This is a genomic window from Bifidobacterium sp. CP2 (genome assembly GCF_018555635.1).
GTDB lineage: Bacteria > Actinomycetota > Actinomycetes > Actinomycetales > Bifidobacteriaceae > Bifidobacterium > Bifidobacterium saguinibicoloris.
In genome coordinates this window covers 1-57,671 of the sequence record NZ_JAFEJX010000013.1, presented here as the reverse complement: position 1 = coordinate 57,671, position 57,671 = coordinate 1, and the positions used below count along the sequence as shown (strand labels likewise).

Genomic DNA, 57,671 nt, shown 5'->3' with positions numbered 1-57,671 from the left:
CCACGGACGGGGACTGCAGGGTGAGCCGTCCATTCACGCCCGTGGAGGTCTTGCCGCCGGAGAAGAGCACCTGCCTGCCGGAGGCGATGACGGGGACGTCGCCCACCACGGTGAACGAATCGGCGTTCATCCGTCCGCCATCGGTCAGCGATTCCGTGTCGGAGGCATTCCTGTCCTGCGGGGAGGCGAGTTTGAGCACCATGCCGTCCTTCGGCCGGTATCCCCACACGGCGCCGTCCGACGTCACCACGGCCCTGCCTCCGACGCCCAAGGCCATCTGCGGTTTCGCGCTCGAGGGGGCGACCGATTCGACGTCATCGGACGAACCGGCCCAGACGTCGACGGTCTTCGTGTCGATGAACGCCACCGTGCCGCCGTTCATCATCACGGACATGGACCCCTTGGTCTCGGTGCTGCCGGCCATCGCGATGGTGGAAGCCTTGATGGCGGAGGATTTCCCGCCCTCGTCCAGCACCGTGTCCGAACCGTTCTGGGCGACGTCGAAGCGTTGGGCCGACGAGGCCACGGCGGCGTCCGCCTCCCGCAGCTTCACGTTGAAGCGCGCCGCCTTGCGGTTCTTCAGCGAAGTGACCCACACCGTGCCGTCGTCCAGCTGCACATGCCGCTGCATGACGGAGCTGATGACGATCGCGCCGGCGATGCCGGCGAGAATCAGCAGCAGCGTGATGACGGGCGTCACCCATGCGCGACTGCCCGAGGGCGTCAGGCGGCGTAGCAGCGCGCCTATCCTGCGTCGCCTCTCATAAGCCTGTGACGACTTGGCCATGACCTTCTCCCGTCGTTTCCCGCCCGATGAACGTGTGGATATATCTGTAATGTAACGCGCCGCTACGGCACCCGCCCCATGTCACCCGGTTTTACGGAACATGCGGCGTGTCGCCCGGAATACCGCGACTCCGTGCGGTGCTCCGCCGGTCCGCTAATCGCCGGAGACGGGCTTCGCGGCGCACGCGGTGGCCGGGGCGTCCGACATCCGCCGGTCCGCCCTGACGATGGAGACCTGGATGCAGGTCTGGGCGGCGTCGGGATCGGCGTCGACGGTGACCTGGGTCTCCCTGACCATCCTGGCCTGTCCGTCGGCCCCTTCCCCCGACCCTTCGGCGGGCTGCCATGCGTAGGTGTCGCCGTCCTTCGGATCCGGGTTCGTCCAATGGAACGTCACCGTTCCGTCCGCGTCGTAGGCGCCGTACAGGTCGGACGGGGACGGGACCGGAGTCGTCTCCGTCGCATCGGGACCGGCCGCCGCGGAGCCGTCGCCCTCACCGGTGCCGGGGGTCCTCACCGTGGCCTGCGAACCGGTCGCATGGGAATCGGACCGTGGGATGATGACGAAGGCGAACGCCAGCGATACCGCGGCGATCGCCGCGACCACGCCGGCCGCGACGGCCAGCGGGCGGACCCAACGCCGTTCCGTCGGACGCGTCGTCCGCACGCCGGGCGCGACCGCCGCACGATGCGACGGATAAGGCGGCTGCCCTTCGGCGACCACCGGGGTCATATGGCCGAAATGGGCCTGCTGCACGCGTTGCATCTCGCGTGCGAACTGCAACGCCGAATAGTATCGGTCGTCGGGGTCCTTCGCCATGGCCTTGCGCAGCACGCGCTCCACGTCCGCGGGCACGTCCGGACGGTTCAGGGCGGGCAGCGGCTTGTCCAGAATCAGTTCCTTGAGCTCGTTGGGCGTCCGGGGATGGTAGCCGTACTCGAACGGGGACCGTCCCGTCAACGTGGCGTAGAGGGTGGCCGCGAGCGAGTAGATGTCCGCCGCCTCCTGCCCCACATGCCCGGTGAGCACCTCCGGCGGCGCCCAGGGCAGGGAGTAGCCGGTGAACCGCTTGTCGTAGATGCCCGACGCGATACCGAAGTCCGCGAGCACCGGCAGCCCCTGCGCGTTGACGAGCACGTTGCTGGTCTTGATGTCGTGATGGATGACGCCGGCGCGATGCGCCGTGAACAACGCCCCCGCCAGTTTGACGCCCAGATCGAGCATCTGGTCGCAGGTGAGGGGATGCGCCTGCGTGATCTCCTTGTACGTGCCGTTCGGCGCGTATTCGAACACGATGTATCCCTGGCCGGAGGACGTCACCCCCGCGCCGTAGATCGACATGATGTTCGGGTGACCCGACAGCCGGGCCATCGTATCGGCCTCCCGGGTGAACTGCGCGGCCGCCCGCGGATTGATCGAATCCTTCGAGACCTTCACCGCCACGATGCGGTTCGGGGTGCGCTGCTGGTACAGGTACACGCTCGCCGTCGACCCATCGCCGAGCGTCCGGATGTACGTGTAGCCGGGAATCCGCGGTGGCGCTGCGTTGCTTGCTGGCATGTCCTCTTTCCTTCCGCTCCTGCGTCCATCCTACGGTTCACGTGGGATGACGGGGCGACGGGGCATGCGGTCGCGGACGTAGCCACCGTTCGGTACGCTGTCGTCGCGTGACGGACAATCGGATCGGACGGCATGTGGGACGGAACGCGGAGCGCGCGCGGAAGGCGCGTCGCACCAGACGGGCCATGGCGTCCACGCTTGCGGTGGTCATGCTCGCCTCGGCGGTGTCGCTGGGAATCGGAGCGGTCCGCGTGGCGGGGGAACTGAGAGACGCGGATTCCGCGGCGGCCTCCGGGACACGGGGCACGGGCATGGCGCGGTCCGCAGGGGCGATGGCCCGGGCGGCCGTCCCCGAGCCTAACGCGAAGGCGCTCATGCAGCGTCGGATGGACGGCCTCGGCGAGGTCATTCGCGCGAGGACCGCGGGCTACCAAGGCTCCTGGCAGGTGTATGTGGAGGACCTGTCCACCGGCGCGTCGACGTCCGTGGACGTGCACGCCGGATATGCGGCGTCCGTCATCAAGCTGTATGTGATGCTCGCCGTGTTCCAACGGTTCGATGACGGTGCTCTCGCCGAGGACTCCACGGTGGACGGGCTGCTCACCCAGATGATCACCGTCAGCTCGAACGAGGCGACGAACGCGCTCATCGAACGTCTGGGGGACGGGGACATGGAGCGTGGCTTCGACGTGGTGAACGGCACCGCCGCGCGATACGGCTTCTCCTCCACGAAGATCACGCAGGCCATCGGCGTGGCGGACGGCGACCCGAACCGCAAGACCACGTCCGCGCAGGACGCCGGGCGGTTCATGGCCGCGGTCTGGCGCGGCGGACTCGTGTCCAAGGCGGCGAGCCGGCGCATGCTCGACCTGCTCCTCGCGCAGACGCGGCGCGCGAAGATCCCGGGAGGACTGCCCGAAGGCGTGAGCTGTGCGAACAAGACCGGCGAGATCGCCGGCGTGGAGAACGACGCGGCCATCGTGTTCTCCACGGACGACACGTCCGGCGCCATCGACGGCGCGCCGACGCAGGGCGACTATGCGATCGCGGTGATGACCTCGTCCGTCACGTCGTCCGACGCCGCCCAGGCGTCCATCCGGAATCTGTCCGCCATGGTGTGGGAGACGTTGCAATGATGGGCGTGTCGCGATAACGCCATGACATGCCGGTTTTTCCGGTAGATATCTACCGGATGGTCGGCGGCGGTCCTACGCTGGAGGCTATGACTGGCAATGAGAAAGCATACGAGGCGCTGGACGCGCTCCTGAACGGCCCTGCGGGGGATTCCCCGGCCGTGCAGCAGGACGTGCTGCTCGTCTCCGGGGCTCCCGGCACCGGCAAGACGGAGTACGCGTTCGAGGCCCTTGTGCGTGGCCTGAAGACGTACGGCGACGACAAGGCGGTGATGACCGTGTCGAACAGGGTCATCGCGGACGGACTGGCCGACCGGGTGATCCGCCGGATCGGAGCCTCCTCGCAGGTGCGTCCGGTCACCACGCTTTCGGCGCTCGCATACCGCGTGCTCGCCGCGGTCGCGTTCGATGCCGGGGCTCCCGCCCCCAAGCTGCTCAACGGCGCCGAGCAGGACGCGCTCCTTCGCAAGGTGCTCGCGACCCATCTCATGCACGCGCGCACCGGCGACCTGTGCCCCACCTGTCTGCTGCTGCGCTCCTACTTCGCCGACGATGGATGGACGGCGTCGGTGGTGACGGATGACAGGGACGGTGCGGCGTCCGCCGGGGAGGGGGACGCGGATACCGTCTCCATGCTCGAGCGCGGGATCTCCGCGGCGTTCGTCGGCCAGCTGCGTGACATGCTGGCGCGTATGGACGAGCTCGGCGTGGACCGCGAACGCGAGTCCCTCGCCCTGGGCGCCCTGCGGGAGACGATCGGTGCGGCGGGCCGCGGACACGCCTGGCGGCGTGCGGAGCGTCTCGATGTCCAATGGCGGTTGACGTTCGCGTTGCGCCGGGAATACGAGCGGGCCATAGGCGACGACTATCGCGGCCAGTACCGTCTGGACGCCTCGCGGCTGTTGGTGGACGGTGCCGCCGCTCTGCGCGACGGCGCGCGGTCCGCCACGTCGCCCGCGCTGCTGGTCGTCGACGATTTCCAGGACACCACGCTTGCGGGACTGCGCTTCCTAGAGGCCCTCCACCGCGCGGGAACGAGGCTGCTGCTCGTCGGCAACCCCGATGAAGCCGTGCAGACCTTCCGTGGCTCCTATCCCGAATACGTCTTCGGACGCGCCGTGGACGGGGTGTTGAAGGCGAAACGCGCCGTCCTGTCCGGTCCGTCGCCGGAACCGGGGGCCCCGAGCTACCGCGATCTCGTCGTTTCGCGGGTGGCGTTGTCCATCCCGTCCCCGGAGAACGAGATGACGGCGTTGCCCGATCGTCCCGGCAAGCCCGCGCGGTGGGAGGGAAGTCTGCCCATCACGCCGGTCGGAACGAAGCCGGACGACACGTCGCTGCGGGCGGCGCTCTACCGCAGTCCCCGTGAGGAGCTCGACGACGTGGTGTGGAGGATCAAGAGGACGCACCTCGACTTCGGCGAGGCGTGGAACACGATGGCGGTCATCGCCCACGACAACGCCACGGTGCGGATGTTCGGCGAACGGCTGCGACGGGATGGCGTGCCGGTGCGGTATTCGTCCGTCACCAGGCCGCTCAGGGATGAGCCGTTCGTGCAGGGACTGTTCTCCCTGATCGAGCTTGCGCGCCTGCGCCGTCAGGGGATCATGGGATGCCTGATGGCTCCGGAGGAGACATCCCGCTACGTGAGGTCCCGCGTCGCCTCGTTGATGGCGTGCCCGCTGATCACCACCGGTGCGAAACCCGGGGAGGGTCGTCCCGCGCGGCTTGCGGCCGTCGAATCGGCGATGAATGCGTTGGTGTCGCTCGCCGACATCCTTCCGGACGACGCCCGGCATGGTTCCGGGGAACCCGCCGCCGAAGCGGATGACGAGATTCCAGGCGCCGCGGGTCTGAGCGGTCTGACCGGGGCGTGGCGTGAGATGGCACGGCGTTGGTACGATGCGCGCGAGGCGCGGTCGGACGCATCCGGCGAGACGGTCGACGACTCCCTGATCGGCGGCTCCGCGCCGCATGACGAGGCCATGGGGTTCTCGACGAACGCCCTCTACGTGATGCTCGCGTTCGACGACGCGCAGGCGCCCGCCTCGGACATCATGGACATGATCGCCCATGTCATGGGCAGGGACCCCCAGATTCGCGCATGGCGCAGGCTGTGGCATGCGGTCGGTGCGGTGGCTGCGGGTCTGGATGGGCTGGAGAGTCGTGAGCCGCAGTACGTCCTCTCGCTCGCATGGGATGCCATGGGCGTGGCTGGGGCGTGGCAGACCGCCGCATTGGCGAATACGTCCGAAGGGCGTGCCGCCAACGATCGCCTGGACGCGGCGATGCGTCTGTTCCAATACGCGGAAGGCGGCACCGCCGGCCATGACATCGTCGCATTCGCCGAGCAGGTACGGTCCATGCAGATCGAAGCCGATTCGCTGGCCCATGTGGGGCCGGTCGAACAGGCCGTCACGCTCTCCACGCCGGCCGGCGCCGTGGGACGGCATTGGACGCACGTGTGGATGCCCGCGTTGCAGCAGGGCGTATGGCCCAACCTCGCCGAGAGAGGGACGCTCTTCGGCGGGGATGACCTCGCCGACATCATGCTCCACGGGGAATATGCGGGCGGCGGCCTGGAGACGTCCCGCGGCATGGCCGACCCGCGGCTGACGGCCGTGCTGTCTTCGGAGAAGAAGGGGCTGCTCGTGGCGCTCACCCGGGCCATCGGCGCATCGGCCACGGTGACGGTCAGCGCCGTGCGCAACGACGACCTCACGCCTTCGGACTTCCTCTACGGGTATATGCCGGAACGGTTCGACCGCGGACAAGCCGACTACACCGGTGTGGGAAGCGCCGCGGGAGCCGCGTCTGACGCGGGCTCCACGGGTGGCGAGGCGAAGGGCGACGAACGCGGACACGGGTATGACGGTCTGGACGCGGATCCGCGCGGTCTCGTCGCGGCCGCGCGCATCACGCTTGCGCGCGACGCGTCCGATGACGCCGGAGCCAAGGACGCGGCACGTGCGTTGGCGCTGCTCGCACGGCACGGCATCGAATCCGCCGAGCCAGAGAACTGGTCGTTCCCGACGCGGAACCCAAGTGATCGGGGCGACGGCGATGACGTCGCGTCGGCGACACAAGAAGGCACCCCTCACGGGCGGAATGACGGGCGGGAAGCCGTTCCGGTCTCGTCCGGACAAGCCCATCCAGTGGCGACCTTGTCGCCATCGGCGGTGGACCGGATCTGGGATTGTCCGGTGTGCTGGATGCTGGAGAACCGCTTCGCCGGGCCACGCCCCGGCAGTGTGGCCGCCGGCTTCGGCACGCTGATCCACGCCGTGGCGCAGCAGGGCAGCGAGGAAGGACTCGATATGCCCGGCTTCATGGCCGGCTCGGGGCGCGAGGAACGGACCGAAGCGGTCCTGTCGCGGCTGCGCGCAATCTACGAAGGTCTCAGGCCCGACCCGGACGCCGTGGGGGATCCCGCGGACCGGTATGCCATGATTCGCAAGGACGCCGACGCCGAGACGGCGCTCGCCGCCATAGCCGGATACTTCGTCTCCTCCAACGAGCCCGACTATCTTGGGCGCAACGGCGACAACTTCGACATCGGCACCCTGGAACGGGCCGACTGCGAAGAGGAGTTCACGGCCCGGATCACCCTCGCGCGGTTGCTGCCCGTATACAACGGGCTGCCCGGCATGCATGCGGTCACCGCCCACGAACTGGGCGCGCTCATGGGAACGCTCGTCGGCGGGTGGCCTGAAGGCATGAGCGATGACCTGACCGTCCGGCTGTCCGGCCGCATCGACCGCAAGGAGACACGGACGGTGCGGGGCGGGACCCGGATACGTCTCATCGACTACAAGACCGGGCAGCCGCCCACCATCAGGCAGGCCGCCAACGACCTGCAGCTCGTGTGCTACCAACTCGGACTCGCCTTCCCCGAACAAGGGGACGTGCGGCTCGAGGACGTCACGCCCGTGGCGCAGAGCGCGCTGTTCCACGTGGCCTGCAACGACACCCCCGCGGAAAGCTACGCGCCGGAAGGCGCTTATCAGCCGGCGTTGTTCACCGGCGGCACGTTGAACGCCGAGGCGTTCATGAAACGCTTCCACTATCCGTCGGCGGACAAGCTGCTCGATATGCCGCATCCGCATCCGGAGCGCAGGCCGGAGGGCCTGCATGACGTGTCGGATGAGGCATGGCGCGAATTCGCGTCCCTCGACGGCACACAGGCGCTCTGGGCATTGACCATGATCGCCCGCGTGTTCTACGCGGCCGCCGCCAGCCGGTCCGCGACCATCGTCGCGCATCCCACCGCACGGCACATCGGCCGATGCCGCATGAAGGACGTGTGCCCGGCATGCGCCGGCGCCGTGGACACCATCTTCGAAACGAGGCTCGCATGACCACGACATTCACCGACAGTCCTGAGCAGGCGGCCGTCATCGGCGCCCCGGTCCATGACGACGTGCTCGTCGTCGCCGGCGCCGGATCCGGCAAGACCTACACCATGACCCGGCGCATCATCGAACTCATCGGCCGGGGCACGGCCCCGGAACGCATTCTCGGCCTCACCTTCACCCGCAAGGCGGCCGGAGAGCTGCTCGACCGCGTCTCCACGGCCGTGCTCTCTTCGGGGAACGATGGAGAGGATAGGGCGGCGAATGCGGACAGGGCGTTCCTCAAACCCACCATCGCGACGTATGACGCGTTCTTCCAGACCATCGTGCGCCAGTACGGCCTGCTCGTCGGCTTCGATCAGAACACGCAGCCGTTGAGCGAAGCCGGGGCGCTCCTTCTCGCCGGCGATGTCATCGGACGGCACGCCGATGAGCTGCGCGACGCCGACCTGGGCTCGTTCTCGGCGCTGTCGAAGCAGGTGCTCGGACTGTCGAACGCCATCGGCAGCGCGATGATCGGCGACGGCGTCACCGACATGCGCCAGGCCATCGCGGCCGTACGGGCGTGGGACGACGCGTTCATCGCCCGGGTGCGCGACGCCATCGGAGACGAGACTGTCCCGGAGGAGCGTCCGAAACCGCCCAAGCCGAAACGGACGAAAAAGGATACGGACGCCACATGGCAGGCCAAGGTCGAGCGGCAGCGTCGGATACAGCATGACCTGTGCCTGTTCACCTGCGCCGGACTCGCCGGCACAGCGGAGCGTCGCAACCTGCTGTTGAGGCTCGTCTCCGAATACGCCGACGAGAAGCGGCGGCGCAACATGGCCGAATTCAGCGACTTCACCATCGCCGCCTACCAGCTGGTCACACGGTTCCCCTCCATCGGCGAACGCTACCGCGAACGGTTCAGTCACGTGCTGCTCGACGAATACCAGGACACCTCCACCACGCAGGCCACGCTGATCGCCACACTGTTCCAGGGCGGCGGCACGGCGGTGAGCGCAGTGGGAGACCCGTTCCAATCCATCTACGCGTGGCGTGGCGCCAGCCCCGGCGCATTCCGCATGTTCCAACGGGATTTCCACATGCGGGCGGAGGAGCGGCCATATGCGCTGAGCGTCACCAGGCGCAACGCGAGACTCGTGCTCGAAGCGGCCAACGACCTCACCCTGCCGCTGCGGCAGGAGCCCAGACGTCCCGGCAGCTCGCTGATGCGCGAAGTCGACGTGCGGCCGCTCAGCACCCTCGACGACGCCCCCGAAGGCACCGTGGGCGCATTGGGATACGACACCCTCGGCCAGGAGATCGACGGCGTGGTCCGTTTCTGCGCCGCGGTCCGGAAGGAGACCGGACACGACGGCGAATCCAAGACCGCCGCGGTGCTGTTCCGATCCAAGAAGGCCATGCCCCTCTACCAGCAGGCGTTGGAGCAGGCCGGTCTCACCACAGCCGTCGTCGGCTACTCCGCCATGCTCGAACGCCCCGAAGTCAGGGATCTGCTCGCCCTGCTGCGCGTGGTCTCGGACCACACCGACACGAACAGCCTGATGCGTCTGCTCGCCACACCGCGGTTCGGACTCGACGCGCAGGCGCTCTCGACGCTCGCATCGCTCGCCGACGCCGACAACACCGAAAGCCGTTACCGTGCGCTCGCCGTCGCCGGCGTGGTCCCCGCCGATGCGCCGCGGTCCCAGTGGGCTTCGCTGGTGCGCGAACACCGGTCCGAAGTGGCCAACGCCGTGTTCCTGCCCGACCTGCTCATGAAGGACGACCTCGGGGACGAACTGGAACGCGAAGGACATCTGGACGGGTACGCCAGACATGCGGTCCTGCGCTGCTCGCGCATGCTGCGCCGTGTGGACGACATGGTCGGAGGGCCGCTGCAGGACGTGGTGCGGGCCGCGGCGGAAGCCCTCGATCTGGACATCGACACCGTGGTGGCCCAAGCGCTCCATTCGGACGATGGAACCGTCAACCCCACCCTCGCGCGCATTCCCATCGGGGCCGTGACCGATTTGGTGGACGCCTACACCGCCGAGATCGCGGCCGACGCCACGCCCACGCTGCGTGGATTCATGGCATGGGTGGATGCGCTGGGCTCCATCGAGGACGAGGCGGCCGCATTGGGGGCCGACCGGAAGGCCGACGTGGAACTCATGACCGTCCATCAGTCCAAAGGCCTCGAGTGGGACGCCGTCGCCGTCGTGGGACTGGAGAAAGGCGTGTTCCCCAGCAGTCAGGGCGACAATCTCTCCGTGGAGGAGGACGTTGCGCACCCCGGCGGCCTCGAGCAAGGCGTCTGGACGGCTCCCGAATATCGGGAGAGCGCCAGGACATGGCTAGACGACCCCACCGCCGTACCCGTGCCGATCCGCGTCGATGCCGGCATCCTCCCCAGATTCCCGCACGACGCCTCCGCCGATTCGGACCCCATCGCCTCGCTGAACGCGCTGGACGGTGTGGAGCGCATCGACGACGAGGTGTACGGCTCGCTGCGGAACGACGGAGACGGCTCGGAAGGTGCCGACCCGGACTCCCGGTATCTGACCCAGGAGGAGGAATACGGCAGGCGGCTGCACGCCGACGAACGGCGGCTCATGTACGTGGCGCTGACCAGAGCCAGGACGGACGTGCTGCTCACCTATGCGCGCACATCCTCGCCCCTGCGCGATCCCTCCTTGATCGAGGGGAAACCCAGGTCAGCGAAGCCGTCCAACTTCTGGCTTGAAGTGCACGACGCGCTGCATTCCCGCGCCGACGCGGTCACCATAGGAAAGGACGGCTCCGGCGCGGACGGCGCGGATGACATGGACGGTGCGGATGGCGCCGCGGTGCCGTCCAGGAACGCCCCGACGGACGCTTCGACGGATGCCTCGACGGACGTCCGCACGCTGGCCGGCCGCGGCGTCCCCCTACCGGCCGGTATGTTCGCCGGCGAGGCGGCGAAGTCCCGTGTACGTGTGCTGGTGACGGACGCGTGGAACGGGCCGTACGACATCGAACGGGATGCGGACGGCCTGCCATGGCCCGTCGGGCTGACGCCGGCGCTCGCCGAACGTCTGCGGCGGGCGGCCGAGACCGTACAGGCGGTCCGGGAGACCGCCGCCGATGCGGAAGGACCGGTGGGGCCCCTGCTCGAACGGGCGCGGATGCTGGTCGCGGACGATGACCTCATGAGCGGCTCGCTGTCCGGCGAGACCCTCGACGAAGCCGTCAGGACCAAGGCGCAGCGCATCCTCGCCGGATCGCGCCAAAGCGTCACCGGTCTGCAGGTGCGCGCCGGAACCTTGGGCGAGCGCGAGGAACGCCGGTATTGGAGGAGCATCGTACGGCCCATCCCGTCCGTCGCCTCGCCGTCCGCCTCGGCGGGAACCCGGTTCCACGCGTGGGCGCAACGGTTCATCGACGCGGCCATCCCCGGCAAGGACCTGCTCGGAACCGACGCCGTGGCCGGGGTGGATGCCGGAACGTTCCCCGATCCGACACGCCGGACGATGCTCGCCGGGCTCGGCGCTGACGAACCGGACGATGCCGTCGAACGGCGGCTGCTCTCCTGGGAGCGTCGCCTCGCCGCATCCCCATGGGCGCGGCGCATCCCCGCATGGGCCGAACGGCAGATCGTCGTCTCGCTGCCCCAACTGGACGGCATCATCGCCAACGGCAAGCTCGACGCCGTCTTCCACGGTGGCCTCGACCCGGAGGACGATTCGAAACGGTACACCGTCATCGACTGGAAGACCGGGCGTCGGCCGCGTACCACCAAGGAACGTGCGGAGAGACTCGCGCAGCTCGATCTCTACCGTCTCCTGCTCGCCGCGGTGGAGGGCCTGCCGCTGGACAGCATCGACGCGGCTCTCTACTATGTGAGTGAGCCCGACGAGCGGAACCGAGAACTGCGCGCCGAGGCGAAAACAGAACAGGACATCATTGCCGAGTTGAGCTCCGGAGTTCCCGAGCAATCCGACGACGATTAGACCCATCCCGCGTCCGATGCGGCGCCATCCCCATGCGGGGCGGCGGCGCCGGACGGCGGGACAGCGGGTCCCGCGGTGGGAACGCGCCGCGAACGTCTCGTCGGAGGAACCCGCGACCCTCGTGCGTGCACGTGTGGGCGGGCGCACGTGCCGAACGACCACAACAAGGAGTACAGGCATCATGGCTGCGACGGACACCGCAACCAACGGCACCGCAATCACCTACCGTCCCATGGAGTGGGACGATCTCGACGTCATCGCCGACCAGTTCTACCTCACCTGGGGCGTCGACGAACCCGGAGACCCGGACATCGCGAGGATGACCTCGCGGCATTTCGTGCTCCACTATCTCGAACCGGCCACGCGCGCCGACATCGCGCAGGGGACGGACGGCACGTTCATGGGCGTCACCCTGTCGAGGGTGGCCGGCCGGCCGACTCTGTTCCCCGAAGTTCCGGCCGCGCTCGCGCGCGTCGACGACGAACTCGCCGCCACGGAGGAAGGCGCGGCCGCGCTCGCACGCACCAACGCATGGCATCGGATGGAGGAGCGGCTGGAGGACCGGATCGGCGTCAACGACAGGGCCCCCGCGGAACTCGAGCTGTTCCTCGTCGCCACCGCGGCGCGCGGACACGGCGTCGGCGGCACCCTCTGGCGCCGGATGCTCGCCTATTTCGCCTCCGAAGGCGTCGGACGCTACTACCTGCACACCGATTCCAGCTGCGACGTGGGCTTCTACGACCACAAGGGGCTCGAACGCACCGCCGAATGCTACGCCAAGGACCATCCGGACGAACCCGCCGGCAACGGCGAGGACATCTTCATCTACGAAGGCCCGGTCCCGTCGGAAGGCCCGGTCCCGCAGGAGAACCCGGTCCCGCAGGAGAACCCGGTCCGGACGGAAGGGACGGTGCGGGCATGACCGTGAGCCAGGGCACCTCCGCTTCCAAGGCCGTGGCCGGATCCCCCTACGCCCGGCTGTTCCGCATCCCCGGTGCCAAGGCGTTCTGCGTCTCCGGCGCCGTGGCCAGGCTCCCGATCTCCATGATGAGCCTGGGCATCGTGCTCGCCCTCAACCACCTGTACGACAACTGGACGATAGCGGGCACCATGAGCGCCACCTACGTGTTCGCCCTGTCCTGCGTCACGCCGTTCTACGCGCGGCTGTTCGACCGGTTCGGCCAGCGGCGCGTCGGCAGGACGGCGCTCGCCGTGCAGGTCGCGGCCATGCTCGCGTTCGCGTTCGCCGCGCTGTTCCGCGTGCCGATTCCGCTGCTGTTCGCGCTCGCCATCGTGATGGGGCTGACGCAGTTCTCGTTCGGCGCGCTCGTGCGCACCCGGTGGGCGTACGCGCTGCGCGGCGTCGCCGACGGCGAATCGCTGCTCAACACCGCATACGCGATGGAGGCGGCGATCGACGAGGTCGTGTTCATCCTCGGCCCCATCCTCGCCGCATGGCTCGCCACGTCCGTGCACCCCGTCAGCCAGCTGTTCGTCCCGACCGTCGCCTGCGGTGTGGGAGGTGCGGTCTTCTTCGCGCTCAAATCCACGCAGCCGCCCGCCATGGTCGAATCCGTAGAGGTCCGGCCGGCTGTGACGGAGGTCGACGGCGCGAAGGACGGGAAGACTGCGGCCGGGGACGGGAACGCCGACCGGCTGAGCCTCGGGACGCTGCGCCGGCAGGGCGCGAAGCCGAGGAGCGTGCTGCTCTACGGCGGCGTGCTGCCCCTGCTCATCGTGTTCGTGGTGTTTAACATGAGCTTCACCGCGTTCGACGTGTCGATTACCGCATCCATCAAATCCATGGGGCTGGAACGGTTCCTCGGTCTCCAGCTCGCCATGTTCGCGGTCGGTTCGTGCGCCGGCGCCATGGTGTTCGGTTCCCGTCGCCCCAAGGGCTCGCACTGGCGCCACATGGTGATGTTCCTGTGCCTGCTGACCGTCGGCTACGTGGGATTCCGCCTCGTCATGGACAACCTCGTCCTGCTGGGCCTGGTGGAGGTGCTGTCCGGCCTCGTCGTCTCGCCGCTGTTCACCACCGGCAACCTCATCGTCAAGGACCTCGTGCCTCCGGAAAGTCTCACCGAGGGGCTGAGTTGGGTGACCACCGCCGGCACCGTCGGCACGTCGATCGGCTCGTCCGCAGCGGGCGTCGTGCTCGACGCGTCCGGACCGCACGTCGGCATGTTCCTGCCCGCCCTCTTCACCGCCTGCGCGGTCCCGCTCGCCCTGCTCGGGTGGGCGTTGGCGCGCAGACGGTAGGGGAGCGGTCGGTCCCGCCGGCAGGGCCTACTCCTCGAACGGGTACTTCAATCCCCACGCGGCGCGGATCTCGTCCATCAGGGACATGATGCGCAGCGTGTCCGCGTGCGGCATCGCCGGGCATTCGGCATGCCCGTCCAGGATCGCGTTCGCGGCGGCCGCCACCTCGTACTCGTAGCCGGTCAGCTGGCCGGGCACGCGGATGTGGCGCACGAGTTCGTGGTCGAGCCCGTACACGTCGATGCCCAGCGGGTTGTTGATGTTGTCGACGACCGCATAGCCCTTGTTGCCCTCAATCACGCCGGAACGGTCCGAAGCGACCGCGCGCGAGCTCGTCGCCACGGCCATGAGCCCGTCGTCATACGTGAGGATGGTCGCGTTCGTCGCGTCGACGCCCGTGTCGTACGGCGTCATCGTCGTCTGCATGGACGCGATCGCACGGCCGTGGTCCGCGCCGACGGCCATGTCGATGAAGTTCAGCGCGTACACGCCCACGTCGAGCAGCGCGCCGCCGGCCAGCGCCGGGTTCGTGATGCGGTCGCGGCCGTGTGGCTCGTAACTCAGGTCCGCGCGCACCATGCGGATGTCGCCCAGTTCACCCGAGGCGATGAGGTCGTTGATGATCTGGCGGCTCGGCTGGTAGCGCGTCCAGATCGCCTCGGTGACGAGCAGGCCGTCGGTCTTCCCGGCCTCGGCGAACACGTCCCTGGCCTGCCTGACGTTCGCGGTGAACGCCTTCTCCACGAGCACGTTCTTGCCGTGGCTCAGGCATAGAATCGCCTGTTCGGCGTGGAAGTTGTGCGGGGTGGCGATGTAGACGAGATCCACCAGCGGGTCCTCCACCAGCTCCTCATACGAGCCGTACGCCTTGTCGAACCCGTATTTGGCACGGAACGCCTCGGCGCGGTCGAAGTCGCGCGCCGCCACCGCGTACGGGTGGATCAGATGCGAGTACCGTGTGGAGGGTGAGGCCATCGCGACCAGCGTCTTCGCCATCGTGTTGGCGATCGATCCGGCGCCCAGAATCGCGACGTTCACCGTATCCTCGCCGGTCTGTTCGAGTTCGTATCGCGCGCCGTTCAGCCTGCCGTACGGTCTGTATTGCGCCTGCGGTTCCGTCGTCATCGTTCGTTCCTCCTTGAATGTCCGTGAAGGTCGTTCCACCGCCGATTCTACCGTCCGACGACGCTTGCGCGCCGTCCGTCCGGTACGCCTCCGGCATGCGGTTCCGCTGTCGGGCCGTGCCGATACAACGGGCGGTATGACCAGTGGTGAAGCAACGCAGCCCGGAACGGCGGACGACGTCCGTTCCGCGACCGATCCGACCGATTCGAACGCGGCGACGTCGGCCGCCCCGACGCCCGTCATGTCGCGTCGCGCCCGCGAGGCGCAGCCCTTCCGCGCCATGGTGTTCGGTGCGAAGGCCGACGAGATGATCGCGGACGGCATCGACGTCGTCAAACTCTCCCTCGGCGAACCCGATTTCGGCGCCCCGCCGGCCGTGCGCGACGCCATGCGCGAGCAGTACGACGGGCGTGCGCTGCCCTACACGGCGGCCATGGGGCTGCCGGAACTGCGCCGTGCGATCGCCGACTTCTACCGTGAACGCCACGACCTCGACATCGACCCGAAGCGCATCGTCATCACCTCCGGCGGATCGGCGGCGCTCCTGCTCGCCACCGCGCTGACCGTCGACCCGGGCGACGAGGTCATCATCGCCGACCCCTCTTACCCGTGCAACCGGGAGCTCGTCAACAGCTTCGAAGGCAAGGTCGTCGACGTGCCCACCAGCGCCGCCACCCGCTTCCACCTGAACCGCGACCTCGTCGCCGCGCATTGGATGGACCGCACCAAGGCCGTGATGATCACGTCCCCGTCCAACCCGACCGGCACCACCATCGACTTCGACGTCCTGCGCGAGGTCACCGCCTACGCGCGCGACCACGGCGCCTGGCGCATCGTCGACGAGACCTACCTCGACCTCGCGGACCATGAGAACGGTGTCGCAGTCCGGTCGGTGCTCGCCTGCGACGACGGCGCCATCGTCTGCAACAGCTTCTCCAAGTTCTTCGGCATGACCGGATGGCGGCTCGGCTGGGCCATCGTTCCCGACGACCCGGCCGTGCTGGCGGCCGTGGACGACCTCGCCACCAACTACTATCTGTGCGCCCATACGCCCACCCAGCACGCGGCGCTCGCCTGCTTCACGCCCGAAAGCCTCGCCGTATGCGAACGACGCCGGCAGGAGCTGCTCGCGCGCCGTCGCATCGTCATCGACGGGCTCGCCCGCATCGGTCTCCCCGTCGAAGTGGAACCCAACGGCGCGTTCTACGCGTACTTCGACATCTCGTCCACAGGACTCGACGCGTGGACGTTCTGTGAACGTGCGCTCGACGAGGCGCATGTGGCTCTGACCCCGGGACGCGACTTCGGCGCCGCCACCGCCGACACGCACGTGCGTCTGAGCTATGCGGCATCGCGCGAGGCGCTCGCCGAGGGCCTGGACCGCTTGGGCGCATGGCTGCCCACGCTGCGCGCCTGACGCGGCGCGTGGTGGCATCCGACACGACGGCAACGCGGCGAACGACGGCATCGCAACACACAACAAAGCACACAACACGAAGGACTGCAAGGAATCCAGCATGGTCAACCTGCGCTCGCACACCACCCGACTCGGCGTGCTCGACATCGGCTCGAACACCATCCACATGCTCATCGTCGACGCCGCGCCCGGCGCGCGTCCCGACCCGGAGGCCAGCACGAAGACCACCGTGCGCCTCATGAAATACCTCAAGGACGACGGATCCATCAGGAAGGCCGGCATCGAGGCGATCCTCGCCGCGGTGGACGACGGCATGAAGCTCGCCGAGGAATACCAGATCACGCAGCTGCTCGCCATGGCCACCAGCGCCATCCGCGAGGCCCCCAACGGCAACAGGGTGCTGCACAAGATCGAGGAGCATATCGGCCAGTCCGTCACCGTGCTGTCCGGCACTGACGAGGCCAGGCTCACGTTCCTCGCCGCGCGGCGCTGGTACGGCTGGGACGCGGGCCGTCTGCTCGTGCTCGACATCGGCGGCGGCTCGCTCGAGGTGGCGATGGGCTCCGACGAGGAACCGACCGTGGCCTTGTCCGTGCCGGCCGGCGCCGGCCGCGTCACCACCGAGTTCCTGCCCTCCGGCGTGGCCACGTCCGAGGAGCTGGACGACGTGCGCAAGGAAGTGCGACGCATCCTCGAACCGATGGTGGACGCGTTCCCGAAATCCAAGCATCCGAACCATGCGGTCGGCACGTCCAAGACGTTCCGTTCGCTCGCGCGTCTCGCCGGCGCCGTGCTGCGTCAGCCGGGACGCGAGGACACGATGGTCATGACGCGCGAGCAGCTGGAGGACTGGCTGCCCCGCCTCGCCGCCATCGCCCCCGAACAGCGCGTGGCGTTGCCGGGCATCACCCCGGAGCGCACCATGCAGATCGTGGGCGGCGGCGTGGTGGCCGATGAGATCATGAAGGCGCTCGACATCGAGGAGATCGAGATCTGCCCGTGGGCGTTGCGTGAAGGCGCCATCCTGCGTTGGCTCGACCAGTTCGGACGCACGCGCCTCGGTTTCTGAGACGGGGACGTTCCCGATCCATTGCCTCTTCCTCCGCGCCGGTCCGTCATCGGGTTCCCTTCGGCGCATCCGCCGTCCGTTCCGGAACACTCCGTCGGGGGCATCCCCTCGGAACGTCCCGGAACGGTATCATCGTGACCTAAGGCCCGCCGTCCGCCGCATACGAGGCGATGGACGGCGACCGGCCGAAAGCCATCGCGGCAGCGGTGCCGCGGGACGATGAAGAAAGGGAGCCCCGTCCATGTTCGATCTGTTCAATCTCAGCCCGTTGTGGCTCATCATCCCCGTGGCGGTGATAGCCGTCATCCTGCTGGCCGTGGCCTGCTATACGGTGGCGCCCACCGACCGCGTGCTCGTCATCACCGGGCCGGGTGGCCGGCGTTTCGTCATCGGACGTGCCGCGATCATCATCCCGTTCCTCTACCGGCGCGACTGGCTGTCCCTCGGCGTGGTCCAGTCGGAGCTCCACACGGACACCCCCATCCCCACGAAGGACGCCATCCTCATCGACGTGAGCGCCGTCGCGAACTTCCAGATCGGCGTCGAGAAATTCACCGGACACGACGGCGTCGAGCGCGACCCGCTGGAGATCGCCGCACGCAACTATCTCAACCAGGACAAGAAGCGCATGATGGCCGACGTCACGCAGGTCCTGCTCGGCAAGATGCGCGAGGCCATCGGCAAGACCGAGCTGCGCACGCTCATGGAGAACCGCGACGAGTTCTCCGAGACCGTGGCGAGTGCGGCCCGGGCCGACATGGAGGCCCTGGGCCTTGAGCTCGTCACGTTCAACGTGCAGGACTTCGCCGACGGTCAGGGCGTCATCCGCGACATGGGCGCCGACATGGCCGCCCAGATCAGCCGGGACGCGCAGCTCGCGCGCATCGCCGCCGACCAGCAGGTGGCCGAACGCCAGAACCAGCTCGACCTGAAGCAGGCGGAGCTCAAGACCACCGCCGACAACGCCAAGGCGAAGGCGGACATGGTCTACGAGATCACCAAGGCGGAACGTACCAAGGAGCTCAACGTCGCGCAGCAGGACGCCGAGATCGCCGCCGAGGAGCGCCGCATCGAGCTGGCCGACCGTCAGGCCGCCGTCAAGGAGAAGGAGCTCAACGCCACGGTGCGCAAGCAGGCCGAGGCCGACCGCTACGCCGCCGAGCAGAAGGCCGACGCCCAGCTGTACACCACGCAGAAGAACGCCGAGGCCGACCTGTACCGTCAACGTCAGGAGGCCGAGGCCGTCAAGGCGACCGCCGACGCCGAGGCGCAGGCCACACGCGTCAAGGGCGAGGCCGAAGGCGCCGCCCTCAAGGCCAAGGGCGAGGGCGAGGCCGCCGGCATCGAGGCGCAGGGCCACGCGTACAACGCGATGAACAACCAGCTCATCATCGCCCAGCAGTACATCCAGATCATGCCGGAGATCGCCCGCGCCATCGCTGAGCCGCTTGCGAAGGTCGATTCGATCACCATGTACGGTGACGGCAACACCACCAGGCTCGTCGGCGACACCACCAACGCGCTGAGCCAGATCAGCGAGGGGCTGTCGAACAGCATCGGCCTCGACCTGAAGACCCTCGTCAACGGCGCGCTGGGTGGGCACATGGCCGGCAAGGCGATGGCCGACGGGCTGAAGTCCGGCGGCTCAGCCGACGCGGCCGTCGCATCCGATGCATCCGATGCGCCCGCGTCGTCGCCGTCCGCATCCGGCGACCGTCGCTGACCGCCGGCCGACGTGCCGTGACACGTCGACGCCGACACGACGCGAAGGGCGACCTCCCCGTGCGGGGAGGCCGCCCTTCGCGTTTCCGCCGCGCTCCGGTCAGATGGCGTACAGGGCCGGCTTCTCGTTGAGCTCGACCTTGATGCGTCCGCCGTGATGCAGGCTTTCGAGCGCCGCGTCCGCCGCCACGTTCGCCACGTAGCCGTCCCAAGCGGTGGCCTCGACGCCGCCCGGCTGGCGGTCGGCCTCGATGTTGGCGAAGAACCGGTCGAACTCCCGGTCGTACGCCTCGGTGAAGCGGTCGAACCACGCGGACGAGATCGCATGGCTGATCTGCCCGGCGCGGCGCACCTCCGGGGTGGCGACGTCCGGCAGCGAGATGATGCCGGATTCACCCACCAGACGGCACTGGATGTCGTAACCGTACTGGCAGTTGACGTTCGCCTCCGCGGTGGCCAGCGCGCCGCCCGCGAACTCGACGACCGCGAGCTGCGGTTCGCGCAGGGACTCGCCGTTCGGGTTGAGCGAGTTCATCCTCGCGAACTTCATCTCGATGGCGGTGAAGTCGTCGTCGAACATGTAGTGGAGCATGTCGAAGTTGTGGATCAGCGTGTCGTTGATGACGTTGTCGGTCCCGTAGTAGCTGGTGGACGCCTGCGCGTTGTAGTGGCGCATGCCGGCCATGAGAAGCGTGCCGATGCCGCCGTCCGCGGTGAACTTCTTCATCGCGTCGTAGCCGGGGTCGAAACGCCAGTTGAAGCCCACCTGCACGGTGCGGCGGCCCTTGGCCACCTCGGCCTGGACGACCTTCCAGCTGTCGGCGCCGTCGATGGTCATCGGCTTCTCGGTGAAGGTCGGCTTGCCGGCGTCGATGGCCTGCAGCAGCGGCTCGAGATGGACGTCGTTGCGGCTGGCGATGACGACCGCGTCGACGTTCGGGTCGGCGATGAGCGCTTCGGCCGAATCGTAGATCGTCGCGTCGAGTCGGTTGTCGTCGATGGCCTTGCGCGCGTTCTCGACGACGGTGTCGTACACGCCGACGACCTGCGCGCCGGCGCAGCGTTCGGTGATGCGCCTGACGTGGTCGCGTCCCATGGCGCCGCAGCCGATGAATCCGACATTGATCATGGTGATACTTCCTTTCGTATAGGCTTCCGTATCGGAAAAACCTCGTTGTTCCGTGTGTTCCGTGTGTCGTTTCGTGTGTTTCCGATGCGTGATGCGGCGTACGTTCCGCACGTGCCGCACGTCACGCCTTCGTGATGCCGATGAGCACGCCGCCGATGGCCACGAGCACCATGCCGGCGATGACGAACGCCATCTCCTTGCGCGTCTTCTTCTCCTTGAGGATGAACAGACCGCCGAGCGTGGCGAAGATGACGTTCATCTGGCTCAGCGTCCAGCCGACCGCGAGACCGTTGATCTGGTTCGACAGCAGCATGGTGAGGTTGGCGGTGGCGAACAGCACGCCGGTCGACATGTTCGCCCAGCTCTTCACGCCGAACACGCCGGTCTGCGGGTCGGTGGACCGGCCGCCGGTGGTGATGAACGCGATGACGATGGTCGCCGCGAGCATGAACGCCGCCTGCGGGAACAGCAGGTCGAGCGCGTCGACCGAGAAGAACTTGCCGGCCGCCGCGTACGCCACGTACAGCAGGGAGGAGATGAACGTGATGATGACGCCGAGCACGATGTTCGACGGGCCGTCGCCACGCTCCTTCTTCTCCTGGTAGGCGGTGAACGCGACGCCCACGATGATGAGCACCAGCGCGGCGACGCCCAGCACGATCTGTTCGGTGGTGGTCCACTCATGGAAGAAGAACGCGCCGAGCAGCGTCGTCATCGTCAGCTGCATGCCGGTGGACAGCGGCATGGCGCGTGCGACGCCCAGATAGTCGAAGCTCCTGATCTGGAGGATCTGGGCGATCGCCCAGGGGATGCCGTTGATGGCCGCCGCGGCGATCAGTGTCCATGACCAGCTGACCGGATGGACGAGGAGCACGACCACGCCGAACACGAACGTGGTGAGCGTCATGCCCATCTGCTTGTTGGCGGTGGTTCCGCCGACCTTCTGCATGACGACGCCTTGGAATCCCCATCCGAGCGCGGGGACGAGGCCGAGAAGAATAGGCCACATGGTTCTTACCTCCGTTGGTAAATCCACTGGTGGATTGCGTGACAACCGCTAGCCTATTCATGTGAACGTGAACATGGCGTCGCCCGGCCGGGTGGTTCGCGCCAACATACCGGACAATCGCGCCAACCATGACGTTCGGCCCGCCGGGTGGGCGTGCTTCGGCGTCTAGCGGCGATGGCGGCTGCGATACTCGCTCGGCGTCATCCCGAACGCGAGCGTGAACCGTTTGCGCAACGAGTCCGCATCGTGCAGACCCACCCGTGAGGCGATGGTGTACATCGGCAGGTCGGTGAGCTCCAGCAGTTCCTTCGCCGCCTTGAGCCGTTGCTCGAGTATCCATCGCTTCGGCGGCATGCCCATCGCCTCGGCGAAGCGGCGTTGGAACGTGCGCGGCGACATGTGCGCGGTCTGGGCGAGCGCGGGGAGCGACCACTCGTGGCCGAGATGCTCGCGCACCCGCCGTGCGAGCAGTGTGATTTCGTCCTGACGATGCGAGGCCATCGTGCCGGCGGGCGTCGTCCGGCGCCGTGAGTTCACCGATCTCGGATAGTGCAGAGCGAGCATCGTCGCCTCGTCCGCCGCTGCCGCCTCGCCGGCGTGCTCGCTCAGGATGGCCAGGCACAGGTCGAGGCATACCGACCCGCCCGCGCCGGTCCAGATGCGGCGGCGTCCGTCATGCGTGAGCACGCGGTCCTTGGCCACGAGGGCCTTGGGAAACTGCGCCTGCAGGTCCTCGACGAACGGCAGGTGCGTGGTGCAGTCGACTCCGTCGAGCAGCCCCATCCATCCGAGTGCGAAGACGCCGGTGCACATCGCGGCGATCTCGCAGCCCCGGTCGCGTTCGGCGTTGAGCCAGTCGCGTGCCATGAGCGCGTCATGGGGGTTCCGGCAGAACAGGGCGGCCTTGTCGTCGCCCGTGCGACGGTCCGCGGCGATGGCGAACGGGTCGGCGAACCCGGGCAGGATGATGAGGTCGGGATGCGTGCCGGCGCATCCGTCGCCGTGCACGCCGTCACATCGCGCGATGTAGTCGGCGAGCGGTTCGGTCGCGATGGACATGCCGTGGTCCAGCGCCATCGAGGTGGACGGCGAGACGAAGTCGAGGACGATGGTGCTCTGCGGCCGCGAGCTGTCGTCGAAGATCTGGATGGTGGCGTTGAGATCGAACGACCACACCGGATGCAGGAGGAGGACCGCGATTCGCATACCCGACATCGTACATCGCACGCGCCGGAATCCGATGACTCCGTTTGTTCGGCGTCGCGAGATACAGTGACGGGCAAGGACGGTGGAGTCGACGTATGAGGGAGGTCGGTGACCCATGGCTGATGAAGATGTCGGGCGCGCCCATGGAACGTCATCCGGGCCTGGCACGGACGGCGCGGTTCCGGTCCCTCCGGACGATGCCGCGCCCACCATCGAATTCCCCGTCGTACGTCGCCGCCGGCGCGGGACGGCACGCATGCTCGTCGCGGTCGTCGTCCTCGCGCTCGTCGCGGCGGGACTCGCCATCGTGGACCAGCGTCGGGCGTACGACGTCTGCACGACGGCCGAGAACGAATGGACCGAAGCCGCGGTGGCGGCCGTCGCCGCCGGCGCGGAACGGGAGGATCCGCCCGCGGTCTGCCCGTCGAACGCGTTCGGGGCGGACCTGAGACGCTACGCGTCCCAGCTGGACGATGACGCGCAGGATCTGCGCATCCGCGCCGCCGAACTGAAGGCCAGGCGGGATGCCGAACAGGAGGACCAACGCAAGGCCGCACAGGATGACGGGACCGACGGCGACGCGCGGTCGGACGACGGTTCCGTGTCGGACGACCTGCAATCCGCGAAAAACACGTTGAAGGACACGCTCTCCGAAGCGCGGAAGACGCTGGACCGGCTCGACGGGTTAAGCGGGTCCCGGACCGTCTCCGCGATGCTTCAAGGTACCTACCGGACCGCGAAGAACCTGTTCGACTCATCCGGCGTGAAGGACTCACGCTATTACAAGGCCGCCGCCGTCACCCTCCAGGAGGCCGTCGACGCCGCCAACCAGTGGATCGACAGCCAGGCCGCCAAGGCGAAGTAAGCGAAACCCCTTGGAACCGTTGCATTCCAAGGGGTGAGACGTGCCCCGGATCAGATTCGAACTGACGACACCCGCTTTAGGAGAGCGGTGCTCTATCCCCTGAGCTACCGAGGCGACAGCGGTCCATTGTACACGGACTTCGGCCGGCCCCACGCGGGAATGTCGGGATGATGTGAGTCGTCGTCGTTCGTGGACGCGCGTCCGTCACCGGCACGGTAAGGTGACAGACGGCAGAAGGAGGGGCGATGACGAAACGAGATCGAACGAACGTATACCGTTCCCGTACGCAGGCGCGGAATGCCGCGCGCGACGAGCTGCTCGCGCGTGCGACGTCGGAGGATGGCGACGCGTCGAAGTCCCATCGGCCGACGTCCGGCCGTTCGAAGACGACGGGGCGTGCCTCCGCCGGTCCGGCCGGCGCCTCCGGCCGGAGCCGCGCGTCCGCCCGTCGGACCGGTTCCTCTCGGAAGCCCGCGTCGCGTCCGCGGTCCGGCGGCGGGGGAGTGCGCGTCGAGTCCGGTCCTGCGCGGGGGAGATTCCGCAGGCGCGTGCTGGGCGCTTTGGCCGTGGCGTCGTCCGCCGCGGCGATGGTCGCGGTGCTGGCGAGGTCGCTGCCCTCCGACTTGCAGGCGCTGCCGTACGTGCCGGTGCTGGTCTCGGCGACGCCATGGTTCATCGTCGTCGCCGCGTTCGCGCTCGTGGCGGCGTTGGCGTCCAGGAGGTTCGTCGCGGCGCTTGTCGCCATGGCGGCCCTCGCGGTGAACGTGTGGTGGCAGTACCCGTTCTTCGCTTCGCGCGACGTTCTGCCGGAGCGTGCCGCTACGGCCGTGGCGCAGGCCCACGCCGACACGTCCGACGCGTATGCGCGCGTGATGACGTTCAACGTGTACAAGGGGCGTGCGGACGCCGAGGCGGTCGTGGAGACCGTGCGCGACCAGCGTGTCGAGGTGCTGGCGCTGCAGGAGACCACCGACGGGTTCGTCGAGGCGTTGCGCAAAGCCGGCATCGAGGACTATCTGCCGTATTCCCAGATCTCCAGCTCCGACGGCGTGTACGGCAACGGGCTGTGGTCCGCCGCCCCGCTGGAGGACCCTTCGGACGACGACGTGGATTCCAGCGCCTCGTTCATGCCCGGCGGCACGGTGGAGTTCGCCGGAAGCAAGCGTATCCGGTTCGTCTCCGTGCACACCACCGCCCCGGTGCCCGGCTATTGGCGGCAATGGAAGCGATCGTTGGACGAGCTGGCGATGATGCGCTCGAACACGGACGACACGTTCGTGTTCATGGGCGACTTCAACGCCACGACTGATCATGCGCCGTTCCGCGGCTTTCTCGGGGAGCGGTTCCGTGACGCCGCGATGATGTCCGGCCACGGCTTCACGTTCACCTGGCCGGCGGACCGCGGCCTGCTGCCCCGGTTCGCGGGCATCGACCATGTGGTGGTGGACCGGGGCGTCGCCGCCGGGCGGATGCAGGTGGTGAGGATCGCCGGTTCGGATCATGCGGCGCTGCTCGCCACGCTGGCCTTTTCGTGACGGCGTCCATGACGGTGCCGGTGACGACACGCCGGCGGTCATGGGAGACGGAAGGGAACCGGTAGATATCTACCGGTCCTTGGAGGCGTCACTATAGTGGTGCGCATGAGTTACGAAATGAACGCCACGGCGGGCGTCGCCGGCGGCCTCGACCGGCCGAGGCCGATGGACCAGCTGCCCAGGCTGGCCGCCGAGACCACGGCGGAGAACCCATGGCCGGTGAGCGTGCTGAGCCAGAAGTTCCACAATGCGGTGGTGAAATGGCCGGCCGCGTGGATCTGCGGCCAGATCACGGAGATCAACACGCGGCGTCCGGGGTCCGCGTACCTTACGGTGCGCGACGATTTCGAGGACGTGGCCATCTCCGTCTCCGGATGGCGTACGTTCGCCGCCGCCGCCGCGCAGTTCCGGCAGGGCGACCGCGTGGTCGTCCACGGGCGTGCCGACATCTGGGTCAAGCAGACGCGTCTGAGCTTCATCGGCGACGACATCCGCAAGATCGGCGCCGGAGGGCTCAAGGAACAGATCGACGAGCTGCGCAAACGGCTCAAGGGCGAGGGGCTGTTCGACGCGGACCGGAAGGTGCCGCTGCCCGAATTCCCCAAGTGCATCGGCCTCATCTGCGCGCCCCAGGCGCGCGCCGAGGGCGACGTGGTCACCAACGTGAACCTCCGATGGCCCGCCGTGCGGTTCAAGATCGTGCACGCGCATGTGCAGGGCGCGCAATGCCCGCCGGATATCATCGCGGCGATCCGCAAGCTCGACGAGGATCCGGACGTGGACGTGATCATCGTGGCCCGTGGAGGCGGCGCGTTCGAGGATCTGGTCGGATTCTCGGACGAGGGCGTCGTGCGCGCCGCCGCGGCCTGCGTCACGCCGATCGTCTCCGCCGTGGGGCATGAGGACGATTGGACGCTCATCGACCTCGCCGTCGACCTGAGGGCCTCCACGCCCACCGACGCCGCCAAGAAAGTGGTGCCGGACGTGCGCGAGCAATGGCAGCTGGTGGACAACGCCCTGCAGCGCATGCGCATGCGCATCTCCTCGCGCGTGGACAACGAGATCCGTCTCGTCGAGGGCTATGCGAACCGCCCGAGCCTGACGAGGCCGTTGACCATGCTGGAGCCGCACCAGCGGTTCCTCGACGATGCGCGGAACCGTCTCGACATCGGCCTGCGGCGCATCGTGGACGACGCCTCGCTCACCATCGAGAAGGCGCATGCCTCGCTCACCGCGTTGAGCCCCCAATCCACGCTGAACCGCGGATACGCCGTCGTCCAGGACGAGCAGGGGCACGTGATGGACGACGCCTCGCTGGTCCGGACCGGTGAAAAACTCACCCTGACCCTGAGGAAGGGCGTCGTCACCGCGACCGCGGACTGACCCGCCCGCTCCCGCCCCGTCCGACGGTCCGTCTTCGGATGGGGCGATGACTGCCACGGCGGACAGCCATACGACGAACATCCACATATGAAGGAGCAATGACCATGACCGACAAGACCGTGACCGCAACCGCCGACGACAAGGCCCGGAAGGCGGCACCGGCGTCCACGCTGACCGACGAGGAGCGCGAGGCCATCGCGCGCATGCCGTACGAGGAGGCCCGTGACAAGCTCATCCAGGCGGTCCAGGCGCTGGAGGCCGGAGGTCTCAACCTCGACCAGTCGATGCGGCAGTGGGAGATCGGCGAGGCGTTGGCGCGGCGCGCGCAGAGCCTGCTCAACGACGTGCGCACCCGTCTGGACGCCGCGCAGAACGCGCAGGCCGCCACCGCGGACATCGCCGGCACGCAGTCCAACCTCGGCTGACCGCGACACGCTGGCCGATGATTGTTACGTTAATCACACAGTCGTAGTTTGCGGCGGAATTCCGCCGAAGAACACTAGTCCTAGTGTTCTGCCGGCGTGGCGGGACTAGATATGGTGCCGGGGTTGTCGTACAGTATCTGAGGCCCACGGAAATCCGGGTGCGGGAACGTCGCCGGAGGAGCCGTGGGAACGGAGTTTTTGCAGCAAGGCCCAAGGCCGGTGAGGAGAAGAGATGGAGACCGAAGTGCTCGAAACCGCAACAGCCACCAGGACGTCCAGCCAGGTCCAGGTGGAGAAGCGTGACGGCCGTATCGTCGACTTCGACCCGATCAACATCATCTCCGCCGTCAAGGCCGCCTTCGGCGACCTCGACAAGCAGGTCGGACCGGAGGAGGAGAAGCTCATCCGCTCGTTCGCCGACCAGGTCGAAGGCGAGATCAAGGAACGCTACGCCGGCCCGGCCAAGATCGAGGACATCCAGAACCTCGTCGAGCATGCGCTCATCGACGCGCACCTGTACGACGTGGCCCGCGCCTACACCACCTACCGTCTCGACAAGGACATCGAGCGCGCGAAGGCCACCGACGTGAACGAGGCCGTGTCCCGCTTCATCAACCAGGACCCCACGCTCATCCACGAGAACGCCAACAAGGACGCCAACGTCTACGCTACCCAGCGCGACCTGCTGGCCGGCGCCGTCTCCAAGGCGGCCGCGTTCAACATGCTGCCGCCCGCCGTGTCCAACGCCCATATGAAGGGCGACATCCACTTCCACGACGCCGACTACTCGCCGTTCACCGCGCAGTCCAACTGCTCCCTGCCGAACTTCTGGGACATGCTCGCCAACGGCTTCACGCTCGGCAACGCGCCGATGGCCTCCCCGAAGTCCATCGCCATCGCCGCCACCCAGATCACCCAGATCATGAAGGACGTGGCCTCCAGCCAGTACGGCGGCCAGACCGCCAACCGCGCCGACGAGCATCTCGCCCGCTACGCGAAGCTCGACTACGAGAAGTTCCTCGAAGAGGCCCGCGAGATGATCCCCGACGACATGCCGATCGAGTTCGCGCGTCGCCAGGTCGCCAACGCGAAGGCCAACGAGCCGTCCAAGCTCCACTTCGAGAAGGGCCGCGAGCCGCTGCCGATGGACACCCCGTTCCATGAGGACGTCGACGAGCTCGAGCAGGAGCGTGAGATCCTCGCGAAGATCCGCACCCGCAAGGCCATCTACGACGCCATGCAGACCATGGAGTACCAGATCAACTCCAACCGCGTCTCCAACGGCCAGACCCCGTTCGTCACCGTCGGCTTCGGTCTCGGCACCGACTGGTTCTCCCGTGAGATCCAGCGCGCCATCCTACTCAACCGCATCCGCGGCCTCGGCAAGGAGCACCACACCGCCATCTTCCCGAAGCTCGTGTTCACCGTGCGCCATGGCGTGAACGCCGACCCCGGTGACCCCAACTACGACCTCAAGCAGCTGGCCCTCGAATCCGCCACCAAGCGCATGTACCCGGACGTCGTGTTCTACGAGAACATCGTCAAGATCACCGGCTCCTTCAAGGCCCCCATGGGCTGCCGCTCCTTCCTGCAGGGCTGGATCAACCCTGCCACCGGCAAGGACGAGGAGGATGGCCGCATGAACCTCGGCGTCGTCTCCGTCAACGTGCCGCGCATCGCGCTGGAATCCCACGGCGACAAGGAACGCTTCTGGAAGCTGTTCAACGAGCGCATGGAAGTGGCCCATCAGGCCCTGCAGTTCCGCATCATGCGCTGCAAGCAGGCCACCCCGGTCAACGCGCCCACCCTGTTCCGCTTCGGCGCCTTCGGCCGCCTCGGAGCCAACGACAACGTCGACACGCTGTTCAAGAACGAGCGCGCCACCGTGTCCCTCGGCTACATCGGTCTCGCGGAGACCACCGCCGTGTTCTACGGCAAGAACTGGATCCGCGACCACGGCTGGGATCCGGAGGGCAAGGAGTTCGCGCTGTCCATCGTCAAGCGCATGAGCGAGCTGTGCAAGCAGTGGAGCAAGGCGGAGGGCTACCACTACTCCGTGTACTCCACGCCGGCAGAGTCCCTCACCGACCGCTTCAACCGCATGGACCGCGAGAAGTTCGGCCGCGTCGAAGGCGTCACCGACCACGACTTCTACACCAACTCGTTCCACTACCCGGTGTGGCTCCAGCCCACCCCGATGGAGAAGCTCAACTACGAGAAGGACTTCCCGTACTACGCCTCCGGCGGCTTCATCAACTACTGCGAGTACCCGTGCCTGCAGGACAACCCGAAGGCACTCGAAGCCGTGTGGGACTACGCCTACAACGTGGGCATCGGCTACCTCGGCACCAACACGCCGATCGACCACTGCTTCGTGTGCGGCTTCCAGGGCGACTTCGAACCCACCGACGAGGGCTTCAAGTGCCCCGAGTGCGGCAACTCCGATCCGGACAAGTGCAACGTCACCAAGCGCACCTGCGGCTACCTCGGCAACCCGGTCCAGCGCCCCATGGTGCACGGACGTCACGAGGAGATCTCCCACCGCGTCAAGCACATGAGCGGTGAGACCGGCCACGTCACGCTCGACGACGGCTCCACCCGCGAATGGTTCGAGGAAGCCAAGTAGTGATTCGGTATGTCATCCCGTCGGCTGGAGATACGGCGACGGAATGAAGACTGAGGGTGGCCGTGCATCGCACGGCCACCCTCAATCCGTTGTGACGACGGAAGGCCCCTCCGACGGGCCGAGACGCAAATGAGGTGTGACATGGGTGAGATGATTCGCCGCGATTTCGCGCCCGAGGAGACCGGACGCGGGCCGTCCGTCCCCTCCGGAGGGCTCGCCAACGACCCGCGTGCCGGGCAGTGGGATGGACGGCGCATGTCCAAGCGCATGATCGCCGACTACAAGACCTTCGTCGTCACCGACGGCGAAGGCGTGCGCAATTCGCTGTACGTCTCCGGCTGCCCGTTCCACTGCGTCGACTGCTTCAACTCGTCGATCTGGGACTTCAAGGCCGGTCACGAGTACACGCAGCGGCTCGAGGACAAGATCATCGAGGACCTCAAGGCCCCGTGGGTGCAGGGCATCACGTTCCTCGGCGGCGAACCGTTCCTCAACACGCCCGTGCTGTTGCCGCTCGCCGAGCGCATCCGCAGCGAGTTCGGGAAGACCAAGGACATCTGGTCGTGGACCGGTTATACGTGGGAGGAACTCATGCGCCCGGGGGAGACGCCGGACAAGCTCGAGCTGTTGAAGCTCATCGACATCCTCGTCGACGGTCGGTACGTGAAGACCCAGAAGGACTCGCTCCTGCAGTTCCGTGGCTCGAAGAACCAGCGCATCATCGACGTGCCGAAATCCCTCGAGGCCGGCAAGCCCATCATCTGGGCCAAGCTCCACGACCAGGAGCGCGACATCCCCGAGATCTATCTCAAGGACCGCGAAGCCGGCGAAGGCGCCCAGGCCTCCTGAACGGCGCGTCGCCGGACAGCTCTCCGATCAGCGCTTGGTCCAGTCGACGGTGGTGGCGCGGCGCGTGATGCCCGCCGGCGCTATCAGTTCGCAGCGTGCATCACGATTGCGGTTGCCTTCGAGACGGTCGAACAGCAGGGTCGCGGCGTGTTCCGAGAGTTGCTCCGGTGTGGTGGATACGTTGGTGACCTGCCATTCGAACGATGCCGCGGCGTAGTCCGAACAGTACGACACTACGGAGACGTCCTGACCCGGAAGCACACCATGCCGGCGTAATGTACGCAGCAGCCATTCGGTCGGCTGGGGCTGACGGACGATGATGCCAAGACGGTCATCGGCGTGCAGCAGCAGCTGGTCGGAGGTCTTCTCGATGCCGGGCCATCCTTCACCGAGTCGTTGCACGATGGAGAAGCCGAGCCCGCGTTCGTCCGCGCGCTGGTGCGCGGTGGTGTAGAACTCATCGACGAAGTTGTATTCATGCGGGTCGGTGCCCAGTTGTGTACCGACCATCGTCACATGACGATGTCCGGTATCGGCGAGTTCATCCACTGCCAGCAGGGCGGCCTTGCGGGCGTCGGCGTCCACGCAGTCCAGCCCGCGCGCGTTGTTCGCACGGCCCACGAGCGTGACGGGTTGGCTGAGTTCGGCGGCGATTGGAATGCGGGGGTCCTCGCGGCTGACGTCCATGAGGATGAAGCCGTCGCAGATCGATTTGCCGGCCATGCGTTTCAGGGCGGCCACGCCGTCGTGCGTGGTGGTGAGGATGACGTCGTAGTCGTGTGCGCGTGCGCTGCGCACGATCGCGTCGATGTACGGTGTGGTCTCATTGGCGTCGATCGTCTCGCTCATCTCCACGAACAGCGCGATGATGTTGGTGCGGTTCGTCTTCAATGTGCGTGCGCCGGCGTTCGGTTGGTAGTTGAGCTTGCGCATCGCCTCCTCGACTCGCCGTCGCGTCGCCTCGGACACGGTGTTCTTGCCATTGATGACGAACGATACCGTGCTTTGGGATACGCCCGCCAGGGCGGCGACGTCCTTACTGGTCGGCGGTCGGGTTCCGGCGTATCTGGTGGTCATGGGATCCTCTTGCACTGGATTTCGTTTGGCGGGATTGCGGTGGTGGGTATGGCCGCCATTCGATATTAGCCTCTTGCGGTCGACTCCCATCGTCAGCCTTCGCGGGCGAAGCGGGGGATTCTGTCGATCGGGCACGGTGTGTCGATGATGGTCGGTCCTGTGATGGTCCGTCCGTCATCCGAACGCCACCGTCCCTTGGGGATCGATACCTGTCGGGAGACCGCATGACGTTGGGTGCAGGGGGCGACGATGGTGTCGTCTCCCAGCAGGAACTGGTCGGTGACGGTATCCATATCGGGGAAGTGGTAGGCCATCGGACGGATGATCGGCTCGCCGGTTCGCGCCGCATGATCCGCTAGGTGCAGGATCGTCGGTAGATACGATTCGCGGATGGCCAGCGCTTTGCGTACTGCGTCGAGATGCCGCTCGTCCAGTACGCGGGAAGGCGCCGTGGAGAACTGCATCATCGGGGAAAGCGCTGCGATTTGCGCGTACCGGACGAAGAACTCCTGATCCACGTCCGAATGTTTGGCGCTGTTGACCTCGCCGCCGCCGATCATGTCGGGGCAGACGAACGGCTGGCCGATCATGCCCTGCGCCAGCATCTCCGGAACCAGCGAGCCGATGCCGTGCTCATCCCAGGAGGCGGGCTTGTCCTGAAGCCTTTGCGCGAGCGGTTGCCCGCCCATCTTCCAGCAGGCACGGAATTCGTTGAACGGATAGTGCACGCCGATGGCCGCCCATTGTTCGCACATGTCGTTGGCCGTCATCGGGGTGAATGGCAGGTCGTCGTCGTGGAAGTCGTACAGGTCGGCGCCGTCGAACTTGAAGCCGTCCACGCCGAGCTCGCACAGCGCGTCGAGCCGGCCGCGGATCCACTGCCTCGCCTCGGGGTTGCTCAGGTCAAGCACGGCGCTCAGCCCGTTCCACCAGCGACGGATGGCCGTGCGGCCGTGGCGGTCGCGCAGCATGAGTCCGCGTGCCTCGAGCTCGCGGAACACCGCGGAATCGGGGCTGACGAACGGCACCAGCCAGACGATGACGTCGAATCCTTTGCCGTGCAACTGGCGGAGCATCTCCTGTGGATTCGGGAACGCGGCCGGATCGAACGTCCAGGTTCCGTAGTCGGGGCTCCACTTGTCGTCGATCATCAGCACGCCCGGGGGCATGTCGGCGGCCAGCATCGCGTCGGCGTAGGCGAGCACGGCCTGCTGGGTCGGGCGGTAGGGCATTTCGATCCATGTGTTGTACTGCGGCTTGGTGAACATCGCCTTGGCGGGAGTCGCGCCGGAAGGTGGGAAATACCGCTCGCTCGCCGCGAGGAAGGCGTCTCGCAACGTGCCGTCGCCGTCGCCATGCACGGTGACGGCATGATTGGCCTGCACGGTTAGGTGCTTGCCTTCAAAGGAGAACGCGAACGGCTTGTCGCACCATATATGGCGGCCACAGGTGGAGACCAGCAATGGCGCGCTCTGGTTCGACGCTTCCGGCAGCTGTCCATCCACGTGTTTCCAGGCGGCGAGGTCGCAGGAGAACGGCTGTGCGCCGAATGGCATGAGTCGGCCGTCCGCCGCGCGGCCTCCCCACCAGAGTTCATTGGGAAGAAGGTCGATTGTTGTGTATTGAGCCGTGTTGTTCATGGTGATCTTTCCTATGCGCAGTAAACATCTGACGCGGCTGCGGTGTCGCGTGTATCTAATACGTATTATTACGATGAAGACATCGATTTACAAATTCCGGCGTGGCGTGTTTCTCTTCAGATGAACCGGAGAGTGGTTGCTGAGTGCGGTCTGCTCTAAATAGCTCTATTTAAGGCCTTTATGGAATTGGCGCCATTGCGACACGCCGCTTTGCCGCCGCGGTCCCTTGGTGGCATACTGAAGTCACGTATTCACTAATACGTATTAACAAATCAAGACGGTGCACAATGGAGGGGCATAGTGGCCCAAGGTTCGAGCCGAGCTTGATCACAACGTTCTTGGCGATGCCAAAGCGGGTGTCGCAGGAAGGAAGAAACACCATGAAGTTCTCCAAGACCGTCATCGCGGCTGTAGCGGCAGCGGCGATGATCGTTCCTTTGGCCGCATGCGGTAGTGGAACAGCTGATTCCGGCAAAACCACCATCACCTACTTCTCGTGGAACAATGAGAATCAGGTCAAGCCCATCATCGAGGCCTTCGAGAAAGCCAACCCCGATATTAAGGTCGATCTGAGCACCGCACAGGGCGAAGCCGCTGATTACGCGCAGACGCTGACCACACGTGCCGCAGGAAACCAGCTGCCCGATGTGTTCCACATGTCTATCGAGACGCGCAACGAAGTGCTGGACGCCGGATTGGCCAAGGACTTGACTAATGAGTCGTTCATGGATTCCATTCCGGACACCAATAAGGACCTCTATACCCGTGACGGCAAGGTGTACGGCATGAGCCCCACCGCATGGGTCGGCGTCATTGTATATAACAAAGACCTGCTCAAGCAGGTGGGATACGATTCCGTGCCTGAGACGATCGATGAATTCTGCGAGTTGGGCAAGAAACTGCAGGCCGCGGGAATCACGCCGTACATGGACGATCCGACCGTCGTTTCCGGCTCGTTCCAGCCGATGCTTGGTGGCTACTACGCCAAGCAGGGCATCGATACCAGCGAATGGCCGGAAATGGGCGAGGGCGGAAGCTTCGAAAAGCAGTGGACCCCGATTATCAAGGAATGGCAGAAGCTCATCGAATCCGGCACCATGCCCAAGGAGGTCGTGGGCGTGAACAACGACCAGATCAAGCAGCAATTCATGACCGGCCAGCTAGCCATGTTCCGTTCCGGCCCGTGGGACTTCCCTGATCTGAACTCCTCCGGCGTCGACTACGCCACTGCCCCGTTCCCTGCGGTGGAAGGCGGCGAACCGTACGTGGGCGGTGGGCCGGACTCCCCGTTCGCCATCTCCTCGAAGATCGATGGCGATAAGCTCAAGGCTGCCGAGAAGTTCCTCGCCTTCATGAATTCCAAAGAGGGACTCAAACTCGAGGAAAAGAACATCGGTCAGATTTCCGTCTCCTCCGAATACGCCGCCGACGTGGCTCCGCAGCTGCAGGACATCTACGACGAGTACGTGACCACCGGCAAGTACTACTGGACCAACTGGTCCCAGAACGGCAACGTGATGGCCACGGAAATGACCTCCCAGTGGCAGCTGCTCATCCAGGGCAGTACGGACGCCGCTTCGGTGGCCAAGCACATGGACGAGACATGGAAGGCCAACGCCAAGTAACGCGATTGGTGTGAATGCGCAATCAAAGCGAATGCGCAAATCAGCGGCGACCGGTTCTCTGGGTGCTGGGGTTCCGCACTCCAGTGCCAGCCGCCGCTCCGGTCGGGGCGAATCTCCTGAGGATTCTCCTCTCCTTTGCGCCTCGAAAGTTTCGCCCCGACACACTCCTTATGGAAAGGCAATAAAGACATGACGGCACAAACATGCAACCCCGCAATGATGCGGCAGTCCGACAGCAGCGGCGACGCCAAGGTCGGTGGACGCGATGACGCCCGCAAGACGCCGTGGTACAAGACCCGCGGATTCGTTGAATCGGCATCGTCCACCGGATTCCTGATTCCCGTCCTCGCGGTGTTCGTCGTGCTGACGCTGATCCCCTTGATCCAGACGGTGTATTACTCCTTTACCGACTACACCGGATTCAACCCCGATGTGAATTTCGTCGGCTTCGACAACTACCGCAAGGTATTCACCGATCCCTCCCTGCTGGTGGGCCTGGGATTCACCATCCTGTTCGCGCTTTCCACCACGCTGATCACCACGATTATCGCCATTCCTCTGGCGGTGCTGCTCAACACGAAGTTCTACGGCCGCTCGTTCGCCCGCTCGCTGTTCTTCTTCTTGGGCGTCCCCTCGCTGATCGTGCTGGGTATGGTGTGGAGCTTCATCCTCTCCCCGCTCAAGACGGGCGCGCTCAATTCCGTGCTGGTGTCGATGGGACTGGATTCCGTACCGTGGCTGGCCAATGAGACCCTGGCTCGTGGCTGTGTGATCTTCGTGGCCATCTGGGCTGCCGTGGGTTGGCATGCCACGCTGTATCTGGCGTATCTGCAGGCGATTCCCGCAGACCTTTACGAGCAGGCCGCCGTCGACGGTGCCAGCGGATTGCAGAAGTTCATCCACATCACGCTGCCGCAGCTCATTCCCGGAATCGTGGTCTCCACGTTCCTGCTCATCACCAACGGCCTGAAGGTGTACGACCTGCCCTTCGGCATGACCAAGGGCGGCCCCGGATATTCCACCAACACCATCACCCAGGCGATTATCGTCCATGGTATTTCGCAGTCGCAGTACGGTCTCGGTTCGGCGCTGGCGGTGCTGTTCACGCTGGCATGTCTGATCGTGGTTCTTGGGCAGACGGCTCTCACCAGCGCCATCTCTAGGAGGTTCGCGTAATATGAACAAGCTCAAGCCAAGCACCAGGGCGAAGATCGGCGTGTGGGTGCGCACGATTCTCATCAACGCCATGGCAATCATCATGGCGCTCCCGCTGTACTACATCATCGTCAACTCGTTCAAGACCTCCATCGACATGGCGAAGTCTCCGTTCGGATTGCCTGAGACATGGTTCATCCAGAACTACATCGACACTTTCGCCAACCTACCGATCGCCCGAAGCTTCCTGAACTCGCTGATCGTTACGGCCGTGGCGGTGTTCCTTCAGCTGTTCATCGGTTCCTTGGCCGCATACGGCATGATCCTGCGTAAAAGCTGGTTCACTGCCGGAGTCGGCGCCGTGCTGATGATAGCCTTCTGCATCCCGTTGCAGGCCACGCTGATCCCGCAGTACCGCATGGAAGCCAATCTCCATCTCGTCAACACATTGTGGGGCCTGATCGCGCTGTACCTGGTCAACTCGATTTTCTGCTACTTCCTGATCGTCGGATACATGCGCAAGCTGCCGATGGAGGTGCTGGAAGCGGCACGCATCGACGGTGCCGGTCCGTTCAGGATCTATTACAAGATCGTCCTTCCGATGATCACACCGATTCTGGCGACCGTGGTCGTGTTCCAGACACTGTCCACGTGGAACGACTTCCTGCAGCCGAATGTATTCCTGTCCTCCACGGACAATCGCACGATCATCCTGCAGGTGTTCAACTCCATGAGCCAGTTCACGACCAACTGGCCGGCGTTCATGGCAATCACGGTGATCGCGCTGGTTCCGGTGTTCGTCTTCTTCATCTTCTGCCAGAAGTGGATTGTCTCCGGACTGGTTGCCGGATCGGTGAAGGGGTGATTCGGGAGGCAAGATTGGTCCTTGCGGTTTTCCGGAACCATCCTGCGCATGATTGGTTCCATTTCTGAGCAGTGCCTTTCCGGTGTGTGCCGTCCGGCGGTGTCGACGGTGCTACCGGAAAGGCGGCTTTGCGTTCAAGGAGGTGAAGCTATGTCCCAGCAATCACTCATCATCAGCGGCGTCTCTTGGTTCGATGACCGTGGCCGCACGGTCAACGCGCATGGAGGCTGCATCGTCGGGGAGAACGGTTTGTGCTACCTGTTCGGTGAGTACAAGACCGACGAGGAGAACCGGTTCGCCGGCTTCTCCTGCTATTCGTCGCCGGACCTGGTGCACTGGACCTTCCGACGCATCGTGTTGCCGCAACAGGCGGATGGTCTGATGGGTCCGGGGCGCATCGGCGAACGGGTCAAGGTAATGCGCTGCCCCACAACCGGGCGATATGTGATGTTCATGCATTCCGACGATTTGGGATACCGCGATCCGCGCATCTGCTATGCGGTTTGCGACACAATCGACGGCGACTACGAATTCCGCGGACCGATGACCTTCCGCGGCGAGCCGATTCGCCGCTGGGATCCGGGCGTCTTCCAAGATGACGACGGCACCGGCTATCTGCTGGTCCATGAAGGCGACATTTATCGTCTGTCCGATGATTACCTGTCCGCTGCCGAACAGGTGGGGGAGGGCATCGCGCTCGGCGGCGAAGCCCCGGCAGCCTTCAAACTTGGCGGACGGTATTGGATGCTGTTCTCCAACAAGACCTCATGGGATTGCAACGACAACTACTGTCTGTCCGCGCCTTCGATGCGTGGCCCGTGGACCTATCAGGGGCTGTTCGCTCCGGAAGGATCAATGACCTGTAATTCCCAATCATTGTTCGTGATTCCGGTACATACTGATCGTGGCATGGTGCCCATGTACATGGGGGACCGCTGGTCGTTCCCACATCAGGCCTCCGCCGCCACCTATGTCTGGCAACAGTTGTCCGTGAATCAGGGTCGGCTGCGGTTGGCGGAATACTGGCCGGCATGGTCGCCGGTCTCGGGTAAGGAGGAACCGTTCGAGGGACGGCGCATCGACGTCGGGTTCCGATCGGACAGGGCCGGTGAATCGGTCACCATTCCGTTCCACGGCTCGCGGGTGGCGTTGACCGGACGTGCCGACCAGTGGGGATCGTATGCGAGGGTCGGTATTCGCAGGGCCGGGATGGGCGGGGAGTCCGCGATGGTGGTGAATCCCATCTTCGTGAGCTGGTACGCCAAATCGCCGGATTTCGGTTACCGGTACGTCTCGCCGGAACTGCCCGAGGACGACTACATCGTATCCATCACCGTGACCGGCGAGATGCCGGGCTGGACCGACAAAACCGGCCAGCGCTTCGGTTCGGTCGGCTCCTTCGTCGCCGTCGATCATCTGCTGGTCATGTGATCCGAACACGAACCTCTATCCCGACAGGACGCGCTGAGGCGTTGCGTTTACCGCTTCCCCTGTTAGATGAATCACGCCCGGCCCCCGCGTGACCCACCCCTCTTGGGCAGGGCTCTGGACTACAGTATGGGTTTTGAGCAGCCGGGCATACGCGATTTGCGCGCGACTCGCAAGACGCGTCCCGGAAATCGGTTGAAGAGGTTTTGCATGGTGAACGAAGCGCATACCGTGGCGTCGAACCACGATACGAAGCCGTTGCGCGTGGGTTTGGACATCGGCTCCACCACCGTCAAGGCGGTCGTGCTCGACCAGTCCGACTCCCTGTCCGGGACCCTGTTTTCCGACTATCGCCGCCATCACGCCAACGTGCGCGCCACCGTCGCCGGTCTCCTCGTCGACATCCGCAAGGAGCTGGAGAACCGCGGCCGCGGCGACGAGCCGATCCGTCTCGCCATCACCGGTTCCGGCGGTCTCGCGCTCGCGGACAGCATGCATGTGCCGTTCGTCCAGGAGGTCATCGCCGAGACCGAGGCCATCGACAAGGAGTACCCACAGGCCGACGTCATCATCGAGCTCGGCGGCGAGGACGCCAAGATCACGTACCTGAAGCCCACGCCGGAACAGCGCATGAACGGCTCGTGCGCCGGCGGTACCGGCGCGTTCATCGATCAGATGGCCACCCTGCTCGACACCGACGCGGCTGGCCTCAACGAGATGGCGAAAAGCTACGAGAACCTGTACCCGATCGCCTCCCGCTGCGGCGTGTTCGCCAAGACCGACCTGCAGCCGCTCATCAACGACGGCGCAGCCAAGCCGGACCTCGCCGCCTCCATCTTCACCGCCGTCGCCACGCAGACCATCGCCGGTCTCGCCTCCGGACGCCCGATCCACGGCACCGTGATTTTCCTCGGCGGCCCGCTGTTCTTCATGAGCGAGCTTCGCGCCGCGTTCCAACGCGCGCTCGACGGCAAGGTCGACGAGTTCATCGTGCCGACCGACGCCCACCTGTACGTCGCATATGGCGCGGCCCTGCAGGCGGAGATCGACTCCGACGACGAAGGCCACCACTTCGAGGCCCGCACCTGCGAGGACATCCTCAAACGTCTGGACGAGCTCAAGAACCTGCCCTCCAACACCCCGACCATGCCGCCGCTGTTCCCGACCGAGGCCGACCGCGAGGCGTTCGACAAGCGCCACCATCGTGAACACGTGCACATCGGCACGCTCGAAGGCGCGCACGGACCGCACTTCCTCGGCATCGACGCGGGCTCCACCACCATCAAGGCCACGCTCGTCAACGACGACCGCGAGATTGTCTGGTCCTCCTACGCGAACAACGAGGGCAGCCCGCTGACCGCCGCCATCAACATCGTCAAGAAGATCCAGACCGAACTGCCCGAAGGCGCGTGGATCGCTCGTTCGTGCGCCACCGGCTACGGCGAGGGACTCATCACCACCGGTCTGCACCTCGACGAGGGCGTCGTCGAGACGATGGCCCACTATCGCGGCGCCGAAATGGTCAGCCCCGGCGTCACCGCCGTCATCGACATCGGCGGACAGGACATGAAATACCTCGCCATCACCGACGGCGTCATCGACTCGATCGCCGTCAACGAGGCCTGCTCGTCCGGCTGCGGTTCGTTCCTCCAGACCTTCGCGATGTCGATGGGACTCACCATCCAGGAGTTCACGCAGAAGGCGCTCGCCTCCACGCATCCGGTGGACCTCGGCTCCCGTTGCACCGTGTTCATGAACTCGTCGGTCAAGCAGGCCCAGAAGGAGGGAGCCTCCATCGAGGACATCGCCGCCGGCCTGTGCTATTCCGTCGTGCGCAACGCCCTGTACAAGGTCATCAAACTGCGTGACTCCGGCGAGCTCGGCGACACCGTCGTCGTGCAGGGCGGCACCTTCCTCAACGACGCCGTGCTGCGCGCGTTCGAACTCCTCACCGAACGCGAGGTGACACGTCCGAACATCGCAGGCCTCATGGGCGCGTACGGCGCGGCCCTCACCGCACGCATGCACTACGAGGACGTCGCCGACGACGACCACGAGCACGTCGGCGTGGACGGAACGGCCGTCGACGCGGCCGCCGCCGAGGAATCCGCCGCAGGTGACACCCCCAACGCGGACGCGCACGAAGGCGAGGTCGTCATCGACGGCGTCCATCACACCGCCTCGTCCATCCATACCGGCGAAGCCCTCGACCACATGTCGATGACCACCGAACGCGACGTGTGCAAGCTGTGTCAGAACCACTGCAAGCTCACCATCACCACGTTCTCCGACGGCTCCCGCTTCGTCACCGGCAACCGCTGCGAACGCGGCGGCGACGCGAAGAAGAAACGCTCCGACCGACCGAACCTGTACGACTACAAGTACAAGCGCTGCTTCGCGTACCGCCGTCTCACGGACAAGAAGGCCACTCGCGGCGAGATCGGCATCCCGAGGGCGTTGAACATGTACGAGAACTATCCGTTCTGGTTCACGCTCCTCACGTCCCTGGGCTTCAAGGTGATGATCTCCGGCCGCAGCTCCCATGAGCTGTTCGAGACCGGCATCGAATCGATCGCCTCCGAGAACATCTGCTATCCGGCCAAGCTCGTGCACGGCCACATCAAGTGGCTGCTCAACAAGGGCGTCAAGACGATCTTCTACCCGTGCGTGAGCTACGAGGACAACCTCGTGCCCAACACGGACAACCACTACAACTGCCCGGTCGTGGCGAACTATCCGCTCGTCGTCGGCGCGAACATGCCCGAACTGCGCGACGAGGGCGTGCGCTACATGCATCCGTACTTCAACCTCGCCAACCATGAGCTCATGGTCGACCGCATCGTCGAGGAGTTCGCGTGGGCGAACGTCACGCGCGAGGAGGCGGAGACCGCCGTCAAGGCCGCCTACGCCGAGGATAAGGTCTTCAAGCACGACGTGCAGGAGGAAGGCCTCAAGGCCCTCGCCTACATGAAGGAACACGACTGCCGCGGCATCGTGCTCGCCGGCCGCCCCTACCACATCGACCCGGAGATCAACCACGGCATCCCCGAGACCATCTGCTCGCTCGGCATGGTCGTGCTCTCCGAGGATTCGATCTGCGAGCTGCAGCCGGAGGAGAAGCTCAACCTCACCGAATTCCTCTCGAAGGGCGAGGAGGATCCGAGGAAGAAGAACGCGAACGGCTTCCGCCACGTCGGCGACCGCAAGCTCACCGTAGCGCGCATGCCGCTGCGCGTCACCAACCAGTGGGCCTACCATTCCCGCCTGTACGCGGCGGCCCACTTCGTCGCCTCCTATCCGGGGCTCGAACTCGTCCAGCTCAACTCGTTCGGCTGCGGCCTCGACGCGATCACCACCGACCAGGTCGCCGAGATCCTCGCCGACAAGGCCGACGTGTACACGCTGCTCAAGATCGACGAGGTCTCGAACCTGGGCGCCGCGAAGATCCGTCTGCGTTCGCTCAAGGCCGCCGTCGAGGAGCGCGAGGCCAACAAGGCCCGCGCCGCGAAGGCCGCGGCGGCAGCCGGCGCCGTCGACAAGCATGACCGTCCGCTCGTCGACGACAAGACGATCGCCGCGAACTCCGCCGAAGTCGAACGGGAGCTCGAGACCCGACGCAAGGCGCAGGAACAGGCCGAAGCCGACCTCGCCGCCGCGAAGACCGCGCTCGCCGAGGCGCAGGCCGCCGTCGACGCGGCCGAAGCCAAGGTCAAGGCGGAATCGTCCGCCATCTCCGACACGTCCGACGTCCCGTCGAACGCGCCGAAGTCCACCGGCTTCCGCAAAACCGGTTCCAAGGCGCCGACCCCGGGCCGTCAGATCCTGCTCGATACCACGATGGCCGCCAACCCGAAGCTCACCGAACGGATGCGTGCGGCGTCCAAGCGCGCCGCCGAACGCGACATCGAGGACGCGCGCCTCGGCGCACTCGGCGACGGCACCACCGGAGACGTGACCGGCAAGGGCAAGGCGAAGGGCAAGTCCGGCCACAACAACGCCACCATGTCCCGCTACGCGAAGCGCCGCAAGTTCGTCAAGGACATGAAGAAGGACTACACGATCGTCGCCCCGCAGATGAGCCCGATCCACCTGTCGCTGGTCGAGGCGGTCATCCGTTCCGGCGGCTACAAGTTCGACGTGTTGAAGCACGCCTCCCGCACGGACGTGGAGACCGGCCTCAAATACGTCAACAACGACGCCTGCTATCCGGCCATCATGGTCATCGGACAGCTCATCGACGCGATCCTCGAAGGCAAATACGATCCGGACCACGTCGCGCTCGCCATCACCCAGACCGGCGGCATGTGCCGCGCCACCAACTACTTCGGCCTCATCCGCAAGGCCCTGGTGGACGCCGGCTACCCGCAGATCCCGGTCATCGCGATCTCCACGCAGGGACTCGAGGACAACCCCGGCTTCAAGGCCACCGTGCCGATGCTTCACCGCGCCGTCAAGGCGCTGATCCTCGGCGACCTACTCATGAAGTGCCTCTACCGGGTGCGCCCATACGAGGTGGAGCAGGGGGCGGCGAACAAGCTGTACGAGCAGTGGGACGTCATCGTGCGCGAGACCATCGAGCACCACGGCTTCTCGAAGACCGCGGCGAAGACCCCGTGGCTCAGGAAGGGCTACCTGCCGTATCCGGTCCTCGCCAAGGAGATTGTCAAGAGCTTCGACGCCTTGCCGCTGAAGGACGTGCCCCGCAAGGTGCGTGTCGGCGTCGTCGGCGAGATCCTCGTCAAGTATCAGCCGGACGCGAACAACCACGTCGTCGACGTCATCGAATCGCAGGACTGCGAGGCCGTGGTGCCCGGCATCATGGAGTTCATGACCACCCGCCCGTACATCACCGACTGGAACGAGAAGAACCTCGGCATGGGCGGCAACCAGACCCTGTACGCGCTCATGCGCTGGGGCCTCGACCGCTACAACGCGCCGATCAAGGCCGCCATCGCGACCGCCCACGGCAAGTTCAAGCAGGACGATCCGATGCCCGAACTCGTCCAGAAGGCCGCCGAGGTCACGTCGATCGGCGTGCAGGCCGGCGAGGGCTGGCTGCTCACCGCCGAGATCCTCGAGCTCATCGAGCAGGGATGCCCGAACGTGGTGTGCGCGCAGCCGTTCGCCTGCCTGCCCAACCATGTGACCGGCCGCGGCATGTTCGGCAAGATCCGCCGCCTGCACCCGGAGGCCAACATCGTCTCCATCGACTACGATCCGGGCGCCTCCGAGGCCAACCAGCTGAACCGCATCAAGCTCATGATCGCCGCCGCGAAGAAGGCCCACAAGGCCAAGTTCGCCGACAAGGGCGAGCCGCAGGGCTTCGTGACCGCCGACTGACGTTCTGGGAAGGACCCGTCATGACAGCAGGGAACGGAACCTCCGGCCATCCCAGTCGCCACGCATTCGTCGTCGCGTGCCTGATGTTCGCCGCCGTCATGGCCGTTCTGGTGTTCGCGTTGAAATTCGACGCCGGTCTGTCCGCCATCGCGGCCTTCGCCTGCGCCGTATACACCTTCTTCATGCAGCGGATGTCATACGCCGTCCTGAACGCCGATCTGGAGGACGATGCGGTGTTCGCCAGGCAGGTGCGCCGTGCACACCGCATGCCCTATGCGGGACTGGTGCTGTGCGTCGTGCTGTCCTTGCCGATCGGCATGGCTGTGGGCGCCTCGCATATCAGTTGGTCCGATCTGGACCAATTGCAGAGCGTCATGACCGTCGACCGGCAGATCGCCGCGTATGAGAGCCATTACGGCGAAGGGGCGTACGAAAGGGCCCGCCTCAAGAAGGGGATGGGCGAATCGGAGTTCGCGGACTACATGTTCGGCATCGACCGCTTCTACGCGCTCCGTGCGGTGACCAATCCGTTGGCGTTGGGCGGCGAGGCGTTCTGGGGCGCGTTGGCGTGCTCGCTGCTGCTCGTCGGCGCCTTGGAGGTCCCTGCGACGAACATCGGACTGGATCCCATCATGGAGGACATCCGGACCCGCGGCGGGACGCCGGGGAAGCCGGAATCCGCTGGCGGCGACGGAAACGATGGCGGATCGGGCGACGGTGGCGGGAACGACGGGAACGGTGGTGACGGCGGTCGGAAGCGCCACGGAAAGCACGAACGCCGGAACATCACCGGCGAGGACGATTCCGGACTGGATTTCACCGCGATGCCGGAAGACACCCACGCGATGGTGAGGAAAAGCCTGGGCACGCCCGGAGTGCACGTCACCGAGGGCATGAGGATGGAGACGACCGGTTCGCCGCGCGCCGACGCCATCGCCGCCATGCTGCAGGGGATCGCGCTGTGGCACGTCCGCAAGGGATTGGTGATGCTGCTGGTGTTCGGCGGCTGGGCTGTGCTCGCCATGGTCGGGGTGTTCTTCAATCTGGTGACCTGACCTCGGGATTTCCATCGGTTCCCGATCCTTCGTCCCGCGGAATCGGGAACCGGAAGAGACTCCGCGCACCCGCTATCGGAAAAAGATATAGCCGATTGACGGGCGTTCGGCGGGCCGTGTAGGCCGGCTCGCATACCATACCGGTTATGGTCACTCCCAGAATCAGCTATGCGCATTTGCTCGCCAAGCCGAACCCGAAGCATGTCGAAAGCCTCCTGAAGTTCTTCGAGGCCGGACGCTCCAAGCGCGGCACCGGCGGCTTCGGCGTCGAGATCGAGCACCTGCCCGTGCACAACGCCGATGACACCGCCGTGAGCTACTACGAGCCGAACGGCATCGAGACGTTCCTCAAGCGCATCGCGCCCTTCTATGATTCCGAGAAGGAATACTGGGAGAACGGGCATCTCGTGGGTCTCGCCCGCGAGGGCGTCGCCGTCTCTCTCGAACCGGGCGGCCAGATCGAGACGTCCATCGGCATCCTGCACAAGCCTGAGGATCTCAACCAGCTGTACGGCCAGTTCCGCCGCGAGGCCGACCCCATTCTCGAGGAACTCGGATTCCGCCTCGTCAACTACGGCTACCAGCCCAAGTCCAGCTACGTGGACGTGCCGGTCAACCCCAAGGACCGCTACGATGCGATGACCGACTACCTGGGCCGCGTCGGACAGTTCGGCCCGTGCATGATGCGCTGCTCCGCCTCCACGCAGGTGAGCATCGACTTCGTCGACGAGAAGGACGCGATCGACAAGATGCGCGTCGGCACCGCCATCGGCCCGATCCTCGCATGGTTCTTCCGCAACACCCCGTACTTCGAGGGACGGGTCAACCCGTATCCGCTGCTGCGCCAGCGCATGTGGGACTACCTCGACTTCCAGCGCACGAACGTGATCCCGGGACTCTACGACCAGCGCTTCGGCTGGGAGGACTACGCCGTCGACGTGCTGTCCACGCCGCTCATGTTCGCCGACCTCACGCACACGCCCGAAGCGGTCGCCTCCGGCGTGAGCCGCAAGGAGCTGCATCGTGCGGCGTTCCGCGAGAACGCGGGCGACGTGTACCCGGACCGCGAGCTCAACAAGTACGAGATCAACCACATCATCTCCACGCACTTCAACGATGTGCGCCTCAAGAACTTCATCGAATTCCGCCATTGGGACTCGCTGCCGATCGAACGCGCCGAGCGCCTGACGGAGATCATCAACTCGCTGTACTACGTGCCGTCCAACCGCATCCGTCTCGAAAGCTACTTCGACGGGCTCACCGAGGAGGATGTGTTCGAGGCCAAGGCCAACATCCAGGCCCATGGCCGCGAATCCAACCCGTACGGCCAGCCGCTCGACTTCTGGCGCGAGTTCCTCGGCCTCGAGGGTCTGCTCGACGACATCCCCGGCGATCCGAAGCACCCCGAGGTGTTCCAGCGCTGATTCTTCTGGTTGCGATGGCCCCGCGACGTCTCCACTGAACGTCGCGGGGCCATCGTCATTCGCCGCGGAGCAGCCAGTCCTTGGCGTTGACGACGGTGATGCCCTCGTCGCCGATTGCGCGCGTCCGACGCGACGCGTGGGCGATAATGGGCGGTGGACCCGCCGACGCGTCCAAGGAAGGAAGACGACACGATGACCGTGACCACGAACGCCCCGACGGGCGCCCTGCCCTACGAGAACCCCGACCTGCCCGTCTCCGAACGCATCGCCGACCTGCTCGGCCGCATGACGCTCGAGGAGAAGGTCGGACAGATGATGCAGCTTGAAGCCCGAGGCGGCGACCTCGAGGACCTCATCGTGAACCATCACGTCGGCTCCATCCTGCACACCAGTCCGGAGGACCTGCCCCGCGCCGTCGCAATCGTCGACACCAGAACCCGCCTGCACATCCCGCTGGTCATCGGCGACGACTGCATCCACGGCTACTCGTTCTGGCCCGGCGCCACCATCTTCCCCTCCCAGCTCGGCATGGCCGCCAGCTGGAACGCGAAGGCCGTCGAGGCCGCCGCCCGCGCCACCGCCGAGGAGGTGTCCTGCACCGGCGTGCATTGGACGTTCTCCCCGGTGCTGTGCATCGCCCGCGACACCCGCTGGGGACGTGTGGACGAGACCTTCGGCGAGGACCCGACCCTCATCGGCGAACTCGCCTCCGCCATGGTCAAGGGGTATCAGGGCGGTGCCAAGGCCGGCGAACCGCTGCCGGAGGACGCGATTCTCGCCTGCGCCAAGCATTTCGCCGGATACTCCGAAACCCAAGGCGGACGCGATGCCTCCGAAGCCGACCTGAGCCACCGCAAGCTCGAATCCTGGTTCCTGCCGCCGTTCGAACGTGTCGCCAAGGAGGGCTGCGGCACGTTCATGCTCGGCTACGAGTCCATTGAAGGCGTGCCGGTCACGTTCAACCGGTGGCTGCTCACCGACAAGCTGCGCGGCGCATGGCAGTACCACGGCACGCTCATCACCGACTGGGACAACGTCGGCCGCTCCGTGTGGGAACAGCACGTCAAGCCCGACTACATGCATGCCGCCGCCGACGCGGTCAAGGCCGGCAACGACCTCATCATGTCCACCCCGCAGTTCTATGAGGGCGCCATCGAGGCCGTGAGAACCGGGCTTCTCGACGAATCGCTCATCGACGCGGCCGTCTCGCGCATCCTCGCCCTGAAATTCCGGCTCGGACTGTTCGAGAACCCGCGTCTGCCCGACGAGAAGCGCATCAAGGCGGTCATCGGTTCCGAAGCGCATCGCCGCATCAACCTCGAGCTCGCCCGCGAATCCGTCGTCCTACTGCGCAACGACGGTCGCCTGCCGTTCGACGTCCATCCGACGTCGAACGACGACAGCGGAAGGGCGGCCGCACGCAAATGCATCGCCGTCGTCGGCCCGCTCGCCGACGACGCCCAGAACCAGCTCGGCGACTGGGCCGGCGATTCCGGCCAGATCGACTGGATGCCCGGCGGCCAGCCGCGCAACATGATTGCCACCGTGCTCGACGGCTTCCGCGCGCTCGCCGGCGACGACTGCGAGGTCGCCTACGCCCGCGGCGCGAACGTCATCGACCTTGTACCCGACCCGGACGGCGACACCTACCCGGATGGACAGCCCCGTCCGAAGATCGCCGTGGGCGCGCCCCTCGACCGGGCGCTGCTCGACGAGGCCGTCGACGTCGCACGCCAATCCGATCTCATCGTCGCCGTCGTCGGCGACGTGGTGCAGCTGGTCGGCGAGACCTGCTCCACCGCCACGCTCGACCTGCTCGGCGGGCAGAACGCGCTGCTCGACGCGCTCGCCGCCGTCTCCCGTGAGACCGGCGCGCCGATGGTCACCGTGCTCATGAGCTCTAAGCCGCAGGTGCTTCCCTCGTCCATCGTGGGCGATTCCGGCGTGCTCGCCGGCCGCTGCAACGATCCCGCCGCCGGCGTCGGCTCCATCCTGTGGGCCCCGAGCCCGGGCATGGAGGGCGGCCGGGCCGTCGCCGAAATCATTCTCGGCGAAGTGAATCCGTCCGGCAGGCTGCCGATCACCTTTCCGCGCCACGCGGGGCAGCTGCCGGTCTACTACAACCAGATTCGCGGGCAGCATGGCAACCGCTACGCCGACCTCACGCAGGATCCCGCGTTCGCGTTCGGCGAGGGCGAGGGCTACACGACGTTCGCGTACGGCGAGCCGGTCGTTACCGGTGGTGCCTCGCACGCCGACGGCACGTTCGCGCAGGGCGACGTCGTGCACGCCGAGGTCACGCTGACCAACACGGGCGGACGCGCCGGCACGGAGGTCGTACAGGCGTACGTCGGCGACCTCGTCACCTCGGTCAGCTGGACCGACCGCGAACTCAAGGCGTTCCGCCGCGTCACGCTCGAGCCAGGCGAGACTGCGACCGTCACGTTCGACATCCCGGTCGCCGATTGCACCATCGTCGACGCCGACGCCCGCCGTGTCGTCGAACCCGGCGAATTCGAGCTCCTCATCGGCCACTCGTCACGTCGCGATGACCTCAAGCGCGTCACCTTCACCGTGGCGTAGGCGGGCGGATCGTTGGTGAGCCCAAGTCACGTCTTTGAGTTCCCAATGGATGCACAACACTCTTGGCGGGGTTGCAGATTGAACTCGGGGTATGACTGGGTCTTGTCGCCGCTGCCTTCCAAAACCACTGTGTGGATGAGGCAGCCAGAACCAGAAGGATGACTATCTCATCCACACAATGGAGAAGATGCGTTTGTTGTGAGTCGACTGCCGCCGTGATGATCCGAACTAATCCAACGTCCCGGCTGCAATGCTCAGTCGGTCACTGGAATCTTTTCGGCGTCGACCTGATAGGACACATATCCGTTGGGATCGTTGATGGCGATGGTGGTCGGCTGGATGGCGACAATGTTGTCATTGCCCGGTTCGATCAGGATTTCGACGTCCGCCGACTGACCGGGTTGTATCGCCGACTGGATGAATCCGTTGGTCTCGCCGGTGATACGTCCGCCGGCGTCCAGCTTCGAGGCGGTCACAATCACGTCGCCGATTGCCTTGTCGCCGTCATTGCGAATCGTGACATATGCATGCCGGTAGCCGCTACCAGAATCCGCGGCGCCGGCCCATCGTCCGCCAGTGACCTTCAACGACTTCTTGTTGGCTTCATTCTGCTGCTCCTGTTGCTGCTGTTGAGACTCCTTCTCCATCTGGGTGATCAGCTGATCATACGCCTTTGCTATCTTCTTGCGATCCGCTTCGCTGGCGGCAGCCTGTTGTTGCGCGGCGGCGATCGAGTCGCTGCTCATCACCACTCCGGTGAACCATCCGATGATCAAAGCCAGCACTATGCCGACGATGAGCAGGATGAAAGCCACGCGGCTTATGGCTACGGTCTTCTTGACTTTCACGGGAGAATTGCCCTGCGGGGCTTGGAACGGAGCCGGATTGGGCAATCCCGTCGGGTTCTGCGCGTACATCGGACCGGGCCATACCTGCTGAGGTTGGGGTTGTGTCGTGGGTTGTGCAGGCACAGGTCGCGCCGTCTCCGGCTGTTGCTCCTGAACAATCGTTGGCTGCTCTTCCTGCTTCGGCTTCTGGTCGTCTTCCGCCATACTGGTTGCCTCCTTGCATGTCGCATCAGATCGGTGCTTCACATCACGTTCAGGGCGCATACGCCGTTATCGTGATGAGTCTCTCTTCGAGAGATATTGTACGTGATAGTCGGGTGGTGGCACCCCGAAGCAGAATTCACTTTGCAGGTGCAACATCCGTCTTTGGGCGGGGACGTCGTTCCTCGTTCTTGCTGGTTGATGCCATTGGGCTTCAATGCGGGAAAGGCTTGGAATGCGATTGCGTGCCAGAAATCGGTGGTACACAATGCCGCAGCGGCAGACCGGGCGGTTGCGTACCAGTGCTCTGTGGTACACGAGGTCCGAACCGTTCCCGATTCGCTTGCGTACCATTCGCGGATTCCACAGGAAGCCCGGAATTCCAACGTTCCTGAGAAAAACAGCGTGATATGTCCTCATAGCGCGATTGGTACATGACGGGGAAAGCACCGGGAGTCATGTCGTGTACCCCGGATTATTGGTATGCAGCGGTCTGCCGCCGCAATCATGCATTGCGTACCATTCATCCCGGCTCGTGAAGAGCGCGACGCGAGAAACCGCATCGAATGCACGGCCCGGAGTGCCTGGCGTGGCGGAACCGTGTGGTCCGCTGCCGCCAACATGCGAAGAGTCGGGAGTCGACATGACATTTCCCCACCCCTCCGCCGCGACACGTGGATTGTTGCATGTGCAACTGTTGTATATGGGGCGTATTACGATGCTCTATCGCACATAAGGTTGCATATGCAACAAAACGGCGGGCGTCGGACGTCACGGACGGACGTGCCCGCGACCATACCAGTGAAGTGGGGGAGTCATGGACAGTCGCATCCTCAGCTTCGACCTGAGGGCGCTGGTCAAGGCCATCAACCGCCACCTCGGCGAGACGATGCCCGAATCGGCGCGCATCGCCACCGGCGGCAACGCCCGCATCATCATGTTCCTCGCGCGCAACCGTGACGAGGACATCTACCAGCACACCATCGAACGCAAGTTCTGCATCACACGCTCGACCGCATCCCGCGTGCTTGCGCTGATGGAGAAGAAGGGCCTCATCGCCCGCGAATCGGTGGCGCACGACGCACGGCTCAAGAAGATCGTACTCACCGCCAAGGCCGACTCCATCGTCGCCTGTCTCACGGCGAACGGCGAACGGATGGAGCGCAAGCTGGTGGAGGGATTCACCGACGAGGAACGCGCCGCGCTCATGGACTACGTCGCGCGTATGCGCGCGAACGTCGACGCCGCGCAGCGCGAGTTCGAGGAGCGGCGGGACGAAGGGGTCGACGTCGATGACGTCGACCTGACCGGCATCGACGTGCCGGACGTGAAAGACCTGAACCACATGACCAAGAAGGAGGAGACCAAGTGAGCGACAACACGACCGCCGCCGCGGCACGCGACGCGGACGACCTGACCGCCACCGAGGCGGCCATCATGCAATCGCGCGAGGCGAACGAACCCGAACGGCCGAAGCATGTCATCCGCACGCTGGCCGGATCCATGCGCGAATACACGAAGGAAAGCTGGCTGGCCCCGCTGTTCGTGTTCATCGAGGCCATCCTGGAGATCGTCATCCCCACCGTCATGGCCTCCCTCATCGACCAGGGCATCACCGGCGGCAACATGAACGCCATCGTCAAGTTCGGCCTGATCCTGCTGCTCTGCTCGCTGGTGTCGCTCGCCTGCGGCTTCCTCGCCGGCAAGTACGCGGCCATCGCGGCCGCCGGCTTCGCGAAGAACCTGCGCCGCGACCAGTTCGAGAAGGTGCAGGCGTTCAGCTTCACCAACATCGACCGATTCTCCACCGGCTCGATCATCACGCGCCTCACCACCGACGTGACGAACCTGCAGATGGCGTACGGCATGATGGTCCGCATGGGCGTGCGCGCCCCCATCATGGTCATCGTCGCGTGGATCTTCTCGTTCCGCATCTCACCATCCATCTCGCTCGTGTTCCTCGCCTGCGTGCCGATCCTCGGCCTGGGCCTGTGCGGCCTCGCCGTGCTCGTCCATCCGGTGTTCGAACGCGTGTTCCACACGTACGACGCGCTCAACAACGTCGTCGACGAGAACCTGCAGGGCATCCGCGTGGTCAAGTCCTACGACCGCGAATCCTACGAGATCGGCAAGTTCGGCCGCATCTCCCGCCGCATCTTCAAGGACTTCACCAAGGCCGAGCGCATCATGAGCTTCAACAGCCCGATCATGATGTTCTGCATCTACGGCTCGATGATCATGATCTCCTGGATGGGCGCGCAGCAGATCGTCGCCTCCGGCAACAACGCGGCGCTCGGACTCACCACCGGCGACCTCACCGCGCTCGTCACCTACGCGATGCAGATCCTCATGGCCATGATGATGCTCTCCATGATCTTCGTTATGTTCATCATCTCCCAGGCCTCCGCCGAACGCATCTGCCAGGTGCTGCAGGAGGAGAGCACCGTCACCGACCCGGAGCATCCGGTCATGGACGTCGCGGACGGCTCCATCGAATTCGACCATGTCACCTTCCGCTACTCCGCATCCTCCGAGAAGCCCGTGCTCGATGACATCGACCTGTCCATCCCGTCCGGTTCGACCGTCGGCATCGTCGGCGGCACCGGTTCCGCCAAGTCGAGCCTCGTCCAGCTCGTGCCGCGCCTCTACGACGTGAGCCAGGGCTCGCTCAAGGTGGGCGGCCGCGATGTGCGCGACTACGACCTCGTCACCCTGCGCGACCAGGTCGCCATGGTGCTCCAGAAGAACGTGCTGTTCTCCGGCACCATCACCGAGAACCTGCGCTGGGGCAACCCGGACGCCACCGACGAGGAGATCCTCCACGCATGCCGTCTCGCGCAGGCCGACGGCTTCATCCAGGAGTTCCCGGACAAGTACGACACGTACATCGAACAGGGCGGCACCAACGTCTCCGGCGGACAGCGTCAGCGCCTGTGCATCGCGCGCGCCCTTCTCAAGAAGCCGAAGATCCTCATCCTCGACGACTCCACCTCGGCCGTCGACACGAAGACCGACAAGCTGATCCGCGAGGCGTTCCACCACGAGATCCCCGACACCACGAAGATCATCATCGCCCAGCGCGTCGCCTCCGTACAGGAATCCGACATGATCCTCGTCATGGACAACGGCCGCATCATGGCGAAGGGCACGCACGACGAACTGCTCGAGACCTGCGACGAATACCGGTCCATCTACGAATCCCAGACCCGCAACACCGCCGCCGGACAGGCCGAACTCGAACGCGAGGCGAAGGCGCGCGCCGAGCACATGCAGCAGGCCGAACAGGAAGGAGAGAACCGATGAGCGACAAGCAGAACGTCCGGAACGACGGCGGCCGCCGTCCCGAGATGCACAAGCCCGCACCCGGCACCACCAAGCGCATCTTCGGCTACATCATGCAGTACCGGTGGCGCGTCATCGCCATCGTCGCGTGCATCCTCGTCGGCGCCGCCGCGCAGGCTGGATCCGCGCTCTTCCTCCAATCCCTCATCGACACGTACATCCTGCCGATGGTCGGCGCCGCAGACCCCGACTGGGGCCCGCTGATCCGCGCCATCACGCTCATGGGCTGCCTGTACGTGGCCGGCATCGTCGCCAGCTGGCTGTGGCAGTGGCTCATCGTCACCGTCGAGCAGGGCGTGCTCAAGAAGATCCGTGACGACATGTTCGCCCACCAGCAGTGGCTGCCGATCCGCTACTTCGACACCAACGAGCACGGCGACATCATGAGCCACTACACGAACGACACGGACACGCTGCGCCAGGCCATCAGCCAGTCGTTCCCGCAGATGTTCGCCTCCGCGATCTCCGCGCTCGCCGCCATCGTCTCCATGTTGTGGCTGAGCGTGCCGATCACCGCGTTCGTCCTGGTGTTCACCGTCGGCCTCTACTTCATCGTCCGGGCGATCGTCGGGCGCGCCGGCCGCTACTTCGTCAAGCAGCAGCATTGGATCGGCGACGTCAACGCGTTCGTCGAGGAGGCCGTCAACGGCCAGAAGGTCATCAAGGTCTTCAACCACGAGCCCGCCACCCAGAAGATCTTCGACGAGAAGAACGAGGAGCTGTTCCAGGCCTCCGCCGAGGCGAACACGTGGGGCAACGTCACCATGCCCGTCGTCGGCAACATGGGTTACATCCTCTACATCCTGCTCGCCATCGTCGGCGGCGCCATGGCGCTCGCCGGGGTCGGCAACTTCGGTCTGGGCGGCTTCGGCACGCTCACCCTCGGCACCCTGATCTCCCTGCTCACCCTGTCCCGCTCGTTCATCAACCCGCTTGGCCAGGTGTCCATGCAGCTCAACATGGTGATGATGGCGCTCGCCGGCGCCTCCCGCATCTTCGCGCTGATGGACGAGCCGGTCGAATCCGACTCCGGCACCGTCACGCTCGTCAACGTCGAGCTCGGCGAGGACGGCCGTACGATGCGTGAGGTCGACCACGAGACCGGCCACTGGGCGTGGAAGCGCGAGGAGGGCGACGACGGCACGCGTTCGCTCAAGGCCGCGGAGAAGCTGCACGGCACCGCCCGCGAGGTCGCCCTCAAGGCCAAGGAGCAGGCCGTCACCTCGCCCGACGGGCGTCTCACCCTGCTGCGTGGCGACGTACGCTTCACCAACGTGACGTTCGGCTACAACCCCGACAAGCCGGTCCTGCACGACATCACCTGGTTCGCCAAGCCCGGCCAGAAGATGGCGCTCGTCGGCGCGACCGGCGCCGGCAAGACCACCGTCACGAATCTCATCAACCGGTTCTACGACATCCAGGAAGGCCAGATCCTCTATGACGGCATCGATGTGAAGAACATCAGGAAGCCCGACCTGCGCCGTTCGCTCGGCATCGTGCTGCAGGACGTGAACCTGTTCACCGGCACCGTGATGGACAACATCCGCTACGGCCGGCTCGACGCCACCGACGAGGAATGCATCGAGGCGGCGAAGCTGGTGAACGCCGACGGCTTCATCCGCATGCTGCCGCAGGGCTACCAGACCGTCCTCGCCGGCGACGGCTCCGGCCTGTCCCAGGGCCAGCGCCAGCTCATCTCCATCGCGCGCGCCGCCGTCGCCGACTCCCCGGCGCTCATCCTCGACGAGGCCACCTCGTCGATCGACACGCGCACCGAAGAGGTCGTGCAGGCCGGCATGGACGCGCTGATGAAGGGCCGTACGGTGTTCGTCATCGCGCACCGCCTGTCCACCGTGCGCAACTCCGACGTAATCATGGTCCTCGACCACGGCCGCATCATCGAACGCGGCAACCATGACGAGCTCATCGCCCTCAAGGGCGAGTACTACCAGCTCTACACCGGCGCGGTGGAACTGGAGTAACGGCGCGGCGTCGGCCGGTCCGTCCGGTCCGTCCGTCCTGGGCGTCCCGGCGTCCACGTCCGATAGGGCTCCCGCCTTCCCACTGGAAGGCGGGAGCCCTCGTCGTTCCGTGCGGTTCGGTACGTGCCATCCCACGCGTCGCACGCCTCGGCCGTACAATCGCATATCAGGACATGCGCGACGCGACGGGCGCGCGTGATGGCGCGGCGGCGACGCCGGGGGAGTCTGGGCGATGGGACGGAACGGCGGGCGGCGACGTGCGGGACGGATCGACAAGGCCGGCGTCGGTCTCCTCGCCGGCGGGGCGCTCGGCCTGCTGCTGTGCGTCGCGCTCGTGGCGGTCATGCTGTGGATCATCGTCGCGACGGCGCGTGACTACCTGTTCCCCGCGACCCCCGGCTACGACATCGAACGCATCGACGTCACCGCGCATCTCAGGACGAACGGTGACCTCGTCGTCACCCAGACCGAACGGCTCGCCTTCCCCCGGACGACGGACGGCTTCGACATCCCACTGCCGCTTTCGACCGCCACCGCCGACCAGTTGAAGGAACGCGGCGTCGAAGACACCGGACTGACCGTCGACATGATCCGCGACGACACCCACGGCATCACCTACACGAGCGCGGACGATGGCGGCGGCTCCGGCGGTTCCGGCGGCTCCGGTGTCGCCTCCGCGCGCACGTTCTCCACCAGCGGGCTCTTCCGGACCGCTTCCGTGAACGGCGTGCAGCCGCGCGGCCGCTCCACGTGGACGGTCCGCTACACGCTCGACGACAACGCGCTCACCTGGTCCGACGCCGGCGAGCTCATCTGGCGGTACGGCCGGGCCTTCGACCATCAGCCGGTTCCGACGATGCATGTCGTCCTCGTCTTCGACGGCTCGCTCGACGGGGAGAAGGCGACGTCCGGCCGCAACCTTTCTGCGCAGGTCGCCGAGGACTACCGCGCGACGACGGCCATCTCTGCCGGACGCGGTGGTTCCGGCGGTGGTTCCGATTCCGGCAAGGCGACGGTCACGATCGACACGTCCCTCGCGGGCGGCCGCACCGGCACGCTCCACGCGATGTTCCCGCGCGACTGGATCGCCGATTCGTCGATGCCCGAGCCGACCGGCACGAACGGTGATTCCGGCGACGCCACGCGCATGGCCGCGGGCATCGCGCTCGACCGCAGGCTCGCCGACGACCTCGGCCGCACCCGCGTCAGGGAGACGGCCGTCGACCTCGCATGGCGGCTTCCGCTGGCGGTCTCCCTGGTTTTCCTCGTCATTGCGGCGGCCAAGCTGCTGCGACGGCGTCTTCTCGCGCCACGTCCCCTGTCCCGCGACAAGTACAGCGACGAACCGATCCTCGTCGACGAGCCATGGCTGCTGACCGGACTCGTCGGACACCCGGCGAAGTCATGCTTCTTCGCCGCCGCCCTGATGAAGGCCACCTTCGACGGCACGATCCGCATCATCGACCCCAGACATGGGTTCCCGGAACCGGACGGTGCCGGGCGTTCCGTTGCGCGACGGGCTTGGCGACTGCACTACGACGGCCCTGTCGACCATGATCCGAACGCTCCGCGCCTGCCCATGGCCGCCGTCAACGCGATCTGCGGATGCGACGGCATCGAGCGGCATCTCGAGAACGGCGTCTATCAGAACGTCGCCGAACCCTTCTATGTGCCCGCCCAGGTGCGCGGGTTCGACGCGAATCCGACGATGATGGACGCATGGGCGAAACGCGGCGAACGCCTGTGCGCCGGCATGACGAAGACCGCGGGACGTGCCAGCTCCGAGGCGTCCGGGACGACCGGATGGATCGTGTCCACCGGTGTGGCGGGCAGGTTCGTCGGCGTCGTCATGGGAATCGGGCTCGTCGCCGCGGCTTTGGCCGCACGGCTGCACACCGACGACTGGACGGGGTTCCGGATTACCTGCGTCGCCGCCGTTCTCGGCATGGTCTGCTGCATGTTCCTGCGCGCCTACACCGGTGACGGCGTCGACCTCGCCGCCCGTGCCCGTGCCATCGTGCGCTGGTTCGAGGAGCGTCGGTGGGAGGAACACCGGGAGGAGCGTCGGGAGGAGGAGCGTGCCGCCGGACGACGCGTGCGTGGAGGATGGCCGTTCGGGAGCGGGATGCGACGCCGTCGTTCGGACGACGGTCCCGATGCGGTGACGAACGCGACGCAGGCGCGCGGTCTGCTGCTTGACGCCGTCGCGCTCGATGTGGACGAGAAGGCGATTGCGTCGTTCGCCGGCCATCTGGTTTCGGCCGGCGTGCTCGCCGGCGACGATCCGGCCGTCTGGTGGTGCAGTCGGAACGGTCGTCACGCCATCCCCGCGAAGGTATGGGGTGCGGTCTACGCCAGCTGTTCCACCTGCGACAGCCATGCCGATACCTCCACCGATGTGTCGTAGCGGGCGTCCTTGTCGGCTTGCGTTTGTTCATGTGCTCGTCATGTTCGGTTGTGTGTGGGTGGTGTCGGCAGCGGTATCCTTGGAACGGGATACGACGTGTTGTGACCTGTTTTCGACACGCCGGTGGTTTGTTGTGTTTCCGGGGTTTGTGGGGTGTTGTGGTGGGGGGGGGTTGCGGGGGTGGGGGGTTGCGTGTTAGTTGTTCGTTCGCGGACGCCGAGCTGTTCCGGCCGGGGTTCTTCCGGTTCGGGGTTGGTTTTGGTGTGTG

Annotated in this window: 35 protein-coding genes and 1 tRNA gene (1 of these 36 running past the window's edge); 26 read left to right on the top strand and 10 right to left on the bottom strand. The window is 65.9% G+C overall.

All coding sequences use genetic code 11. The features are described from left to right. Positions 1 to 787: the start of a tandem-95 repeat protein gene (locus JS531_RS09535; RefSeq protein ID WP_214315467.1), read on the bottom strand. It extends 5,183 nt beyond the left edge of the window; 787 of the gene's 5,970 nt are visible here — the first part of the coding sequence; the start codon lies at positions 785 to 787; its stop codon lies off the left edge, out of view. A gap of 153 nt (positions 788 to 940) precedes the next feature. After that, a complete protein-coding gene (locus JS531_RS09530) occupies positions 941 to 2,347 on the bottom strand; it encodes a serine/threonine-protein kinase (protein WP_214315465.1) in 1,407 nt (468 codons plus the stop codon). 311 nt (positions 2,348 to 2,658) lie between these two features. On the opposite strand from JS531_RS09530, the gene JS531_RS09525 reads away from it, so the two are divergent. The 5 genes from JS531_RS09525 to JS531_RS09505 all read left to right on the top strand — a co-directional run bounded on the left by JS531_RS09525 (position 2,659) and on the right by JS531_RS09505 (position 14,071). After that, the gene (locus JS531_RS09525; protein WP_214315463.1) at positions 2,659 to 3,483 is read left to right on the top strand and encodes a serine hydrolase; all 825 of its coding nucleotides are present in this window, start codon (positions 2,659 to 2,661) and stop codon (positions 3,481 to 3,483) included. Positions 3,484 to 3,569: 86 nt separating this feature from the next. Beyond that, positions 3,570 to 7,838 (top strand): PD-(D/E)XK nuclease family protein, encoded by a 4,269-nt coding sequence (locus tag JS531_RS09520; protein WP_214315461.1) that lies wholly within the window; start codon positions 3,570 to 3,572, stop codon positions 7,836 to 7,838. After that, positions 7,835 to 11,809 (top strand): ATP-dependent DNA helicase, encoded by a 3,975-nt coding sequence (locus JS531_RS09515; RefSeq protein ID WP_240542157.1) that lies wholly within the window; start codon positions 7,835 to 7,837, stop codon positions 11,807 to 11,809. Before JS531_RS09520 ends, JS531_RS09515 begins: the two co-directional genes overlap by 4 nt. Positions 11,810 to 11,990: 181 nt before the next feature. Next, the gene (locus tag JS531_RS09510; protein WP_214315457.1) at positions 11,991 to 12,731 is read left to right on the top strand and encodes a GNAT family N-acetyltransferase; all 741 of its coding nucleotides are present in this window, start codon (positions 11,991 to 11,993) and stop codon (positions 12,729 to 12,731) included. Beyond that, positions 12,728 to 14,071 (top strand): MFS transporter, encoded by a 1,344-nt coding sequence (locus JS531_RS09505; RefSeq protein ID WP_214315456.1) that lies wholly within the window; start codon positions 12,728 to 12,730, stop codon positions 14,069 to 14,071. Before JS531_RS09510 ends, JS531_RS09505 begins: the two co-directional genes overlap by 4 nt. A 27-nt stretch (positions 14,072 to 14,098) precedes the next feature. Here the strand turns inward: JS531_RS09505 and JS531_RS09500 are convergent, their stop codons facing one another. Further along, positions 14,099 to 15,196: a Gfo/Idh/MocA family oxidoreductase gene (locus JS531_RS09500; protein WP_214315455.1), complete on the bottom strand. Its 1,098-nt coding sequence runs from the start codon at positions 15,194 to 15,196 to the stop codon at positions 14,099 to 14,101. Between the two features lie 241 nt (positions 15,197 to 15,437). On the opposite strand from JS531_RS09500, the gene JS531_RS09495 reads away from it, so the two are divergent. The 3 genes from JS531_RS09495 (at position 15,438) to JS531_RS09485 (ending at position 19,405) form a co-directional block, all read left to right on the top strand. Beyond that, a complete protein-coding gene (locus JS531_RS09495; protein WP_214315487.1) occupies positions 15,438 to 16,613 on the top strand; it encodes an aminotransferase class I/II-fold pyridoxal phosphate-dependent enzyme in 1,176 nt (391 codons plus the stop codon). Between the two features lie 100 nt (positions 16,614 to 16,713). After that, a complete protein-coding gene (locus JS531_RS09490) occupies positions 16,714 to 17,682 on the top strand; it encodes a Ppx/GppA phosphatase family protein (protein WP_214315454.1) in 969 nt (322 codons plus the stop codon). Between the two features lie 241 nt (positions 17,683 to 17,923). Continuing rightward, positions 17,924 to 19,405: an SPFH domain-containing protein gene (locus tag JS531_RS09485; RefSeq protein ID WP_214315453.1), complete on the top strand. Its 1,482-nt coding sequence runs from the start codon at positions 17,924 to 17,926 to the stop codon at positions 19,403 to 19,405. Between the two features lie 99 nt (positions 19,406 to 19,504). Here the strand turns inward: JS531_RS09485 and JS531_RS09480 are convergent, their stop codons facing one another. From JS531_RS09480 to JS531_RS09470, 3 genes are all read right to left on the bottom strand, one after another. Continuing rightward, entirely contained in the window at positions 19,505 to 20,533 is a 1,029-nt protein-coding gene (locus tag JS531_RS09480; protein WP_214315452.1) for a Gfo/Idh/MocA family oxidoreductase, read from the bottom strand. 121 nt (positions 20,534 to 20,654) lie between these two features. After that, a complete protein-coding gene (locus tag JS531_RS09475; RefSeq protein ID WP_214315451.1) occupies positions 20,655 to 21,542 on the bottom strand; it encodes a GRP family sugar transporter in 888 nt (295 codons plus the stop codon). A gap of 165 nt (positions 21,543 to 21,707) precedes the next feature. Further along, complete coding sequence (locus JS531_RS09470) at positions 21,708 to 22,748, bottom strand: helix-turn-helix domain-containing protein (protein WP_214315450.1); 1,041 nt, start codon at positions 22,746 to 22,748, stop codon at positions 21,708 to 21,710. Between the two features lie 115 nt (positions 22,749 to 22,863). On the opposite strand from JS531_RS09470, the gene JS531_RS09465 reads away from it, so the two are divergent. Then, positions 22,864 to 23,613, top strand: a complete 750-nt coding sequence (locus JS531_RS09465) for a hypothetical protein (RefSeq protein ID WP_214315449.1) — start codon at positions 22,864 to 22,866, stop codon at positions 23,611 to 23,613. Positions 23,614 to 23,654: 41 nt separating this feature from the next. On the opposite strand, the gene JS531_RS09460 is transcribed toward JS531_RS09465, so the two are convergent. After that, positions 23,655 to 23,727: transfer RNA gene (locus JS531_RS09460), tRNA-Arg, on the bottom strand. Between the two features lie 473 nt (positions 23,728 to 24,200). Here JS531_RS09460 and JS531_RS09455 point away from each other — a divergent pair. The 5 genes from JS531_RS09455 to nrdG all read left to right on the top strand — a co-directional run bounded on the left by JS531_RS09455 (position 24,201) and on the right by nrdG (position 30,431). Beyond that, the gene (locus JS531_RS09455; protein ID WP_236034536.1) at positions 24,201 to 25,148 is read left to right on the top strand and encodes an endonuclease/exonuclease/phosphatase family protein; all 948 of its coding nucleotides are present in this window, start codon (positions 24,201 to 24,203) and stop codon (positions 25,146 to 25,148) included. A gap of 117 nt (positions 25,149 to 25,265) precedes the next feature. After that, positions 25,266 to 26,531 carry an exodeoxyribonuclease VII large subunit gene (xseA, locus tag JS531_RS09450; RefSeq protein WP_240542158.1) on the top strand — a complete coding sequence of 422 codons (1,266 nt, stop codon included), beginning with the start codon at positions 25,266 to 25,268 and terminating at the stop codon, positions 26,529 to 26,531. Between the two features lie 104 nt (positions 26,532 to 26,635). Continuing rightward, on the top strand, positions 26,636 to 26,956 hold the full coding sequence (locus tag JS531_RS09445) for an exodeoxyribonuclease VII small subunit (protein ID WP_214315446.1): 321 nt from the start codon (positions 26,636 to 26,638) through the stop codon (positions 26,954 to 26,956). Between the two features lie 232 nt (positions 26,957 to 27,188). Continuing rightward, positions 27,189 to 29,582 carry an anaerobic ribonucleoside-triphosphate reductase gene (nrdD, locus tag JS531_RS09440; protein ID WP_214315444.1) on the top strand — a complete coding sequence of 798 codons (2,394 nt, stop codon included), beginning with the start codon at positions 27,189 to 27,191 and terminating at the stop codon, positions 29,580 to 29,582. 150 nt (positions 29,583 to 29,732) lie between these two features. Continuing rightward, the gene (gene nrdG, locus JS531_RS09435) at positions 29,733 to 30,431 is read left to right on the top strand and encodes an anaerobic ribonucleoside-triphosphate reductase activating protein (RefSeq protein WP_214315486.1); all 699 of its coding nucleotides are present in this window, start codon (positions 29,733 to 29,735) and stop codon (positions 30,429 to 30,431) included. A 27-nt stretch (positions 30,432 to 30,458) separates the two neighbouring features. Here nrdG and JS531_RS09430 read toward each other — a convergent pair whose 3' ends face one another. Beyond that, positions 30,459 to 31,508, bottom strand: a complete 1,050-nt coding sequence (locus JS531_RS09430; RefSeq protein ID WP_214315442.1) for a LacI family DNA-binding transcriptional regulator — start codon at positions 31,506 to 31,508, stop codon at positions 30,459 to 30,461. A gap of 92 nt (positions 31,509 to 31,600) precedes the next feature. Beyond that, positions 31,601 to 33,148, bottom strand: a complete 1,548-nt coding sequence (locus JS531_RS09425; protein ID WP_214315440.1) for a glycoside hydrolase family 31 protein — start codon at positions 33,146 to 33,148, stop codon at positions 31,601 to 31,603. Positions 33,149 to 33,528: 380 nt separating this feature from the next. Here JS531_RS09425 and JS531_RS09420 point away from each other — a divergent pair, with 380 nt between their 5' ends. The 8 genes from JS531_RS09420 (at position 33,529) to JS531_RS09385 (ending at position 48,623) form a co-directional block, all read left to right on the top strand. After that, on the top strand, positions 33,529 to 34,773 hold the full coding sequence (locus tag JS531_RS09420; protein WP_214315438.1) for an extracellular solute-binding protein: 1,245 nt from the start codon (positions 33,529 to 33,531) through the stop codon (positions 34,771 to 34,773). 189 nt (positions 34,774 to 34,962) lie between these two features. Continuing rightward, positions 34,963 to 35,949 (top strand): sugar ABC transporter permease, encoded by a 987-nt coding sequence (locus JS531_RS09415; RefSeq protein ID WP_236034533.1) that lies wholly within the window; start codon positions 34,963 to 34,965, stop codon positions 35,947 to 35,949. A 1-nt stretch (position 35,950) separates the two neighbouring features. Further along, complete coding sequence (locus JS531_RS09410; protein ID WP_214315436.1) at positions 35,951 to 36,793, top strand: carbohydrate ABC transporter permease; 843 nt, start codon at positions 35,951 to 35,953, stop codon at positions 36,791 to 36,793. Positions 36,794 to 36,841: 48 nt separating this feature from the next. After that, positions 36,842 to 38,224 carry a family 43 glycosylhydrolase gene (locus tag JS531_RS09405; RefSeq protein WP_214315435.1) on the top strand — a complete coding sequence of 461 codons (1,383 nt, stop codon included), beginning with the start codon at positions 36,842 to 36,844 and terminating at the stop codon, positions 38,222 to 38,224. A 207-nt stretch (positions 38,225 to 38,431) separates the two neighbouring features. Further along, complete coding sequence (locus JS531_RS09400; RefSeq protein WP_214315433.1) at positions 38,432 to 43,561, top strand: acyl-CoA dehydratase activase-related protein; 5,130 nt, start codon at positions 38,432 to 38,434, stop codon at positions 43,559 to 43,561. Between the two features lie 20 nt (positions 43,562 to 43,581). Continuing rightward, a complete protein-coding gene (locus JS531_RS09395) occupies positions 43,582 to 44,616 on the top strand; it encodes a hypothetical protein (protein ID WP_214315431.1) in 1,035 nt (344 codons plus the stop codon). A gap of 146 nt (positions 44,617 to 44,762) precedes the next feature. After that, positions 44,763 to 46,040 carry a glutamate-cysteine ligase family protein gene (locus JS531_RS09390; RefSeq protein WP_214315429.1) on the top strand — a complete coding sequence of 426 codons (1,278 nt, stop codon included), beginning with the start codon at positions 44,763 to 44,765 and terminating at the stop codon, positions 46,038 to 46,040. A gap of 192 nt (positions 46,041 to 46,232) precedes the next feature. Next, on the top strand, positions 46,233 to 48,623 hold the full coding sequence (locus JS531_RS09385; protein WP_214315428.1) for a glycoside hydrolase family 3 N-terminal domain-containing protein: 2,391 nt from the start codon (positions 46,233 to 46,235) through the stop codon (positions 48,621 to 48,623). Positions 48,624 to 48,877: 254 nt separating this feature from the next. On the opposite strand, the gene JS531_RS09380 is transcribed toward JS531_RS09385, so the two are convergent. Then, on the bottom strand, positions 48,878 to 49,675 hold the full coding sequence (locus JS531_RS09380; protein ID WP_214315427.1) for a hypothetical protein: 798 nt from the start codon (positions 49,673 to 49,675) through the stop codon (positions 48,878 to 48,880). Between the two features lie 814 nt (positions 49,676 to 50,489). Between JS531_RS09380 and JS531_RS09375 the strand changes: the two genes are divergently transcribed. From JS531_RS09375 to JS531_RS09360, 4 genes are all read left to right on the top strand, one after another. Beyond that, the gene (locus JS531_RS09375) at positions 50,490 to 51,044 is read left to right on the top strand and encodes a MarR family transcriptional regulator (RefSeq protein WP_214315426.1); all 555 of its coding nucleotides are present in this window, start codon (positions 50,490 to 50,492) and stop codon (positions 51,042 to 51,044) included. Positions 51,045 to 51,085: 41 nt separating this feature from the next. After that, positions 51,086 to 52,975, top strand: a complete 1,890-nt coding sequence (locus tag JS531_RS09370) for an ABC transporter ATP-binding protein (RefSeq protein WP_214315481.1) — start codon at positions 51,086 to 51,088, stop codon at positions 52,973 to 52,975. After that, the gene (locus JS531_RS09365; RefSeq protein ID WP_214315424.1) at positions 52,972 to 54,996 is read left to right on the top strand and encodes an ABC transporter ATP-binding protein; all 2,025 of its coding nucleotides are present in this window, start codon (positions 52,972 to 52,974) and stop codon (positions 54,994 to 54,996) included. Before JS531_RS09370 ends, JS531_RS09365 begins: the two co-directional genes overlap by 4 nt. Positions 54,997 to 55,228: 232 nt before the next feature. After that, positions 55,229 to 57,403: a DUF2207 domain-containing protein gene (locus tag JS531_RS09360; protein ID WP_214315422.1), complete on the top strand. Its 2,175-nt coding sequence runs from the start codon at positions 55,229 to 55,231 to the stop codon at positions 57,401 to 57,403. The last annotated feature ends 268 nt before the right edge of the window (positions 57,404 to 57,671 follow it).

Coding starts and splice junctions, on each gene's coding strand:
- JS531_RS09530 (WP_214315465.1), bottom strand. CDS start 2,347: ATGCCAGCAAGCAACGCAGCGCCACCGCGGATTCCCGGCTACACGTAC.
- JS531_RS09525 (WP_214315463.1), top strand. CDS start 2,659: ATGGCGCGGTCCGCAGGGGCGATGGCCCGGGCGGCCGTCCCCGAGCCT.
- JS531_RS09520 (WP_214315461.1), top strand. CDS start 3,570: ATGACTGGCAATGAGAAAGCATACGAGGCGCTGGACGCGCTCCTGAAC.
- JS531_RS09515 (WP_240542157.1), top strand. CDS start 7,835: ATGACCACGACATTCACCGACAGTCCTGAGCAGGCGGCCGTCATCGGC.
- JS531_RS09510 (WP_214315457.1), top strand. CDS start 11,991: ATGGCTGCGACGGACACCGCAACCAACGGCACCGCAATCACCTACCGT.
- JS531_RS09505 (WP_214315456.1), top strand. CDS start 12,728: ATGACCGTGAGCCAGGGCACCTCCGCTTCCAAGGCCGTGGCCGGATCC.
- JS531_RS09500 (WP_214315455.1), bottom strand. CDS start 15,196: ATGACGACGGAACCGCAGGCGCAATACAGACCGTACGGCAGGCTGAAC.
- JS531_RS09495 (WP_214315487.1), top strand. CDS start 15,438: ATGTCGCGTCGCGCCCGCGAGGCGCAGCCCTTCCGCGCCATGGTGTTC.
- JS531_RS09490 (WP_214315454.1), top strand. CDS start 16,714: ATGGTCAACCTGCGCTCGCACACCACCCGACTCGGCGTGCTCGACATC.
- JS531_RS09485 (WP_214315453.1), top strand. CDS start 17,924: ATGTTCGATCTGTTCAATCTCAGCCCGTTGTGGCTCATCATCCCCGTG.
- JS531_RS09480 (WP_214315452.1), bottom strand. CDS start 20,533: ATGATCAATGTCGGATTCATCGGCTGCGGCGCCATGGGACGCGACCAC.
- JS531_RS09475 (WP_214315451.1), bottom strand. CDS start 21,542: ATGTGGCCTATTCTTCTCGGCCTCGTCCCCGCGCTCGGATGGGGATTC.
- JS531_RS09470 (WP_214315450.1), bottom strand. CDS start 22,748: ATGCGAATCGCGGTCCTCCTCCTGCATCCGGTGTGGTCGTTCGATCTC.
- JS531_RS09465 (WP_214315449.1), top strand. CDS start 22,864: ATGGCTGATGAAGATGTCGGGCGCGCCCATGGAACGTCATCCGGGCCT.
- JS531_RS09455 (WP_236034536.1), top strand. CDS start 24,201: ATGGTCGCGGTGCTGGCGAGGTCGCTGCCCTCCGACTTGCAGGCGCTG.
- xseA (WP_240542158.1), top strand. CDS start 25,266: ATGAACGCCACGGCGGGCGTCGCCGGCGGCCTCGACCGGCCGAGGCCG.
- JS531_RS09445 (WP_214315446.1), top strand. CDS start 26,636: ATGACCGACAAGACCGTGACCGCAACCGCCGACGACAAGGCCCGGAAG.
- nrdD (WP_214315444.1), top strand. CDS start 27,189: ATGGAGACCGAAGTGCTCGAAACCGCAACAGCCACCAGGACGTCCAGC.
- nrdG (WP_214315486.1), top strand. CDS start 29,733: ATGATTCGCCGCGATTTCGCGCCCGAGGAGACCGGACGCGGGCCGTCC.
- JS531_RS09430 (WP_214315442.1), bottom strand. CDS start 31,508: ATGACCACCAGATACGCCGGAACCCGACCGCCGACCAGTAAGGACGTC.
- JS531_RS09425 (WP_214315440.1), bottom strand. CDS start 33,148: ATGAACAACACGGCTCAATACACAACAATCGACCTTCTTCCCAATGAA.
- JS531_RS09420 (WP_214315438.1), top strand. CDS start 33,529: ATGAAGTTCTCCAAGACCGTCATCGCGGCTGTAGCGGCAGCGGCGATG.
- JS531_RS09415 (WP_236034533.1), top strand. CDS start 34,963: ATGACGGCACAAACATGCAACCCCGCAATGATGCGGCAGTCCGACAGC.
- JS531_RS09410 (WP_214315436.1), top strand. CDS start 35,951: ATGAACAAGCTCAAGCCAAGCACCAGGGCGAAGATCGGCGTGTGGGTG.
- JS531_RS09405 (WP_214315435.1), top strand. CDS start 36,842: ATGATTGGTTCCATTTCTGAGCAGTGCCTTTCCGGTGTGTGCCGTCCG.
- JS531_RS09400 (WP_214315433.1), top strand. CDS start 38,432: ATGGTGAACGAAGCGCATACCGTGGCGTCGAACCACGATACGAAGCCG.
- JS531_RS09395 (WP_214315431.1), top strand. CDS start 43,582: ATGACAGCAGGGAACGGAACCTCCGGCCATCCCAGTCGCCACGCATTC.
- JS531_RS09390 (WP_214315429.1), top strand. CDS start 44,763: ATGGTCACTCCCAGAATCAGCTATGCGCATTTGCTCGCCAAGCCGAAC.
- JS531_RS09385 (WP_214315428.1), top strand. CDS start 46,233: ATGACCGTGACCACGAACGCCCCGACGGGCGCCCTGCCCTACGAGAAC.
- JS531_RS09380 (WP_214315427.1), bottom strand. CDS start 49,675: ATGGCGGAAGACGACCAGAAGCCGAAGCAGGAAGAGCAGCCAACGATT.
- JS531_RS09375 (WP_214315426.1), top strand. CDS start 50,490: ATGGACAGTCGCATCCTCAGCTTCGACCTGAGGGCGCTGGTCAAGGCC.
- JS531_RS09365 (WP_214315424.1), top strand. CDS start 52,972: ATGAGCGACAAGCAGAACGTCCGGAACGACGGCGGCCGCCGTCCCGAG.
- JS531_RS09360 (WP_214315422.1), top strand. CDS start 55,229: ATGGGACGGAACGGCGGGCGGCGACGTGCGGGACGGATCGACAAGGCC.